The sequence below is a fragment of the Kitasatospora sp. CM 4170 genome, from assembly GCF_032110285.1.
GTDB classification, from domain to species: Bacteria; Actinomycetota; Actinomycetes; order Streptomycetales; family Streptomycetaceae; genus Kitasatospora; species Kitasatospora aburaviensis.
Genome location: NZ_CP134877.1, coordinates 6,858,357 through 6,916,027, shown reverse-complemented (window position 1 = coordinate 6,916,027; position 57,671 = coordinate 6,858,357). Strand labels below are relative to the sequence as shown.

The window sequence follows — 57,671 nt, the reverse complement described above, 5'->3', positions numbered from 1 at the left end:
GATGAACAGCAAGTTCGGGACGACCTCCGACCCGAAGACGCTCAACGGGAACGTCCAGCTCGGCACCCAGCTGCTGGACTGGCTGGTCGCCTACTACGGCGACTCCTCGTTCGGCGGCAAGTACGACCTCTCCCCCGACCCGGCCACCGGCAAGACGCCGCTGCTCGACCTCGTCATCTCCGCGTACAACGCGGGGGCGGGCAACGTGCACTACAACACCGTCACCGACCCGGCCACCGGCGCGACCACCGGCAGCCTGGTCATCCCCAACCCCGGCTACGTCGCCAACGTCAAGGCGCTGATGTCCAGCGCGCCCTGGACCAAGGCGGGCTGACCGGGAGCCCTGGACGCCCGGGACGGGAAGATGCCCCGGAGCGCAGAACGGGCGAGGGCCCGGTGGGAGCGGCGATCCGCATCCCACCGGGCCCTCGCCCGTGTCGCTCGGGCTTCGGTCAGCCGCGCGCGGCGGTGACGGCGGCGCCCAGCGCCTCCTTGATGCGCGGGCCCAGGCGGGCGAAGCCCAGCTCCTTCATCGCCGCACGGAGCAGCTCCTCGTCGCTGCGCTTCACGCCGTCGCCGTCCACCCACCGGACGACGGCGAGCAGTTCGTCGGCGGAGTAGGCGGTCACCGGACGGCCCGGAGTGAAGTCGGGCTTCTCCGGCCGACCGGCGGTCGCGGGCTCGACGACGGGCGCGGGCTCGACGGCGGGCACGGGTTCGACGGCGGTCGCGGGCTCGACGACGGGCGCGGGCTCCGGCTGGGGCTCGGGCGCGGCCTCGATGACGGTCTCGGCGACGGCCGCGGGCTCGGACTGGGGCTCGGGGGCGGCCTCGGGGGCGGCCTCGGTCTCGGGGGTGGTCTCCTCGGCGGTCGGCTCAACAGCCGTCACCTCGGGCTCGGCCTCGGCAGCCACCGGCTCGGCAGTCTCGACGGCGGGCGTGTCGACCTCGGTGGTCTCCTCGGCGACCGGCTCCACCTCGGCCTCGGTCTCCACGGCGGCGGTCGCGGTGGCCTCGGCCTCAGCGGCTGCCGCCTCGGGCTCGGCCTGCTCGGCCTGCTCGGCCTGCTCGGACTCCAGAACCGGCTCGACCTCGGGCTCGGCCACGGCCTCCGCGGTGGCTTCCTCGGCGACCGGCTCGACGGCCGCCACCTCGACCTCGGGCTCGGCGACCTCGACCACGGCCTCCGCCACGGTCTCGACCTCGGGCTGGGTCTCCTCGACCTCGGCGGCAACGACCTCGGGCTCGGCCGCCTCGACCACCTCGGCCGAGGCGACCTCGTCCGCAGCCTCCTCGACAACCGTCTCCTCGACCTCGTCGGCCTCCAGAGCCTCCGCGGCCTCCACGGCCGGGACGACCTCGGTCGTCTCCTCGACGACCTCGACCACGGCGGCCTCGGCCTCGGCCTCGGGCTGGACCTCGGCCTGGGCCTCGGGCTCGGGCTTCGCCGGGAGGATCGGGGTGACGTCGACCAGGTCGTCCGCCGCGGGGGACGGCGCCGGGAGCGTCACGACGAGGGGCTGAACCGCCACGGGCTCCTCGATGACGAGCTCGTCGGCCTCCAGCACCGGCTCCGCGTCCGCAGCGTCCGGCTCGACCGCGGCCTCGGCCACCACCTCGGGCTCGGCCGCCGCAACAACCTCCGGCTCCGGCTCGACGGCAACCGCCGCCTCCGCGACCTCCGCGGTGCCCGGCTCGGTCTCGACCTCCGCCTCCGCGTCCGTCTCCGCGTCGGTCTCCGGCTCCGGCTCGGCCTCGTCCCGGGTGCCGGCGAGACCGTCCCGCTGGCCGCCGGCCAGGGCCTGGCGGGCGGTGAAGGCGGCCTCGGCCGCGCGGCGGTCGGCGCGGGCCTCGGTGAGCTCGGCGAGCAGGTCGGCGAGGCCGGCCTCCTCCAGGGTGGCGCGCAGCGAGCGGATGGTGGGGAGGCGGTAGAGGGTGCCCTCGTCCGCCGCGAGCCGCTCGACCAGGTCGATCAGCTCGCCGAACGGCAGCCCGTCCAGATCGTGCGCGGGCAGCAGGCGGGCCAGCTCGCGCAGGCCGGTGCCGATCGCCTCGAAGGCGGTGGCGGTGCTCTCGACCAGCGCGCCGTCTGCGGGCGGGTTCGGCAGGGTGCCGGACGGGGCGAGGACGGCCCAGGCCCGGCGCTCGATCTCGGCGGAGCTGAAGGCCTCGTGCAGCTCCTCGGGGCGGACCTTGCGGCCGTCGAGGGCGAACGCCGCGGCCTGCTTGCGCAGCCCGCGGACCTTCAGGAACGACAGCTTGACGCCGCGCTCGCGCCGCCAGGCCCGATCGGCGGTGGCGGCGATGAGTGCGTCGAGGTCGGCGTCGTAGGCGGCGCCGACCAGCGTCGTGGAGGTCTTGTGGACGCGCTGGAGGAGCTCGACCAGCAGCGCCGCCTTGGCGACGGTGTCCGGTTCGTCCAGCTTCACGTCGGCGGCGAGGGCGGTGACGGCGTCCCAGGTCTGCTGGAGGTCGCGGCCGCGCAGCTCGGCGAGCACGGTGGAGGCGGCGCGGGCGTCCTCGGGGGTGGCGACCGTGTCGACGGCCGCGTACCAGGCGTGGCTCTCCGCGGTGAGGGTGAAGGCGCCGAGCTCGGCGTAGCGGCCGAGCTCGTCCCGGAGGTCGGGGTCCGTCGCAGCCGGCCGGGCCGTGGTCTGCTCCAGGTCGGTGGCGTCCGTGGTGTCGGCGGCGTCCGTGGCGGTCTCGGCGTCGGCGGCCTTGGCATCGGCGGCGTCGGACGCGTCGGCGTTGCGCGAGTGAAGCACTGTCATGTGAGGTCCGGTTCTGGGCGACTGCGGCGGGGGCTGGGCGACGGGGGACGGCCGACCGGGTGCGCGGGGCCCCGGCGGGAGGGGGCCGGGGGGCGCGCGATCGGCCTGCCGGTTGTGGAGGCCCAGAATACGGGTGCCCGTTCGAGCCTTGCACGCACCCACCGCCCGATGGACCGATGTGGCGTGCCACACCGCTCACCTGGGCGCTACTCGGGAGGACCGGACGGGTGATGCGGTCCGTGGCCCGACCGGCGGTGCTGCGCGGGGCCGGACGGGCGGTGCGGTCCCGGTGCGGACCGGCGGCCGCGACCGCCGCGGAGCCCGTCCACCGGAACCGTGCGGGTGCGCCGGCCGAGGGGTGGCCGGTAGCCGGATCGGGTGAGGGCGTCAAGGCTGACGGGGCCGAGGTACTCGTACAGCTCGGTCCGGTGCCACCACGCGCCGGTCTCCCGCAGTTCGCGCCAACCGGTGAACCGGTAGAGGTGGAGGGTCGCCCGGACGTGCGTGGGTGGGGCGTCTGGGAAGGGGTTGCTCCGCAGCAGCCGCAGGGTGTCCGGGTCGTTGACGAGCAGCCGGGCGACGAACGGCAGGAACCAGGGCCGGGCGTACGCGGGCGAGATCCCGGCGAACCACATCAGCCAGTCCAGCCGCAGGTGGTAGGGGGCGTACTGGCGCGGGAGCCGGCGCACGTCGCCGGGCTTGCCCTTGAAGCCGTACTCGCGCCAGACCGTGTGCCGGGTGACGGCGGGCTCGTCGGTCCCCTCCACGACGACCTCCTGGCGGATCCGGTTGATGCTGCCGAAGGCTCCGTAGGTGTTGACCAGGTGGAGGCGGTTGAAGGAACGGTTCATGACCTGGCCGCGGGAGAGCATGTTCCGCACCGGCCAGTAGCTGAGCACGGCGACGCCGGCGGTCAGCGCGATCACCAGGACCTCGAACCAGACCGGTGTGCCGCCGTAGGAGCGGGGATCGACCGGCAGGCCGAGCCGGGCGGGGTCGACGGCGGCGAGGGCCAGCGTGATGGTGAGCCAGTTGAGCCAGGCGAAGTTCCCGGAGGCGACCAGCCAGAGCTGGGTCACCACGATCACGCAGGCCGCGTACGTGGCGACCGGCTGCGGGAGGAGGAGGGCGACCGGGACCACGAGCTGGGTGACGTGGTTGGCGGCGGCCTCGACCCGGTGCAGCGGGGCGGGCAGGTGGTGGAAGAACCAGCTGAGCGGGCCGGGCATGGGCTGGGTCTCGTGGTGGTAGCGCAGGCAGGTCAGGTCGCGCCAGCAGCTGTCGCCGCGCAGCTTGATCAGGCCGGCGCCGAACTCGACCCGGAAGACCAGCCAGCGCATCAGCCAGAGCACCGCGACGGGCGGGGCGACGTCCTCGTTGCCGAGGAAGACGGCGAGGAAGCCCGCCTCCAGCAGCAGGGACTCCCAGCCGAAGGAGTACCAGGTCTGCCCGACGTTGACGATCGAGAGGTAGAGGACCCAGAGCACCGTCCACAGCAGCATGGCCGCCCAGAGCGGCACGGCGTCGCCGAGCCCGCCGACCAGCGCGGCGGAGACCGCGGCGCCGGTCAGGGCGACGGCGGCGAAGAAACGGTCGCTGTAGTGGAGGTGGAAGAGGCCGGGCGCTCGGCGGAACGGCACCCGGGCGGTGAAGCTGGGCACCGGGAGCATCCCCGAGGAGCCGATCAGGGCCCGGAACTGGGCGGCGGCGGCGAGGAAGCCGGTGAGGTAGAGGCCGGCGAGCAGCCGTTGCACGAGCAGTCGGCTGAGCCAGTACTCGGGGGCGGCGAACCAGTCCATGCGGCCCATGCCTACCACCGGCGGGGCGGCCGGGCGGCCGGGCCGGCTGCGCGGCGGTGGCGGTTCACCCGGGCGGCACCGTCACCGGAGAGCCTCGTGGCGGGGAGCCTCTCCTCGGGGGTGAGAGGCGCCCCGCCACGATGACGGTGCGACGTGCGGCGCGACGTGCGGTACGACGTTCAGTACGGCGTTCGGTACGGCGGTCGAGTGCGGTCGAAGGTGCGCTGGACGGTGCGGTCGACGGCCGGCTCAGGGCTCAGCCCGGCAGGAGCGGTCCGGTCTCCCCGCCACCGAGGCCCGGGCGTCCGACGGCGGTCCCGTTCTGCTGCAGCCGGTCGACCAGCAGGGCGGCGAGCGTGCCCAGCTCCTCCTCGGTGCGGGACTGCGCGGTGACGTCCATGCCGACGGTGACGACGCCGTGGACCTGCCCGGTCCGGGCGCTCCGGAGCGGGGTGCAGGTGAAGCTGAAGATCTGCTGGATCCGCTGGGCGTCCGGCCGGACCGACTGAATACGGACCTCGTTGAGGACGGTGGCCCGCCCCGTGTGGTACGCCTCGGCGACCGCCCGGTCCAGGCCGGCGGCACCGAGCTGCGGGTAGGCCATGCCGACCGATCCGTACACCGTCGGGGCGCCGAAGGTGTCGGCGTGCTGGGCGTTGGCGTAGCGGATCTCCTGGCCGGGGCCGTCGGTCAGCATGATCGGGAAGGGCGAGCCGTCGAAGGCCGCGAACATCTCCTGCTGCTGAGCGAGCAGGTTGTCGCGCAGCCGGATCTCGGAGAGCAGGGCCTCGGCGAGGTGCTGGATGTCGCGCAGCCGCTCGCGCCCCCACTGGCGGGGCTCGCGGTCGAGGACGCAGACGGTGCCGATGACGGTGTTGGTGTCGTCGACCAGCGGGGCCCCGAGGTAGGCGCGCACGCCCAGCTCGTCGACGACCGGGTTCCCGGCGAAGCGCGGGTAGGCCAGGATGTCGTCGAGGGCGAGCGGCGAGCGCTGCGCGACGACGTGCGGGCAGAAACCGTGGCTCAGCGGCATCTCCCGGGTCGGGAGGTCGAACGCGATGCCGCGGTCGGCCCAGGAGGCACCGATTTCGGCCGTGGTCTCGGCGGAGGTTGGCGGAATGTAGAGCCCCCGGAACATCTGCCGCTCGTCGTTGATGAAGTTGACCATCGCGATGGGGGCGCGGGTGATGCTGGCGGCGAGGTGAGCGAAGCGGTCGAAGGCCTCGTCCGCGGTCGGCTCGTTGAGACCGAGGCTGCGCAGCCTGCGGGTCCGCTCGGACTCGCCGCCGGCACCCGGGAACTGGCCTTGAGTGCTCATCACATCAGTCATGTCGCACATGTAATCAGACATCAGGCGCCAGCCGCGCTCCCGGCCCACCGCGGACAGCTTGCTGATGCTCAGCCAAAGCGGCACGTGAGCGGGGTGGGGCCGGGCGGCAAAAACGGGGGAAGATCGTTTCCCCTCCTGACGGCCGTTCAACCCACTTCGGCTACCGACCTATCCGGATCCGGCCAATCCAAGATCCACACTGGAGGCGCCCTGATTACCGGACAACAATGGCCCTGCCGAAAATACGGGCGGTTTCCCCCCCAAGGACTCGGCCCGGCTACTCCGCACGCACCGGCTGCACCCAGGGCAACCGGCCGCCATCCCAACTCCCCACCCTTGGGCGGCCGGCGCGGATCGGCGGCACGGATGGAGGCACGACAAACCGACGGACCCGAGAGGAACCAGCATGGCGATGGACTACTTCACCGACGAGCGACACGAGAGCCTCCGGGCGGAGGTACGTGAGTTCGCCGAGAAGGAGGTACGTCCGCAGGTGGCCAGAATGGAAGCCACTCGCGAGGTCGAGTTCGTGCTCTCCCGCGAGATCGCCCGCCGCGGCTGGATCGGCGCCACCATCCCGCGCAAGTTCGGGGGGATGGGTCTCGGCCACCTCGCCAAGACGGTCATCGTCGAGGAGCTGTCCCGGGTCAGCGGTGCGATGGGGGCCATGACGCAGGCCTCGCAGCTGGGCATCGCCAAGGTCATCCACTTCGGCTCGGACGCCCAGCGCCGGAAGTGGCTGCCCCGGTTCGCCTCCGGGGAGTCGCTGCCGACCATCGCCGTGACCGAGCCCGAGTCCGGCGGCCACGTCCTTGGCATGAGCGGCACCGCGCGCCGCGAGGGCGACGAGTACGTGCTCAACGGCCGCAAGTGGTTCGTTGGCAACTCGCACATCGCGGACGTGCACGGCGTGGTGTTCCGCACCGGCAAGGGCAGCAAGGGCCTGTCGGCGTTCCTGGTCGAGAGCGACCGGCCCGGCTTCCGCACCGGCGAGCTCGGCACCCAGAGCGGCCTGCACGGCTTCAGCTTCGGCGAGATCGTCTTCGAGGACTGCCGGATCCCGGTCACCAACCGGCTCGGCCGGGAGAGCCAGGGCCTGGACGTCGCCTACTCCTCGTCCACGCTCTACGGCCGGCTCAACCTGGCCGCCGTCGCGCTCGGCATCCACGTCGCGATCGTCGAGGACACCGTGCGCTTCGCCGAGGAGCGGATGCTCTACGGCAAGCCGCTCTCCCAGCTGCCCAACATCGCGCTCAAGCTGGGCGAGATGCAGTCCCGGCTGATGACCGCCAAGCTCGCCGCCTACCACGCCTCGCACCTGCTCGACCACGGCAAGGCCTGCGACGCGGAGCTGATGAACGCCAAGCTGATCAACACCGAGTACGCACTGGACTCCGCCCGCAACGCGATGGAGATCCACGCCGCCCGGGGCCTGCAGAGCGAGTTCCGGATCGAGCGCTACCTGCGGGACGCCACCCACATCTACCCGCCGGCCGGCACCTCGGACGTCCAGCGGCTGCGGCTGGGCCAGTTCGCGACCGGCGCCTACGGCAAGGAGTGGTCGGCGGAGCTCTCCGACCTGGCCAGTTGGGCCTGGACCGAGCTCGCCGAGCGCGAGGCCGCCGCGGAGGCGGCGGCCGTGGCGGCCCAGACCGGGGGTGCGTCGCTGCTGCACATGCCGCTGGCGGGCTGACCGGCGGATCCGCCCGAACGCCCGCCCGGCGGGCGGCGGGTGGCGGGTGGCGGGTGGACCGCCGGCCGTGCGGGCGTCGGGCGGACGGCGGTCGGCGGTCGGCGGTCGGCGGTCGGCGGTCGGCTCGATCGTGAACCGGCCATTCCAGTCGTGGGAATGACTGATGGTCCGTTCGATTCACCGGACGCCGAAGGGCGTCACCGTCCGGTCTCCGGACCGTTCACCGGGCAGCCCCTCGGCCCGACAAGTTTTGACCTGTTCCTGACGGCTTTCCGGGGGGCGCCCAGCGACCCCCGGAAAGCCGTCGTCGCGTCCATGACCCCGACCTGACCAGCGGTGATGCCTCGGCGAAGGCTGGAACAGGGGGCGGACACCGTGTCATCACCCGTTCACGTATCGTCAGTTGATGTTGCGACGGGGCCACCTCGGGCTGGTAGCGTGCCTGCAGTCGGCGGCCGTGTTGCACCGCCCGGACGGTGACACTGCGTCACTCCATCCGGCATTCCCTCCGGACATCGCCGGCCGTGAGCGTCCCGGTGCCCCGGCCGGGGAGCGCACCGGACCGCACTCGGGGGACCCGCCGTTCGGCCCAGCAACAAGGAATCAGATGCCAGGCATATCGGCCCCCCGGACGGGCCACCGCGCCGGCCGGTCCGGCTCCCTCCGCAGCTCCCTCCTCGGCCTCGTGCTGGTCCCCTGTCTGGGTCTCGCCGCCGCCTGGGGCTACGCCGCCTACCTGTTGCGCGACGCCGGACACCGCACCTCCCTGCTGACCGTCAGCGCGCTCGTCGTGATCGTCCTGCTCTGGAGCCTGATCCGCGGCATCGGGGTGGCCCGGGCCCTCTCCGCCCGGCTCGCGGGCCTGCGCGCCGACACCCTCACCCTCGCCCAGCACGAGATCCCCGACGTCGTCGGCCGGCTCCGGGCCGGCGAGTCCGTACCCCCGCCGCCCGCCTGGGCCCCCTCCCGGCGGGCCGCCGACGAGCTCCAGCAGACCGCCGACGGCCTGGCCGCCGTCCGGCAGGCCGCCCTCGCCGCCATCGTCCACCAGGCCCAGGGCCGCGAGGGAACGAAGAAGGTCTTCCTCAACATCGCCCGCCGCACCCAGATCCTGATCCACCGCCAGATCAGCATGCTGGACGCGCTGGAGCGCGAGCACGAGGAACCCGACCTGCTGCGCGAGCTGTTCGCCGTCGACCACCTGGCCACCCGGATGCGGCGCAACGCCGAGAACCTGGTCATCCTCGGCGGCGCGCTGCCCGCCCGGCGCTGGCGCAACGCCGTGCCCGTGGTCAACGTGCTGCGCAGCGCCGTCTCCGAGACCGAGAACTACTCCCGGGTGGTCGTCCAGGGCGTCCCGCGCACCTCGCTCAGCGGGCAGGCCGTCGCCGACGTGATCCACCTGATCGCCGAGCTTATCGAGAACGGCACCACCTTCTCCCCGCCCTACACCCAGGTGCAGGTCTCCGCCCAGGAAGTCCCCAAGGGCCTGGCCGTCGAGGTCGAGGACCGCGGCCTCGGCATGGGCGAGGAGGACTACGAACGCCTCAACGACTACCTGGCCAACCCGCCCGAGCTGGACGTCTCCGCACTCGGCGACGACCTGCGGCTCGGACTCTTCGTGGTGGCCCGGCTCGCCGCCCGGCACGACATCCAGGTCACGCTGCGCCCCTCGCCCTACGGCGGGACGCGGGCCGTGGTGCTGGTGCCGTCGGTGCTGCTGGAGCAGGCGCAGCCGGCCGCTTCGGTGCCCGGCCTGCCAGCCGGTGCCCGGGTCACCCGGACGCCGGTGCCGGAGCTCGGACAGCCCGCGGACGGCGGGCCGACCGACGGGACCGACGGTGGCGACGAGCTGTCGGGAGCCCTGGCCGGAGTGCTCGGCGGCCTGCTGGGCGGCGGCCCGACGGCGGCCGAGGGGCCGTTGGCCGGGAACGCGGACGGTGCCGGTGGTGGCACCGGTACCGGTGAGCAGCAGGACGGCGGCCTCACCGTCGGCGAACTGCTCGCCCAGTACGACCGGTACGGCGACGCCGGCGCGCGCGAGGCGGGCCCCCTCACCAACGGCGGCCTGCCGGTGGGCGCTTCGATCCCCGGCCTGCCCGGCGCCGTGGTCGTCCCCCGGCCGGCCATGCCTCGGCCGTACGACACCCCGCTGGGCGAGGCTCCGGCGGCCGGCGCCCCGGCTATCGGGACTCCTGCGGCCGGGACCCTTGCGGCCGGTGGCCCGGCCGGCTTGGCGGGTGGGCCTGCCGGCGCCCCGGGGTCCCCGAACGACGCGGACGCGCGGGCGGACGTCGGCGGCCCGGTCGGTACGGCCGCCGCGGGCGGTCCGGCGCAAGGCCGGACGCCGGCCGACGCCGCCGCGCCCACCCACGAGCGCGCCCAGGACGCCCCCCTGGAGCACGGCCCGGACGGCGAGCTGCGCACCCCGCGCGTCCTGCCGCAGCGGGTACGGAACGCCAGCCTGGCCGAGCAGTTGCGCGAGGCCAACGCGCCCGGCGGAATGCTTCCGCCGCCGGCCGGCTTCCCCGGCGCGACGGGCGGCGCGGGCGGCAACACCTTCGGCAGCGGCACGTTCGGTGGTGGCTCGTTCGGCGGCAGCACCTTCGGCGGCAGCGCGTTCGACGGCGGGACGATGGGCGGGACCGCCGCCGGCGGTGCGCCCGGCGCCGCTGCCGCCGGCACCGCCGACCCGGGCCCCATCGACGACCCCTCGCCGCAGCGCTCCCGCGCCACCATGGCCGCCATCCAGCGCGGCACCCGTACCGCCCGTGCGGCGGACCCCGACTCGGACGCCACGGCCGTTCCCCCGGCACCGGCCGCACCCTCCGCAGCTAAGGATCAGCAGTGATGACGCAGTACACCGACACCCAGCGCGACCTCAACTGGCTGCTCGACCAGCTGGTGGCGCGGGTCCCGGAGACCCGGCACGCCATCGTCCTCTCCGAGGACGGCCTGCTGGTCGGACTCTCCCAGGGCCTGGACCGCGCCGACGCCGAGCACCTCTCGGCCGTCGCCTCCGGCCTGCAGAGCCTCGCCCGCGGCGCCGGCCACCGCTTCAACGGCGGCCGGGTCCGGCAGACGGTGATCGAGATGGACCAGCTGTTCCTCTTCGTCACCACCGCCGGCCAGGGCGCCCGGCTGGCCGTGCTGACCAGTGAGCTCGTCGACGCCGGCCTGATGGCCTACGAGATCAACATGCTGGTCAAGCAGGTCGGCCAGTACCTCACCGCCGCGCCGCGCAGCGACGCCGGCCAGGTCGGCGTGGGCGGCGGTGCGTGACCGTCGACGCCGAGGAGGCCTGGTTCTTCGACAAGGACGCCGGCCATCTGGTCCGCCCCTACGCCATCACCAACGGGCGGACCGGCCCGGTCCGTGACGGCTTCGCGCTGATCACCCTGGTGGTCACCGCCGACCCCCGCACGGACACGTCGCGGATGTCGCCCGAGCCGGCCGCCATCATCGACCTGTGCCGCGAACGCCCGCTCGCCGTGGCCGAGATCGCAGCCGGCCTGGACCTGCCGGTGAGCGTCGTGAAGGTCCTGCTGGACGACCTGGCCGAGGCCCGGTTGATCCTCACCCGGGCTCCCGTGCAGCTCGCCGAGGCGCCGGACATCTCGCTGATCCAGGCCGTGATCGAGGGCGTCCGCCGGCTCTGACCGAAGGCCTCGGCCCCCTGCTCGCACCGCCACCTCCCGTTCCCCTCCAGGAGACCCGAATTGACGACCCAGAGCCTGGTGCCGGGCGCGGTCAAGATCCTCGTAGCCGGCGGCTTCGGCGTCGGCAAGACCACCATGGTCGGCTCGGTCAGCGAGATCGAACCCCTGCAGACCGAGGAGCGGATGACCCGCGCCAGCATCGGGGTCGACAGCCTTGAGGGCGTCCAGGAGAAGTCCACCACCACCGTCGCCATGGACTTCGGGCGGATCACCATCCACGACGAGCTGGTGCTCTACCTGTTCGGCACCCCGGGCCAGTTCCGGTTCTGGTTCATGTGGGACGACCTGGCGCTCGGCGCACTCGGGGCGATCGTGCTGGCCGACACCAGACGGCTGGAGTCCAGCTTCGCCGCCGTCGACTTCTTCGAGCAGCGCGGCATCCCCTTCGCGATCGGCGTCAACTGCTTCTACGGCCGCCGCGACTGCACCCCCGACGACGTCCGCCGCGCCCTCGACCTGGACCCGGGCGTCCCGGTCGTGCTCTGCGACGTCCGGGAACGCGCCTCCAGCAAGGAGCTGCTGCTCGCGCTGCTGGACCGCGTGCACCGCGACGCGCTCGCGGCGCGGCGTTAGGGCGGCGCGGCGTCAGGGCGTTGCACGGTTGCGGCGTCAGGGCGTTGCAGCGGTCCCGGAGCGGTGGCTCGGGGGAGGCCGTCCCGGGTAGCCGTTCCCGGGTCGGTCAGGTGGTGGCGGAGGCTGCCGGGGTGAGTTCCAACTCCTCCAGGGCGTGGACCAGCGGGGCCAGCTCCGGGGTCTCGGTGGCCTTGGCCAGCGTCGCCTCCAGCGCGGCGTCGTGCACCGGGCGGGCGGCCTGCAGCAGTTCACGACCCCGTGAGGTCAGCTCGGTGTAGATGCCGCGCCGGTCGTCCGCGCAGAGGTAGCGGCTGAGCAGGCCCCGGTCCTCCAGGCGGGTCACCAGCCGGGTGGTCGCACTGCTGCTCAGGGCCGCCGCGCGGGCCAGCTGCTGCATCCGCATGTGCCAGCCGTCCTGCCGGGAGAGCGCGTCCAGCACCGTGTACTCGACCACCGACAGCTGGTGCTCGGCCTGCAGCGCCCGCTCCAGTGCGGTGTCGATGAGACCGTGCAGCGCGGCGAGCGTGCGCCAGCCGCTCGCGCGGATCTCGGCGGCATCGTCGTGGATCCCCATGGCTCGCCCCTCTTCTTCCCCGGTCCCGTTCGGACCGCCGTCGGACCGGTCGCCGGACCGCCGTCCACCCCCGCCGACCGGTGCCCGGCGCCGACAGGGTGTCCGGCCCAGGTCAGCGGTATTACGACCGATCGAACGTCTCCCGTCCGCCCAGTATGCCATTCAGCGCGATTTACCTGTTTGTGCAAATACTTTCCCCTTCGGCCGGACCTCGTACGGCAGGGCGGGATCTGCCGCGGGGCCGCGGACGCGTCGGGGTCGGTCGTCGGCTCAGGGACCCGCTCAGGACCCGCTCAGGACCAGGTCTCCTCTCCCGCGGCCCAGGCGGCCGCGCAGAGTGCCGTGGCCAACTCCTCGCCGTAGCAGGCCGCCGCCAGCCACGCGGCGGTGAACGCCTCGTGGTCGTCCGCGACGACCCGGCCGAACACATCGCGCGGCTGGTCCGCCGCCGAGGCGCGCAGGGCGTCCAGCAGTACCGCCCCGGTGGCCAGGCCCGCCGACCTCAGCCGGGTCGCGTCGCCGTCCGCCGTCCCGGCGCCGAGCCCGAGGGCCTGCCGCCCGCCCGTCACCGCCTGCTCGACCCGGCGGGTGAGCAGGTGCACCGGGGCCTCGGGGGCCTCGGATGTGCCGGCTGTGCCGGGCAGATCGGGCGCGGCGGACGGCGTGAGGGCGTCGGCGCGCGGGGCGTCGGCGCGCAGGGCGTCGGCGCGCAGGGCGTCGGCGCGCAGGGCGGGCAGGACGAGGTCGGCGGTCTGCAGGCGTTCCAGGCCCAGGTTGACCCGACCCGACCGCGTGGCGGCCAGGGCCAGCGCCGGTTCGGCCGGTGTCGGTCCTGCCGGTGTCGGTTCGGTCGGCGTCGGTTCCGCCGACTGCACGTCGGACGGCGCCGGTTCGGCCGGGAGCGTCCCGATCGCGAGCAGGTGCAGCTCCGGCCGGGCTGCGCGCTCCAACCGGCCGATCACCCGCAACCGCAGCCCGGGCGCGGTGGCGAGCAGCGCCAGGTTGCCACGGAAGGCGAGCCCCGGGTGGTCGTGTGCCGCCCTGAGCGCGACGACCAGGCCGCCACCGCAGTCGGCGAGGAGCTGCGGCACACCGGCCGGCCCGTACGGTGCGGCACCGAGCAGCGTGACGTCCAGGAAGAGCAGGTCGCTCCCGGCCGGCCTGCTCTCGTACGGCACCGCCGTCGCCGACAGCGCACGCTCCACCTGGGCGGCGGGCGGCTCGGCCCAGAGTGCCGCGAGCGGCTCGGCCGTCCACGCCGCACCCGCCGCCCGGACCGCCCGCACCGAGGCACCGGCCCCGAGCCGCCCGTTGGCGGACCTGGTCGCTCCCTGGACGGCGAGCCCGGCACGGCTGAACTCGCCGTGGCCGAGCATGGCGTCACCGAGCCGGACCGCCCGGTTCGCGGCGCCGACGGCCTGGGGGGCCGCAGCCGTCGCGTCGGCATGCGGCATGACCTCCGCGACGGTGCTCAGCCGCCCACCGGCGTCCACCGCCCAGGTCAGCACGCCCGCGTGCGTGGCCGTCAGCACCGGTTCGGTGAAAAGCCCGTAGAGCCGCAGCCCGCCCGCCTCGTGGTAGGCCTGCCGGGCCGAACCGCGCAGCTCGGCGAGGCCGCCGGGCGGCAGTGCCGGCGAGGTCGCCGGCGACGTGGCCGGCGCCGTCGTCAGAACCGCGGTCAGAGCCGTCGTCAGGTCGAGCAGTTCACGCAGACCGGCGGCCAGGTCCGCCAGCCGGTGGTCCGGCTCGCCCGAGCGCGCTGCACGGACCCTGGTCACCACCGCCACCGCGGCAGCGGCCGGGCGGTGGAGCCCGGCGAGCCGCGCCCGGTGGGCCGCCCGCAGCAGCTCGGCCTGGAGGACGGCGCCCGTGCCGCCGACACCCGCCGCGAGCACTGCCGCGGCGGCGTGGTGCAGGTGGTGGACGGCGGCCCGCTCGGCCGGCGACGGCGGGTCGGCCGGCTCGCCGGTCGACGGAGCGGCCCGTCGCCGGGCCTGCACGGGCGCGGAGCCGGGGTCGCCGGCCACAGCGGCTTCCGCAGCGGCGGCGGGGTCGGCGGCGTCGGCGGCGGTGCTGTCGCCGTCCGCCGCGTCGGTTTCCGCGTCGGTGTCGATGTCCGCGTCGGCGTCGGCGTCGGCGTCGGTGAGGCGGCAGACCGTCACCGCGGCCGCCCGGTGGACACAGGCCGGTGCGAGCAGGCAGCCACAGCGGACACCGGCCGGATCCCCGACCACCCCGCCGGGCGCGTGCAGGAGGAGTTCGGTCTCCTCGTCCACCGCGATCCGCCAGTCGTCGCCGGTGCGCTCGACCGGGCGGTCGGCCAGCTTGGCCGCCGCACCGTCCAACCGCTTCTGCAGCCGGGCCGACAGCCCGGCCACCACCTCGGCGACCACCTCCGGCCGGACCGCCGGCCACTGCGTCGTCGATGCCGTCATCGGACCTTCTCCCCCACCCAGCGGGCCAGTTCGAGCGGACTGAGCGCCGCCACGGGCATTCCGGCCGCGACCAGTTGGCCCGCGACCGCCTTGGAGTACCGCGCCTTCCCGGTGTCGTCCAGCGCGGCGCAGCCGAGCAGGTGGCACCCGGAGTCGACCAGCGCCCTGGTCTGCGCGAGCAGCCCGCCCACCGGGCCGCCCTCCTCGAAGTCGCTGATCACCGCGACCAGCGTCCGCGAGGGCACCGTCACCAGCTCCCGCGCGTACTTCAGCCCGGTCGCGATGCTGGTGCCGCCGCCGATCTGCACCTCCAGGAGCAGGCTCAGCGGATCCCGCACCCGTTCGGTCAGATCGACGATCTCGGTCGAGAAGGCGACGAAGTGCGTGCTCAGTGACGGCACCCCGGCCAGGATCGAGGCGGTCAGCGCCGCCCAGACGGTGGACGCCTCCATCGACCCCGAGACGTCCACGACCAGGATCAGCCGCCAGTCCGCGGCCTTGCGGGCCCTGGTCCGGAACACCGGCCGCTCGGGGACGATCAGCGTGCCCCGCTCCCCCTCGGGCCCCGGCGGGGCCGGGCGGGCGGTGGCGAGGTTGGCCCGGATCGTCCGGTCCAGGTCCAGCCCGCCGCCGGGCCGGCGACTCGGGCGCGGCACGCTGATGCCGGTCAGGGCCGGGCGCAGCCTGGTCGCCAACTCCCGGGTCAGCTCGTCCACCAGCCGCCGCACCAGCGGGCGCAGCGCGGCGATCCGCGCCTCGGGCAGGCCGCCGGCGTACTCCAGCACGGTCCGCAGCAGGTCGACGGACGGCCGCACGGTGTCCGGGTCGACGGCGTCCAGCGCGTCGGTGCGGCCGTGTGCCACGGCTGCGGCCAGTACCTCCTCGCGGATGCCGGGGCCGAACAGCGCGACCAGTTCCTCCGACCATTCGCGCACCCCCGGGTAGGGCGCCTCGCGCCCGCCCCGGTGGCCGCCGGCGCCGCCGCGCCCGTCCAGGCCGGGGCCCGAGCCCTCGCCGTGGCCGGTCCCGTAGAGCTCGTCGAGCGCGGTGGCCAGCCGGGCCGACCGCCCGCCCAGGCCGCCGCTGCCCGGTCGGCCGAGCAACAGGCGCCACCGCTCGGCGGGGGTGAGGGCCGGTGCCGTGGCGACGGCCGGACCGGGGGCCCCGGTCGCGGCCCCGGTCGGCGGGGTCGCACCGGCGGAGGTGGGTCCGGCGGAGGTGGAGCCGGCGGCGGGGGGCGTGTCCGTGCCGCCGGGCGCCGCGGGCGCCGGCGTCGGCGCGGACCGGCCGGCCTCCGGCCGGGTGACCGCCGTCGGAAGCAGACCGCGCCGGCCCAGTGCGGCACGGGCGTCGAGATCGGCACGGGCCCAACGGGCGAGCAGCGCGGGTGCGACGGTGTCCGGCAGGGCCTGCACCCGGGTGCCGAGACGCTCCTCCACCAGTGTCAGCAGTCGGTCGCGGGCAGCGGGGCTGAGAGTGTCGAAGCCGCCGCGCAGTGCGGGCAGCCGGTCGAGGAACGCCGTGTCGGAGAGTGCCGTCACTCGTTCCAGGACGGGTTCCAGAACCTCTGGTGCCGTGGCGAAGAGCCCTTCGGCCGCCGTGAGCATCCCGACCAGCGAGCGTGCGAGGGCGTGCCGGGCCGCGGGGTCGGTGGCCCCGTCGACCCAGGAGGCGGCGCGGCCGCCGAACGCCGAGGCGCTGTCCTGCCCGAGCAGCACCCGCACCGAGCCCGCCGCTCCCCGCACCAACGGGCTTCCGGTGTTGGCGAGTTCGGCGAGCACATGGCCGAGTCGCAGCCCGCCCGAGCGATCGGCGCGCCGGGCCAGCTCCAGCAGGGCCCGCGCGTCGGCGGGATCGTCCGAACCGCCCATGCCGTCGAGCTGCCGCACCGCGGCGACGGTCAGCAGCTCGGCCGCCGCCGCCGGCGCTGCGGCGCGAGCGGTGGCCTCCGGAGCCGCCGCGGCGCGGTCTCCCGGGGCGGCGGCGAGGGCGGCTGTGGGCGCGGTCCCGGCCTCGTCGTGGACCGGTCGATCGGCCGACGGGAGGCCGTCGGCCACCGGCAGGCCGGGGACGTGGCCGGCCGTGAGGCGGTCCAGGAGGGCGAGGCCGTCGAGGAGTTCGGGCAGCGTGCCGCTCTCCGGGAGGACGGCGGTGAGCTGGGCGAGGCGGACGTCGGCGAGAGCGGGCAGACCGCAGGCCGCGGCGTCCGCGAGGCCCCGCAGGACGTCGCGCCCGGTCGGGCCGTCGGCCTGCTGCTCGCGGCGCAGCCGTTCCCGCAGGGCGCCCTCGGCCGCCTGGGCGGGGGTGACACCGCGGGTGGCCGCGACCGTCAGCATGGCCGCGGTGGCCGGCGTCCACTGCACCTGCCAGCGGGTGCCGATGGTCTCGACGCCGCCCGCACCGGTGCCGGCGACCGGTTCGCCGTAGGGGACGCCGCAGGCGGTGAGGCGGTGGAGGAGCAGCTCGCGGCGGCGGTCGAGGGGTGAGCGCAGCGGGTCGAGCCGGAGGTCGCGCGGGGCGGACCCGGCGGCGTCGGCGGGCCCGGGCAGGCCGAGTTCGGCGAGCAGGGCCTCGACGGCGGGGGCCAGCCCGCTGCGGGGCGCCGCGGGGGCGGCCCGACCGGTGCGGGTGCCGACCAGGACGCGTTCGAGGGCGCGGGCGACCGCCCGGCCCCGGCCCAGTGGCTCGCCCTGGGCCAGCACGGTCTGCACGGCCTCGACGAGTTCGCCCCGGCCGGGGGCGGCGAGCCCGCGCAGCCGGGCGAGGTCGCCGGCGAGGCGGACGATCTCCCGGGCGTCGGCCGGGCCGGCGGGGTGCTCCTGGGTGCGCAGGGCCTCGCAGATCCGCACCGCGGTGCGGACGAGCGCCTCGGCGAGCCGTTCCCGGTCCCCGCCGGCTTCGAGGACGGTGTGCTGCCATTCCGGGTCCCGGATGCCGGCCGGGTAGCCGGAGCGGGCGTCCAACAGCGGGTAGGTGTACGGGATCAGGGAGAGGACGTGGCCGGCCGCCTGCGGCTCCCCCGCCGAGGAGTCGGCCGGCCCCGCCGCGGCCCGCGGGACCTCCACGGCCTCGGCAGCGTCGGCGGCGGCCGGATCGGCCGGTTCCGACGGCTGTGGTCCGTCCGGCTGCGCGGCGCCGTCGAGCAGCGCGGGCGCGTGGAACGCCCCGACGACGGCGGCGACGCGCCGACCGCCGGAAGCGGCGGCCGCGATCCGCGACCGCATCCAGGCCTCGCGCCGCAGGTCGTACGGGTCGACGCCGGGGCCTTCCTCGGCGTCGCGGCGCATGGCCCAGCCGACCAGCAGCGCGGCGCGCCGCACAGCCTCCGGGGTCGAGCCGGGAGCGGCGGTCTCCACCAGGCGGTCCCAGAGGTCCTCGTCGCCGTCCCGCCCGGTGAGCCGGCGGCGCAGCGCGTCGGTGACGCCCGGGCCGCGCCCGGCCACGGGAGCACCGTCCGCCCGGTCGGCGTCGGAACGGTCGGTACGGCTCCGGTCGGTGTCGGTGTCGCTGCCTCCGCTGCCGGTCCGGTCGGTGTCCGGGCGTCCGGCGTCGGCCCGGTGGGGCTCGGCGCGGTGGGGCTCGGCGCGGTGGGGCTCGGCGCGGTGGGGCTCGGCGCGGTGGGCGAGCGGAAGATCGCAGGCCACCGCCTCCACGCCGTTGCGCCGGGCCCACCGCAGGGCCGCCAGCTCCGGGGAGAAGTCGGCGAACGGGTAGAAGGCGAGCCCGGACGCCCCCGTGCCGCCCCCGGAGCCACCGTCCTCGGACCCGCCGGGGGCGGCGGCGAGGGCGACCGGCGCCTGGGTGGAGTCGTCCGCCAGCCAGCCGAGCCAGGGCTGGAACTCGGCGGGCAGCTCCACCAGCACCACCTCGGGCCGGACCGCGTCGAGCAGCGCGGGCACCACCGCGCTGAGCGACGGCGCGTGGTGCCGGACCCCGATCAGGTACGGCCCGGGCACGCCGTCGCCCGAGGCGGCCAGGCGCGCCGTCCCGGCCTCCACCGCCGCACGCGGGTCGCCGGCGCCGGCGGACCGGCCGGGGCGGCCGGTCCCAAGGCCGGTCCCAAGGCCGGCCTCGGCGGGGGCCGCTTCGCGGCCGGGAGGTGCCGCGCTGCTCGTCGTCGTCATCGCGTCACGCCTCCAGGGCCGGGCGGAGGTCCCACAGGGTGCGCCAGGTGGCGGCACCCTGCTCGGCGCGGCGACGGACCGGGCCGTCCCAGTAACCGAGCAGGCGGGCGGCGTCCGCCGGGTCGTCCTTGCGGACGACGCCGATCAGCTGACCGGGCAGCCGGCCGAGCACGTCACCGCCGTCGGGCAGGTAGGCGGCGGAGACACCGAGGGCGGTGGCCACCGAGACCGCCTCGGCGGTGCTCATCACGGTTGACGGACGCTCGACGTCCCAGCCCTCGGTGGAGCGGCCGGTGCGCAGGTCCCGGAAGGCCGTGACCAGGGCCTCCAGCACTGCGTCGTCCACCGCGAACGGGGCCCCGGCCCGGGCGACGGCGGCGGTGGACTGGCGGCGGACCAGCTCGACCTCGGCCGCGAGGCTGCCGATCGGGCCGACCGTCTCGAAGTTGAACCGGCGCTTGAGGGCCGCGGACATCTCGCTGACGCCCTTGTCCCGCAGGTTGGCCGTGGCGATCAGGGTGAAGCCGGCCGCGGCGTGCAGCTGGCCGTCCGGGGTGCCGGCCAGCTCCGGGACGGCGATGCGCCGTTCGGAGAGCAGCGAGACCAGGGCGTCCTGCACCTCGGGCAGGCACCGGGTGACCTCCTCGACCCGGGCGACCGCCCCGGTGGTCATCGCGGTGAGCACCGGGGAGGGCACCAGGGCCTCCCGGCTCGGGCCCTTGGCCAGCAGCAGGGCGTAGTTCCACCCGTACTTGAGCTGGTCCTCGGTGGTCCCGGCGGTGCCCTGGACGGTGAGCGCGCTGGTGCCGCAGACCGCGGCGGCCAGCAGTTCGGAGAGCATCGACTTGGCGGTGCCGGGTTCGCCGACGAGCAGCAGACCGCGCTCCCCGGCGAGGGTGACCACGCAGCGCTCCACGAGCGCCCGCTCGCCGACGAACTTCTGCTCGACGACCAGGCTCTTCCGCCCCGCCTTGAGCTTCTCGCCCCCGCTGCCCATGACGAAGGTGACCACGGCGCGCGGGGTGAGCCGCCAGCCCGGCGGGCGGGGGCCGGAGTCGTGCGCGGCGAGGAACTCCAGCTCGGCGGCGTACTTCTCCTCCGGCGGGACGATCTGACGGGTCGCCGCCCCGCCCGGGGTGGCGGCCGCGTTTCCGGCGGACGCCGTGCCGGCCGACGTGGTGCCGGCGGACGCGGTCGCGCTCTCGGTGGTGCTCATCGGCGGGCCTTCCTGCGCTTGCTGGTCTGGAGCTCTTCGTATCCGGGGGTGTCGCCGTCGCCGATCCGCCGCCACGCCCGCGCGAACAGCTCGGGGACCGGCAGGTGCGGCAGGGCGACGCGGTGGGTGGGCAGCTCGTACAGCCCGGCCTTCCAGGTCTCGGCGGGCAGGGCGGGCGCCTTGGCCTCCTGCCAGCCGCCGGGCAGGAAGAGGCTGCGGCCGGCCCGGGCCCGCTTGGCCTCCAGCACCAGGCTCCCGGCGGCGGCGAGTTCGGCCCGGGCCTTCTTCAGCCGGGCGGGCTTCCAGCCCGTCCAGCGGGCGACGTTGCGGTCGGTCGGGTCGGGCAGCGCGAGCAGCTGGAGGTAGAGCACGGCCGCGTCCTCGCCGAGGGCGTGCGCCCCGGCCACCTCGGCGACCAGCCCGGGGACGCTGAACAGCGGGTTCTGCAGCCAGCTGTCCGGCGCGACGGCCTCCGGTGGTCCCGCGGCGGGCGGCACGTCCGGCAGCGCGACCAGGCGCTCCGGCTCGCCGTCGAGCACGGCCCGCAGGGCGGGGAGCTGGCTGTCGAACCAGTAGCTCTGGGCGAGTCCGGCGAGCAGTTCCAGCAGCGGGTCGTCGCCCCCGGTGAGCCCGGCCGGGCGCAGCCAGGCGTACTCGACGCCGCCGTGGCCGGGGGCGAGGACCAGTGCCTCGCCGCAGCGGACCAGGCCGTCGGCGTCGGCGCCGCCCTCCTCCGGCAGCCCGAAGTGGCTGCGCAGGACGGGCGCCAGCTTCCCGTCCTTGACGGTGCTGTAGAGGCCGTAGTCCAGCAGCAGACCGGGGTCGGCGAGGCGGGCCCGCATCGCGGCGGCGGCCTGCGGCAGCACCGGGCGCAGCGGGCTGTCGGCGGGCAGGTGGTAGGCGAGCCAGCGGAGGGCGTCGACGGAGCCGCGCAGCGTGTTGTTGCCGGGCAGGGCGGCCGGGTCGTCGGCGACCAGGCTGACCTGGCCGCCGTCCTCGCCGGCGCGCAGCCGGTAGCCGGTGGTGCGGGTGAGCCAGGTGTCCCGGACGGGGTTGAGCACGGCCTCGATGTGGCCGATGTCGGCGCCGCTCACGGCGGCCTGGGACTCCTCGGGCAGGGTGACGAGCCGTCCGAACCGCTCCGTCCACCAGGCGGCGCCGGCGGCCGTGTCGGGGCCCTCGGTCCACAGGGCCTCCGGGTCGGCGGGCAGCAGGGCCGTCCAGACTCCGGTGAGGCCGGCCCGGTCCCGGTCGCGCAGCCAGTCGCGGGCGGCCTTGGCCTCCCCGGCCTTGAGGCCGTACTCCTTGAGCCGGTCGGCGGGAAGCACGCTGCCGTACCAGGAGAAGAGGGTGTCGGGCGGGCTGAGCAGCAGGCCGGCGCGGGCGGTACCGATGCCGGTGCGCTCGGCGAAGTCGGCGGCGTGGGCGTGGTCCCGGGTGGTGGCGCCGTGCAGGGCGAGCGCCTGGCGGAACCCGGCCACCCAGGAGGCGTCGATCTGCTCCTCGGTGGTGCGCTCCTCGGCGGTGGTGAAGTGCGCGACCGGGCCGAACACGCCGCTCGGGTCGTGGTCGACGGCGAGCCAGTGCACCTGGTCGTCCTGGTGGTGGCGGCAGCCGAGGATCACGACGGTGCGGTCCCCGTGGCGCAGCACCTGGCCGGCCCGCTTCTCGTGCTGGTGGTAGCCGGTCGAGCCGGCGAGCGGCTCGGCGAGGCTGAGCTCGCGCAGGGTGGCGCCGCGGTCGGCGAGCACTCCCGTGGTCAGCTCGTCGAGCAGCAGGTCGAGGGAGGCCCGCTGGGCGCCGTCGGTGAGCGGGGCGGCGGCCGCGTAGGCCACGGTGCCGAGCCGGCCGAGCAGGTGGAGCCAGCCGTGGTGGTCCTCGTCGCCCTGCAGGTCGATCCGGAGCGGTACGGCCCAGCCGTCGGCGCCCTCGGGCACCGCGGGGGGCTCGGCGAGGACGGCGGTGACGGTGCGCAGGTTGTTGACGACCTGCCACGGGTCGGACGTGCCCCAGGAGCGGCCGAAGCCGCCGAGGCCGGGGAGCAGGATCCCGACCGCCTCGCGCAGCTCTTGGTCGCGGCCGTGCTCGGGCCGGTACTCGGCCGCGCCGGCGGTGCCGGGCTTGGCACGGCGCTCCGCCTCGGGCTGCGGGGCGAACCGGGCGGCGCGGTCCAGCAGGTCGGCGGCGGCCCGGGCGAAGCCGGCCACGCCGGCGCGCAGCAGCGGGTGCCCGACGGCGGGGAGCAGTGCGCCGACCGCCTCGACGGGCAGCTTCGCGCGGCTGTCCTTGCCGTCGGCGAGCAGGCGGCGCACGCCCTGGACGGTGAGCCAGCGCTGCTCGCCCGCGGGCACGGGCTCGGTGTCGACGGGCCAGGCGGCGTCGATCAGGCGGGCGGCGTCCTCGGCGGTGACGGCGCGCAGGGCGTGCGAGCCGTGCTCGTCGCGCGGCCGCAGGGCGTGCCAGTGGGCCGCCGGCGGGACCAGCGCGGTGCCGGCCGCATCGAGGCCGCCGGGGCGGCAGGCGCGCAGGTCGGCGATGGTGTCGGCGGGCCGGGCCCCGTCGGGAACGGCCCAGGTGGTCGCGGCGTCGGAGCGGCCGCTGTCGGAGCTGACGGCGTCCGGGGTCAGGACGAGGGCGAGGCCGCTGCCCTGCTCGACGACCAGCGGGTGGGCGCCGCCGGGCAGCCCGAGCCGGCCGACCGGGTAGCGCCGGGCGTGCGCGCCGGTGCCCGCCAGGACGAGGGTGGTCCCGTCGGCGGTCCCGGTGGTGACCCGGGCCCCGTCGACCCGGACCCAGCTGCCGAGGACGGTGCCGTCGGTGCCGAGCGGCGTGGCCTCCAGACCGGGCTGCATCGGGAGCAGCCGGGTGCGGTGCACGTCGAGCGGGCCGGCGACGGCGCCGGCGGCGATCCGGGGCGGCTCGGAGGCGCGGCCGAGGGTGCCGGTGGCCGGGTCCAGCTCGACGAGGTGGCCGCCGTTCCGGTCGTAGCGGACCGTCCAGTGGCCCGTGCCGTCGCCGATCACCGGGTGCTCGGCGGGCGCCCGGGTGTCGCCGGCGTGCAGCGGGCGCTCGCCGGTGGACCGTCCGCCGCCGGGCAGCGCGAGGGACGGGGCGCCGGGCTCGTCGCGCCCGCCGTAGTAGCTGACGATGGTCTCGCCGCCGAGGTCGAAGACCTCGGCCGGGCGGCCGGACCAGTAGGCGCGCTGCTTGCCCTCCAGGTACCAGGCGACCAGCAGTTCGCCGTCCACGTAGCGGATCCGGGGCCGCTGCCAGCGCTCCAGCTTGTCCGGGATGCGCAGGGTGTGCTCCAGCACGATGCCCTCCGGACCGACCACGAGGACCTCGCCCTTGCGGGCCACGATCAGGTACGGCCACGCCTCTTCGAGGAGGACGTCCTCGGGGAGGGTGTTCCCGGCCGGGCGGCCGGGGGCGTCCTTGGGCTCGGCACCGAACCGGTCGAGCGCCTCCTCCAGGGCGGGCCAGCCGAGTTCGTCGAAGATGCCGGCGTTCAGGGTGCGGGCGAGCAGCCCGGCCACGTCGATGCCGGCGATCCGCTCGGCGGCGGCCGGGTTCTCGGCGCAGATGGCGACCCGACTCGTCCGCAGCTCGCGGAGCAGGTCGGTGGCGCTCGTCAGGCCGCGGGCGGCGAGGAGTTCGTCGGCGCGCGCGTCGGACCACTCGACGAACAGCTCGCGCAGCACCGGCAGGGCGGGCAGCCCCTTCTGCACCGCGGCGTCCCAGACGCCCGGGACGGCGGCGCGCAGCGCGGGGCGGAACCGGGGGTCGGCGGCGATCGCGGCCAGGGTACGGCCGTCGGGCCGGGCCTCGCCGACCCAGTCGCGCAGGTCCAGCGCGAGGTCGGGGCCCGGGTCGGCGACCGGGACGCCCTCGGCGAGCAGCAGGTCGAGCAGCTCGATCCGCGTGGTGCCGGCCCGGCGGCCCTGGAAGAGGTCGACCGGGACGCCGTCGGCGCGCAGTCGTGCGGCCATCCGGCCGGCCAGGGCGACGGTCTCGCCACTGAAGCCGCTGGTGCGCCAGCCCCGGCCGATGTGGGCCGTCCAGCGCTGCAGCCAGCCGGCCGGCGACGTGCCGTCCGCGGTGCCGTCGGCCGGGGCACCGTCGGCCGAAGCGTCGGCGGCCGGGGCACCGGCGTCGGCGGCACCGGCGGCCGACGGCCCGGTGAGCAGCTGCTCGGCCCCGGACTCGGCGAGGACGGACAGCCAGGAGGCGTCCTGGGCCGTCCGGTCGGTGGCGCCGGCCGGGTCGGGCATGATCTCCAGCAGCCGGACGCGGACCGCCGCGTCGCTGCGGCCCAGCTCCACGACGGCGCCGTGCCAGGACTTCCAGAACGCGCCGGGCGCCCGGTCGACGGCGGGTGAGGCGAGCAGTTCGGCGAGCAGGGCCCGCTCGTGCTCGGAGCGGTCCAGCCCGGCCGCCCTGATCAGGGCGCGCGCGTCCTCGGCGACCCCGGCGTAGGGGGCCATGCCGGCCGCCGAGCGTTCGGTGCAGAGCTGGCGGAAGCGCTGCCAGGCCGTCAGCGGGTCGAGTCGGCCGCTCAGCTCCTTGACGTACTGGCGCAGGGCCTTGACGGTGAGGGCGCCGGCCAGCGCGAACTCCAGGAAGACGGCGCGCAGCCGCTCCTCGTCCACCGTCAGGCCGTGGGCGCGCTCGGCCTCGCGGGCCTTGCCGAAGAACGTCCCGGCGTAGGTCTGGTTGCCCTGTTCGAGGAAGATCCGGCCGACCTCCTCGCAGTAGGTGGGCAGGAAGTGCGGCACGGCGCGGCCGAGGCGCACGGCGAGCGCCTCGAAGCCGTCCTTGGCGTGCCCGGGCTTGGACTTCGCCTGCCGGGCGAGCCGCTCCATCTCCTTGACCAGGGCGAGCGCGTGGTGCCCGTTGGCCGGGTCGTGGACCAGCGCCCAGGCGGGGAAGCCGAGCGCCTCCTGCCGCACCTGGCCGACCTCGGCCGGCTCCCCGGCGGGCTGCAGGCCGAGGAAGTCGACGGCGAGGTCCTCGGCGGGGCCGAGCGCACCGGGGACCAGCCGCACCACGCGGCGCTCGCCGAGCACCGGGTGGGCGTACGTCCGGGCGGTGAGCACGTCGGCGGGGCTGTCGGGCCTCCCGGCGCCGGGCAGGGTGCCGGCCGGGAGCACCGCTCCGGCGTCCAGCAGGCGCTCGTGCGCGCGCCGCGCCCGCTCGGCCGTCGGCTCGGCGGCCGGGCGCCCGGCCCGGGACTCCTTCACTTCGGTGGTGCTCATGCGGCTTCCTCCCCTTCGACGGTGCGGCCGGCGTACAGCGCGGCGGCCATCCGCATCCCCTCGGACCAGGCGACCGGCCCGACCTGGGCCGGCGGCAGGACCTTCCCGTCCGGGCCGGTCCAGCTGAGTGCCCCGGTCTCGCACTCGTCGTACTCGTAGTAGTCGCCGACCCAGACCCGGGCCTCCAGCGGGACGCCGCCCTCGACGACCGGCAGGACGGCGTGGCCGCCGCGCACCCGGTAACCGAGCCGGGCGCACCGGCCGAGCAGGTCGCGCAGCGCGTTGTAGCGGCCGCCGGCGTAGGTGGTGACCTGGGTGCCGGTCGGTGCGTCGGCACCGCCCGGGCGGTGCCAGACCTCCCGGTACAGCTGCTGGACCTGCTGGGTGACGCCCAGCTCGACGGCGAACTCGCGCAGCTCGTCGAGGTCGCCCAGGAGGACGGGGTGGGGTATCCGGATCTCGCCGTCGGTGAGGCGCACGGTGTCCCCGTCGAGGTCTACCAGGCCGAGCCCGCGCTCGGCATCGGCGCCGCGCAGGAACCCGGTGACCGTGCCGTCGGCCCCGGTGACCACGAGGTCGCGCAGGACCTCCTGCCAGGCCTCGTCGGCCCAGACGGCGGTGATCACGGCGGCCGGGACCGGCAGCGAGCGGACCATCCACCGCTCGGCGTCCTCCAGGCAGCGCCGCCGGTGCGCGGCCAGCCATTCGGTGAGCTGCCTCAGCCCGGTGACCACCGGATCGTCGTTCAGCTTCGACGGGAGCGACTTCAACCGGCGGCCGGCCGCGTTGCGGCACACCACCCTGCCCTCCTCGTCGAGCGCGACTTGATAGCCGCCCGCTCCCGCTTCCACCCACGCCACGGCCGCTCTCCTCCCAGCTGGTCTGCGATGGGAGGAACGTAACGGGACACACTGACAACGCGGACGCCGGGGTTCGCCCCCGGTGGGCGACGGAATTCAAACCCGTCGAACGAGTGAACGACCGCGGTGGGATCCACTCGCCCGCACCCACGGTGCCGGGCGCTCCGGGCGGCGGCAGGCGCCCAGGACGGCGGCCGGCGCACCGGAAGGGCGGCCGGCGCCCCCGGACGACGGTCGGCGCTACCCGACCGTGAGGCGGAGGATGCGGTCGTCGCCGGGGCGCGGGTCGCCGCGGCCGTCGGTGTTGTTGGTCATCAGCAGCAGCGTGCCGTCCGGGTCGGCGACGACGGTGCGCAGGCGGCCGTAGGCGCCGTCGAAGAACTCCTGCGGCGCGGCGGCGAGGTGGTCGCCGTCGAGCGGCACGCGCCACACACTGGTACCGCGCAGCCCGGCGACCCAGACGGCGCCGTCGGCGTACGCGATGCCGCTCGGGGACGACTCGGAGGTGCGCCACCGCACCACCGGGTCGATGAACTCCGGGCGGTCCCCGATCCCCTCGACCTCCGGCCACCCGTAGTTGCCGCCGGCCCGGACGAGGTTCAGCTCGTCCCAGTTGTCCTCGCCGAACTCCGAGGCCCAGACCCTGCCCTGGGGGTCGAAGGCGATCCCCTCGACGTTGCGGTGACCGTAGGAGTAGACGGGCGATCCGGGGAACGGGTTGCCCGGGGCGGGGGCGCCGTCGGGGGTGACCCGGAGGATCTTGCCGCCGAGCGAGCTCAGGTCCTGCGCGAGGGCGCGGTTGCTGCTGTCGCCGGTGGTCGCGTAGAGCATGCCGTCCGGGCCGAAGGCGATCCGGCCGCCGTTGTGCCGGGGACCGTGCGGAATGCCAGTCAGGACGACGGTGGGGTCGCCGAGTTGCTGCCCGGCGGGCCGCGACGGGTCGTAGGGGAAGCGGACGATGCGGTTGTCGTTCGCGGTGCTGAAGTAGGCATAGACCAGGTGGTCGGTCGCGTAGCCGGGCGACAGCGCCAGGCCCAGCAGCCCGCCCTCCCCGCCGGGGACCACGCCGGGAACGGTGCCGACCTCGGTCTTGGCACCGCCCTCGGCCGCGACCCGGAGGATCCGCCCGTCGTCCCGCTCGGAGACCAGCAGGTCCCCCCCGGGCAGCACCGCCAGGCCCCACGGCGACCGGAGACCGTCGGTGACGGTGCCCTGGACGGCGACCGACGGCGTCGCGCCGGGCGAGGCGGGGACGGGGGCGGAGGCCGGTGGCGACGCCGGGGTGGGGAGCGGGGAGGAGGCGAAGGTCCCGACCGTCGAGGGCGTCCCGGGTGCGGGCTCGGCGGAGGAGCAGCCCGCGGCCGCGGCCGGCCCGAGCACGAGGGTGAGCAGCACGACGGCGGTTCGGCGGAGCACCGGTGGGCCTCCCGGAGCGGAACGAGCGGGACGGGTTCGGATGCGGCGCCACCCAGGACACCACATCCGCCCGCAACCGGGCGGGCAACCCGCCGCCGGGCCCGCGAAGGGCCGTCCGGCCACCCTCGGTCCCCGCCCTCCGGACGCCTCAGCCCGCGGCCACCCGGGCGCCCGCCCTCGGCACGATCACCGGCGCGCCGTCGCCGGGGGCGGCCAGCACGTCGCTGTCGATGTCGTAGAGGGCCCGGACCAGCGGCGCGTCCACCACCTCGCGCGGCGCGCCGCACGCGACGACCTCGCCGTCCCGCATCGCGACCACCAGGTCCGCGTACCGGGCGGCGGCCGCGAGGTCGTGCAGCACCATGACGACGGTGCGCCCGCCCGCCGCGACCTCGCGCACCAGCTCCAGCACCTCGACCGCGTGGCCGAGGTCGAGCGCGCTGGTGGGCTCGTCGAGCAGGACCACCGGCGCGTCCTGCGCCAGCACCATGGCCAGCCAGCAGCGCTGCCGCTGGCCGCCCGAGAGCCGGTCCAGGCGGCGGTCGGCGAAGGCGTCGACGCCGGTGGCGCGCAGCGCCTCGGCGGTCAGCCGCTCGTCCTCCGCCGACCACTGGCGGAACAGGCCCTGGTGCGGGTGGCGGCCGTAGCGGACCAGCCCGGCCACGGTGACCGCCTCGGGCGCCTGCGGGCTCTGCGGGAGCAGCGCGACCCGGTGCGCGGCGTGGCGCGGACGCAGCCGCCAGATGTCCTCGCCGCCGACCAGCACCCGCCCGGCGTCGGGCCGGTGGAGCCGGGCGATCGAGCGCAGCAGGGTGGACTTGCCGCAGCCGTTCGGGCCGACGATCGCCACCACCCGCCCGGCGGGCAGGACGAGGTCGACCGCGTTCAGCACCGGGCGCCCCGGACCGTAGCCGGCCGTGAGCCCTTCGACCGTCAACTCCATGGCGTCCTCCTTCGGTTGGCGCGGGTGCCGGGGGCCGTGGGTCAGGACTTGGCGCCGAGCGCCTTGCCGATGTCCCCGATGACCACGTCCGCGGCGAGCGGGCCGCCGCGGGTGGACCAGACCGAGCCGTCCACGGTGACGGTGTGGTTGTTCTTCACCGCGCCCAGCTCCTGGTAGGCGGGCTTGGACTGGACGTCCTTCAGCGCGGCCTTGCCGTCGTCGGTGAGGGTGGAGAGGAACAGCCAGTCGCCGTCGATCTCGTTGATCTTCTCCAGGCTGAGCGCCGGGGTGTGCGCGTTGCCGTCCTTGTCCTGCGCCTTCGGGCGGGTCAGGCCCATGTCCAGGGCGACGCCGCCGGCGAACTGCTTCTTCTCCATCCAGCTCGGCCCGGTCGGGTTCCAGCGGACGATGGAGACCGCGGCGCCCTTGTTGGCGCCGAGCTCGCCGCCGGCCTTGGCCGCCTTGGCGTCGTAGTCGGCGATGACCTTGTTCGCCTGCTCCAGCTTGTTGACGGCGTTTCCGATGCCGCGGAAGGAGAGCTTCCAGTCGTCGGTCGGCGCCATCGTGACCAGCGTGGCCGGGGTGATCTCGCGCAGCTGCTTGAGCACCTGCTCGTCCTGCATGTCGCCGGCCAGGATCAGGTCCGGCTTGGCGGCGATCACCTTGTCCATCACGGGCTGCAGCAGGTTGCCGACCACCGGGACGCCCTGCACCTTGTCCTTCAGGTAGGCGGGCGGCTCGGCCAGGCCCTGGCCGTTGGTGATGCCGACCGGCTTGAGCCCGAGGGCGAGCACCGCGTCCAGGTCCTCCTGGGTGAGGGTGACGATGCGCTTGGGCTCGGCGGGGATCTCGACGGCCTTGCCGGTGGCGTCCTTGACGGTCCGCTTGCCGCCGGCGGCCGCGTCGGCGGCCGGGCCGCCGGACGTGGACGCCTTGTCGGCGGAGCCCTTCCCGGAGGAGCCGGAGGAGCCGCAGCCGGTCAGCAGGAGGGCTGCCGCCCCGGTGGCGGCCAGCGCCTGGACCGCCCGGCGGCGGACGAGGTGGAGCGGGCTCTGGGCGGTCGACATGGGTGCCTCCGGGCAGGGGTGTTGCAGGGGAGTCGGGCCGGTCCGCGGCAATCGGTGCAGCACCGGGCGGCCATCGGAACGCAATGACCATTAGGTTAGCCTTACCTTATGACAATGTCGCAAGTGGGTGCCGCCGAACCGCCCCGCACCGGCCCGGACACCGTCCCCGGCCCCGCCTCCGACGCACCGAACTCCGCCCCTGCCCCGCGGGGTTCCTCACCCGCAGGGCCGGACCCCGATCCGTCCGGGTCGCCGGACGCGCCACGGACCGGCTCCCGCACCGCCTGGCTCACCGTCGGCGGCGTCCTCGCCGCCCTGCTCGCGCTCGCCGCGCTCTCGCTCTGCGTCGGCGCCGGCGAGGTCGGCCCCGCCCGCGTGCTCGACTACCTGCTCGACCGCGGCGGCGCCCGCGCCGACAGCCGGCTCGCCCTGGTCGTGGGCGACCTGCGCCTGCCGCGCACCCTCACCGCCCTGCTGGTCGGCGGCGCGCTCGGGGTCGCCGGTGCCCAACTCCAGTCCGTCACCCGCAATCCGCTCGCCGAGACCGGCCTGCTCGGCGTCAACGCGGGCGCCTCGCTCGGCGTCGTCCTCGGCATCGCCGTCCTCGGCGTGCAGAGCAGCTTCGGCTACCTCGCCTTCGCCTTCGGCGGGGCCGTGCTCGCCAGCGGGATCGTGCTGGCCTTCTCCGGCGGCCGGGCCGGCGGCTCGCCGATGCGCCTGGTGCTCGGCGGCTCCGCCGTCGGCGCGACCTTCGGCGGCCTGACCGGGGTACTGATCGTCAACTCCCCCGAGGCGTACGACCGGTACCGGGTCTGGGTGCTCGGCTCGCTGGCCGGCGTGGAGGGCTGGACGACACTGCGCCAGCTCGCCCCGGTGCTCGGCGCCGGCTTCCTGGTGGCCGCGGCGACCACCCGCCCGCTCGCCGCACTCGCCCTCGGCGACGACCTCGCCCGGGGCCTCGGCCACCGCCCCGGCGCCACCCGGGCGGCGGTCGCCACCGCCGCCACCCTGCTCACCGCGTCGGCGGTCGCCCTGGCCGGCCCGATCTCCTTCCTCGGCCTGCTGGCCGGCTTCCTGGCCCGCGCCGCCGCCGGCCCGCGGGTCGGGCGGCTCACCCTGCTCGCCGGCCTGGTCGGCGCCGCCGTCCTGACCGGGGCCGACGTGCTCGCTCGGGTGGTGGCCCGCCCGTTCGAGGCGCCGGTCTCCGTGATCGTCGCGCTGATCGGCGCGCCCACCCTGATCGCCATCGTCCGCTCCCGGCGGATGGCCGCGCTCGGGATGACCGACACCGCGCCGACCGAGTCCTCGCCCGGGCGACGGGAGGAGACCGCCGGGACGCCCCGGCCGGACGTGGTGCTGCGGCGCGGCGCGCTCTCCGTGCTACTCCCCCGCCGCTCCGCGCTGGCCGCGCTGGGCCTGGCGGGCGTGCTGCTCGCCGCCGTGGTGGTCTCCGCGCACGCCGGCCAGAGCGACCTCGACCTCGGCCGCACCTTCCGGGCGGTCTTCGGCTACGGCGACCGTCTCGACGTCCTGCTGGTGCAGAAGTTCCGGCTCGGCCGGATCGTCGCGGGCATCGCCGCCGGCGCCGCGCTCGGCCTGGCCGGCTGCCTCACCCAGACGCTCGCCCGCAACCGGCTCGCCACCCCCGAACTGCTCGGCGTCAACGACGGCGCGACCGCCGCCGTGCTGATCTCGGTCACCGCCTCGGGCGCGTTCGGCGCCTGGTGGGCCGGACCGCTCGGCGCGCTCGCCGCCGTCGCCGTGGTCACCGTGGTCTCCGGCGGCCTCGGCGCGCGCGGCTACCGGGTCCTGGTCGTCGGCCTCGCGATGTCGGCCCTCGCCTCGGCGGTCATCCAGGTGGCGATGGCCCGCCGCTCGCTCAACTCGGCCGGATCGCTGTACGTCTGGACCTCCGGCAGCCTCAACGGCCGCGACTACGAGGTGGCCACGCCGGTCCTGGTCGGGCTGGCCGTCCTCGTCCCGCTCGCGCTGGTCGCCGCCCGCCGCCTCGCGGTGCTGCGCTTCGACGACAACGTGGCGTCCTCGCTCGGCGTCGACCCGGGCCGGGTGCGGCTTGCCTGCCTGCTGCTGGCCGTCGCCCTGGCGGGCCTCGCGGTCGGCGTCTGCGGCCCGGTCGGCTTCGTGGCACTGGCCGCCCCGGTGATCGCCGGCCGGCTCGCCGGGCCCGCCCGCGTCCCGGTGCTCGGCTCCGCGCTGGTCGGCGCGGTGCTGATCGTGCTCGCCGACACCCTCGGCAGGGTGCTGATCGACGGCGTCGAGATCCCGGTCGGCATCGTCACCACCGTGCTCGGCGGCCCCTTCCTGCTCTGGGTGCTGCTCGGCCGCAGGAGCAACCCCGCCTGATCCCCGAGGAGTCACCGCCATGCAGAACCACTTCCCGCCCTCCGACGAGGAGTTCTGGGCCCGCGTCGCCGCCGAGGGCGCGCCGCTGGTCGATCCGGACCCGGACGACCCGGCCTACCGGCTGGTCACCTTCGTCCACCGCGACGGGCCCGCCGACGATCCCTCCGACGCCGTGCTCGCCCTCGTCCACACCGTCACCGACAAGGACCGGCACGCCGGCGACCTCGCCCCGCACCTGATGCGGCGCCGGTCCGGCGGCTGGTCCCACACCTACCGGCTGCGCGCCGACCACCGGGCGTCCTACCAGCTGTACCCGGTGCGGGGTGCCGTGCCGGGCACGGCGCGCGCCGACTGGCTCCGCGTCCTGGACGGCGCCCGCCCCGACCCGCTCGCCCGCGGAGCGCGGCTGCCCGCCCGCGACGGCCGCCGGCCGTCCTCGGTGTTCAGCCTGCCCGACGCCCCCGCCCAGCCGTACGCGCAGCGGCGCGCGGACGTGCCGCGCGGGCGGACGGTGACGGCCGAGGTGGCGGGGCGCCGGGTGGACGTCCACCTCCCCGCCGGGACGGGTGCCGGGACCGGGGCGGACGCCGCGCCACTGCCCGTCCTGGTACTGCTGGACGGCGAGATGTGGGGCGAGGTGCTGGCCGTCGGCGACACCCTCGACAACCTCGCCGCGGACGGCGTGATCCCGCCGACCGCCGCGCTGCTCGTCCACACCATGGGGCCGGGCCGCCCGGAGGACCTGAGCTGCAACCCCGACTTCGTCGACCTCCTCGCCGACCGGCTGCTGCCGTGGGCCGCCGCCGAGCACGGCACGGCGCTCGCGCCGGACCGCACGGTGGTCGCCGGCCAGAGCGCCGGCGGCCTGACCGCCGCGTTCGCCGCCTTCCGCCGGCCCGACCGGTTCGGCAACGCGCTCTGCCAGTCCGGATCGTTCTGGTGGCCGGACGGGACGGAGTTCGACGCCGGCAGCGAGTGGCTGACCAGGCAGTTCGCGGCGGAGCAGCGCCGGGCGGCCCGGTTCTGGGTCGAGGTCGGCCTGCAGGAGTGGATGCTGCTGACGCAGAACCGCCACCTGCGGGACGTCCTGGTGGCCCGCGGCTACGACGTCGCGTACCACGAGTTCAACGGCGGCCACGACTACGCCTGTTGGCGCGGCGGACTGGCCGACGGCCTGATCCACCTGCTGGGCTCGCCCGCGCGGGAGGTCCGGCCCCCCGGCGCCTGACGCGGCGAAGGGCGGGGGCCGGCCGCCGCGTCGCCGGGTGGGCCGGCACCCGTCGCGCGGGCGTGTTGACCCATGGTTCGTAGGCGATCGTCAACTAGTCTGCGTCGACGAGGTGACAGGTGACGTCACACCGACGAAAGGCTGATCATGGTCGAGAACTACACGGATCTGCCGGCGCCCGAGTCCGTGCGCATCATCGACTTCGACGAGGCGCAGGTCGTCCCGGGGATCGTGCCGGCCACGTTCATCCTCATCGTGAACGGGGTCATGCCCTACCAGAACATGACGGTCCGCCTGTCGCCGCGGGTCTACATCGAGCGGCCGGTCTACTGGGGCATCGAGGTCGTCGGCTCGCTGCCCGGCATCGGGATCCCCGCCACCGCCCCGTACACCGTGTCCCTGCCGCTGGACGGCGTCCTCGGGACCAGGGGGATCGAGGTGATCGGAGCGAACCGGACCCAGCAGATCGCCGTGCCGTAACGCCACACCCGGCCGCACCCGGCCGCAGCCCCGGGATCCGCGAACCGGTCGAACCGTCCGGCTCCGCGGACCCCGGGAGGGCCGGGCATCCGGGACGGCCGGGACGGCAATTCTCGTGCGGGCCACCCGGCCCACTCTATACAATGTCACATTGTGACTCACCGTCCGTTCCAGCCCTCCGTCGACTACCCACCGCTGGCCAGGCTGCTCTCCGCCGCCGGGCCGAAGGCCGTCACGCCCGCGGAGTTGCGCGCCCAGGATGCTCAACTGCCGCCCACCGGCAGCCTCTTCGCCGGCCCCGACGGACTGCTCACCGGCTTCGGCCGGATCCGCCTCGTGGAACCCGGCCCGGACGGCGAGCTCGCCGCCTTCGCCACCGCCTGGCGGGCGCCGTGGACCCCGCCCGGCGACATCGCCTCGCTCGTCGTCGGCACGAAGGACCTGGCACCGGATCGCCTGCTCCCCCTGATGGACGCCCTGGAACGCTGGGCCCGCGGCGCGGGCGCCCGCCGCCTCCTCGGCGAACTGGCCCAGGGCCACGCCGAACTGCTCCGCCTCGCGATCGCCCGCGGCCACCGGATCGACGCACACATCCGAACGGCCACGGCCCGGCTGGACACCCTCCCGCCGGCCGTGCCCCCGCCCGGTATCCGGCTGGGCACGCTCGCGACCACCTCCGCCCCGCAGCCGGCCCTCCAGCTCTACCGGCTCTACCGCGAGACCCTGCGCGACAACCCCGGTTTCGTCGACGCGCTGCCCGACTTCGACCACTGGTACGCGGAGGCGGTGGCCGGCGAGGGGTGCCGCCCGGACTGGATGTTCACCGCCGAGTGCGCGGGCCGGATCGTCGGCGTCAGCACCGCCCGCGCCACCCGCGACCCGCGCACCTGCCACATCGACTACACCGGCGTGCTGCGTCCCTGGCGGGGCCGCGGCCTCGCCCGGAGCCTCAAGCTGCACGCGGCCCGCCGCCTCGCCGGCCACGGCGTGCGGACCGTGCACACCGAGGTCGAGGCCGGCAACGCGCCGATGGTCGCGGTCAATTCGGCCCTCGGCTACCGGTGGGGGCCGGGACACCACCGGCTGGTGAAGCAGCTCTGACCCCGCACCGGCCGGCCCCGGAGGCGGCCCCGGCCCCGGACCCGCGCGCCCGTCACCGGCCTCCCCGCGCTACCGGCCGCCCAGCAGTGACGGTCCGGCCTGGCTGGCCACCAGTTCCCGGTACGGGAGGCAGCGCGTCAGCAGGGTCGGGTGGTCGGCGGCGTCGACGACGGTGCCGCGGTTCATCATGATCACGTGGTCGGCCCGCTGGACCGTGGAGAGCCGGTGGGCGACCACGACCACCGCCCGGCGGCGGGCCAGGCGCTCCACGATCTCGCGGAACCGCAGTTCGTTGAGGCCGTCCAGCTGACTGGTGGGCTCGTCCAGCAGGACGATGTCGGTGTCGGCGAGCAGCGCCCGGGCCAGCGCCATCCGCTGGCGCTGGCCGCCGGAGAGGTCCGACTCCCGGCCCAGCACGGTGTCCAGGCCCTGCGGGAGGCGGGCGACGTCCTCGGCCAGACCGACGGCGGCCAACGCCTCGGCCAGCTCGCCGTCGGCGGCCGGGCCGACCCGGCCGAGCTGCAGGTTCTCCCGGGCGGTGGCCTCCAGCAGGGTGAACGCCTGGTCCACGTAGGCCATCCGGGCGCGCAGCGCGCCCAGCGGCCAGCTCCCGGCGTCGTGGCCGAGGACGCTGATCGCGCCGGCGGAGGGGCGGACGAACCGGCCGACGAGCGAGAGCGCGGTGGTCTTCCCGGCACCGGAGGGCCCGACCACCGCGGTCAGCCCGGTGCGCGGGACGCTGAAGGAGACGGCGCGGAGGGCGGCCTCCCCGGACCCGGCGTGGGTGTAGGAGACGGAGCGGAAGACCACGGCCGGGGCGTCCGGCTCGGGGGCGGGGGCGGTCCGGTCGGCGTCGTCCGGGTCAGCCTCCAGCGGCAGGGCCAGCAGTTCGTTGCAGCGGTCCCGGGCCGCCAGCCCGGCCTGGAGCCGTCCGAAGCCGGTGGCCAGCGTGTTCACCGACGGGACGGTCTGGAGCAGGTAGAGCAGGAACGCGGCGAAGGCGGCGACCTCCAGGTCGCCCGCCGCCAGCCGGGCACCGCCGGTGAGGATCACCGCGATCATCGCGAACTGGTTGCCGAGCGTCAGCACCGCGGGCACCAGCGCGCCGAGGCGGGCCCCCGTCAGGGAGACCGCCCGCAGCTCCTCGGCGTCCCCGGCCAGGGCCCGGTCGGCCACCGGTTCGGCCCGGTACGCCTTGATCGTGGTGAGCGCTTCGAGGTTGGCCGTGAAGCGCTGGGCGATCCGCCCGACCGCGTCCTGCTGCCCGCTCACGTTGGACCGCATCCGGCGCATGATCACCAGAACCAGCACGGTCAGCACGGCGAGCGCGGCCACGGTGACGGCGGTGAGCACCCAGTCGATCCACACCATCACGCCGAGGGTCGCGAGGACGCTGAGCGCGGCGAGCGGCAGCTGGGTCGCCACCTCGACCACCTGCCGGAGCAGTTGCGCGTCGGAGGTGACCCGAGCGGCGAGGTCGCCGGTGCCGCGGGCCCGCACCACGGGCAGCGGCAGCCGCAGCGCGTGCGCCATGATGCCGACCCGCAGGCGGTAGGTCATCCGCTCGCCGATCCGGGCGAGCTGGAAGCCCGAGAGGGCCTGGGCCAGTGCGCCGCCGACGGCGGCACCGGCCATCATCAGCAGACCGGGAGCGAGCGAGCGGTGGGCGGAGAAGTCGCCGACGATTTTCTGCACCAGCAGCGGGAGCGCGAGTCCGGCGGCGGTGGCCGCCACGGCGAGCAGCAGGGCGACGACGAGCCGGACGGGCTGGGCGGCGAGTTCACGGCGCAGCCGGAACGGCGGCACGAGGGTCTCGGCGGTGGGGGGCTGGTCGGCCACGGGTTGCCTCTCTGCTGGGGGCCGGTGTTCCGCCGCGGCCGGCCTGGCCGGCCGGACCTGCCGATCGGAGCGGACGGAACCGACCGATCGGAGCGGACGGACCGGCGAGGACGGACACGGGCTCGGGCGGACGGCACGGCGGCGGACTCGCGGGCCCCGGAGCGCCCCGCCCCGGAACCCCGCCGCCCATGGACCGGGCCGCAGCGGAGACCGCTGCGGCCCGGTGACCGGCCAGGTGCCCGGAGATCACCGGGCCGGCCTCGCCGTACTACCCCGCCCTACGGGCGGTGGCGGTACGGCTCAGAGGCAGATGAGCGTGCTGACCGTGCTGGTGCCGCAGTTGAGCACGCTCAGCGAGCTGGTGCTCGCGAGGGTGTCGTCGATCGGGGCCGCCTCGGTCTCGGGCAGCTCCATGGTCTGGAGGTCGAGGATCGCCATGACGTTCTCCTTCACTGTGCGGTGAATCACCCGGCCGGGCGGCCGGGAGCCAAGGGGGGCGCGGCAGTCGCGCCCGGGGCGGACGGGCCGGACGGCCCGTCAGCGGGAGGTGGGGCGCGAGCGCGGCGGTGCGGTGCCGGGCGCCCCGGTGAACGGGAGGAAGGGGGTGCCCGCCAGGGCCGTGCCCAGCGCCAGCAGCACTCCGGCCGAGCCGGTGGCGAGGTCGGTCGAGAGCCGCAGCAGCTGGTCGCCGGGGAAGGCGAGCCACCCCCGGTAGGGGATCTGGTGCAGGGCCAGCAGGGCGCGCTGCCGGTCCAGCAGCGTCGCGCCGCCCGCCTCGCCCGCGCCGTCGCCGTCCGTCGTACCGCCGGCACCGTCCGCCGTACCGCCGGCGCCGAGCGGGGCGACGCCCGCGGCCCGCCGCTGGGTGAGGGCGAGGTAGCCGAGCAGTCCGGCCCGCCCGTTGAACAGGCCGGGCTGGATGACGAACTCGGGCTCGCCGGCGCGCCGGATCGGCGCCTCCCGGTCCGCCAGGGCGGAGTCCGGCCGGTGGGCGAGCAGTGCGTCCAGCGCCAGCCCGATGCCCGCGCTGCCGGTCTCGACGTAGGGCAGGACGCGGCGGCCGTCGACCACCTGGAGCGTCCCGTCGCCGACCCTGACGCACCGTTCGAGGTCCAGCTCCAGCAGGGTCTCGGCCTGGTCCAGCAGCGCGTGGTCGCCGGTGTGCTCGTGCAGCCGGACCAGGGCGAGCGCGGCACCCGAGGCGCCGGCCAGCAGTCCGGCGCGGCGCCGGGGGTCGCTGTTCCCCGCCTTCTCCCATGCCCCGGCGGCCGACCTGGCCTGGGTGAGCGCCTCCTCCAGCAGCCGGTCGTCCTGTGCGGCGAGGGCGAAGTGGAGCAGCGTGAGGGCGATGCCGGGACCGCCGGCGGCCAGCCCCGGCCCCGGTTCGGCCCCCGCGGACGTCGCCGTGGTGAGCCGGTGCAGGAGCTCCACCGCCTGCTCGCGCTCGCCCAGCAGGTCCAGGACGTAGGCCACGCCGTGACCGCCGTGGTAGAGGCCGGCCGGGAGGGTGCGGCCGCGGGCGGCGGCGGCCAGCCAGCGGACGTGGCCGGGGTCGACGGCGGCGCCGGTGGCGTGCAGGGCGTAGAGCACGCCGGCCGCGCCGTGGGCCAGGCCGAGCCCGCCCTGGGTGAACTGGGCGACGTCGCCCGGGAAGAGCCGGTCGGTGCGGTCGGGGGTGGCCGCCGCGGCGATGCCGGCGGCGAGCGAGTCCCGGATCGCCGGCCAGTCCGCGACCGGTGCCTCCAGCAGCGCCCTGGTCTCGGCGCGGCCCAGGTCGAGTTCGGGGCGGGGCGTCCGGCCGTCGGAGGGTGCGGAGCCGAGGTAGCGGCGGATGTCGTCGGCGTAGCCGGCCGGCACCGGGAAGCGGCGTTCGACGGCGTCCGCGAGCTGCCCGGCCTTGCCCGGGTCGAGGGCGGTCAGCTGGGCCAGCGGGAAGAAGAGCCAGAGGCGGATCGCCGCCAGCCCGTACCGGTCGATGTCCGTCCCGGTGTAGCCGAGCGGTGCGGTGAAGCCCGCGGCGCCCAGTGCGGGCCGGAGGAAGTCGTCGAGGGTGCTGGCGAGTTCGAAGTCGATGAAGCTGAGCTCGCCGTCCGGCCGGATGATCAGATTGCGCGGGTGGAGGTCGCCGAAGACCACGCCGCGGGCGTGGATCCCGGCCAGGGCCCGCTCCACCTGCTCGACGATCGCGAGGGCGTCGCGGGTGTACTCCGCGACGGCGTCCTCGTCGGCGCCGGGGTGGATCAACGGGTAGCGGGCCGTCAGCCACTCGCTGAGGGACCGGCCCTCGACGTACTCCTGGACCAGGAACTCGTGCTCCCAGGCGGTCAGCAGTCCGTGCTCGGCGGGCACGCCGGGTGCGCCGGCGAGGCGGGCGAGGATGCCGTGCTCGTTGCGCAGCCGGGTCACCGCGTCGACGCCGCGCTGGTCGAGTCCGGCGAACGGCCGGGCCTCCTTCAGCACCACGGGCGGCCGGTCCGCACCGTCGCGGGCCAGGTAGACGCCGCCGGCGTTGGAGAAGTGCAGGACGCGCTCCACCGTGTACGGCAGCCCGGTGTCCTGCTGCGCCGCGCGCTCGGCCACGGCCGGGGCGATGCAGTCCGGGACGGGCGCCCAGGGCGGGACGGCGAAGCCGGCACCCCGGACGTCCGGGACGAGCCGTCCGTCGGGCCCGGTGAGGGCGAGCACCCGCTCCCCCTGCTCGTTGCGGCAGTAGCGCTCGGCGAAGCCGCCGTACCGGAGGTAGAGCGGCCCGTCGGCCCAGCGCAGGTCGCTGAGGATGTAGGGGCCCTTGCGGCCGGCCAGCAGTCGGCCGAGGCCGTGGAGACATCGCTCCAGTTCCGCGTCGTCCACCGGGTAGAGCGTGCAGAACTTCCCGCTGGAGCCACGCGGCGCGTACTTGGAGTTCTGCACCTGGAGGATCGGCAGTCCGCGCAGGAACTTGAAGGTGATGCGTTCGCGCAGGCAGTAGGCGTGGACGGTCTCCAGCACCTCCTCCGCGGTCTCGATGCACGAGGAGACGTGGATCTTCCAGCCCTGGTCGGGGATCCGGACGCCGGTGGGACGCACGACGGACCACATCTCCAGCTCGCCGCGCTCCCAGCCGTCGGGCAGCGGCCGGGTGACGGCGGCGAACTCCTCGTGCGCTCCCCAGCGCCGGGGCGAGTCGTAGAAGAGCGGGTCGGCGTAGGCGTAGGCCTCGTACCGGTTGTCCAACGGAACCCTCCTCGGTGCAGGGACCTGCGCAGGCGGGACGGCGGGAGAAAAGCTGGTGATGGTGGGGAGCCGGGGTCTGTCGCGCCCGGCGTCGCGGAAGTGCCGGCCGGAAGCCACGGTGTGGAAGTGCCGTATGGCGATGCGACCATCAGAATAGTGGAGCCACAGAGGATCCCTCTGCAACGGCGCACTTCCCATACGACGGAACGATTCTGCGCACCGGATCGCGCACCCGGCCGGCCCGTGAGCCGGGCGTAGGACGGTGCGCCACCGCATGGCGCGGACGGGCCGCGACAGCGTGCGCGCGCCACCCGGGGCGATCACCCCGGCGCGGCCGGTCGGCCGGGGTACGACCCATCTCACCTGCGATGACGCCGCCGCCACGGCCCGCCGCGAGCGACGGCGGCCGGGCCGACGCCGCCGTGGCGGGCTCCGGCGCACGCCCGGCGGAGGGCGGGATTCCGCCTCTCGGCATTCACCTGCCCGGACACCGGGAATCCACTGGAAATGGCGAACGTAATATCATCTGCCGCATCTCTGTTCTATTACGGAATTATTCCCGGGGAGCGGATTATTCGTTTCTGCTCGGCTCCCCACGGCCCCGGGAACACTCGTGGCACCGGGAAATCACAACTGTCCCGGGAACGCCCGGCCGGAAACCGCCGCGAGCCCGCCCCGGAAGGTCCGGGGGCGGGCTCGCACGGGTCCTCCGACGCCCTAGTCCAGCGGCGGCGGGCCCGGGGCGTCGTGGGGGAGGCGGGCCGCGACCAGCGTGCCGGCGGCGACCAGCGCCGCCGTCAGGAGCAGCGCCGCCCGGTAGGGGCCGGGCTCGGCCGCGTGGGTACCGTCCTCCGCGAGCACGCCGACGAGGGCGGCCGCGGCGGCGATGCCGACGGCCCCGCCCAGGGTGCGGACGATGGTGAAGAGGCCCATCGCCCGGCCCATCGCGGGCGGCGGCACGTCGGCGAAGCCGGCGATCTGCAGGGTGAGCACCGCGGTGCCGAGGATCAGCCCGATGCCGAACATCAGCGCCCGGACCGCCCAGGCGTTCTCACCGACGCCGGGGGCGGCGAGCGCGGCCAGCACGAGGGCGGCGAGGAGCAGCGCCGGCACGGCGAGCCGGCGCGGTCCGATCCGGGGCAGCAGGCGGTCCACCACCTGGGAGGCGGCCATCAGGCCGATCGCCTCCGGGAAGACGCTCAGCCCGGCGTCCAGGGCGGAGCCGCCGAGGGCCGCCTGGTGGAGCAGCGGGAAGACGAACAGCGCGCCCATCAGTCCGGCGGAGGTCAGCAGGGCGAGCCAGGTGGCCGCGCCGAAGACGCGGTCGGCGAGCAGCCCGAGGTCCACCAGCGGCTCGTCGGTGCGTAGCTGGTGCCGGACGGCGGCGCCGAGCAGCAGGAGGCCGAGCACCCCGGCGGTCGCGACGCCCGGGGAGGACCAGCCGTGCGCCGGGCCGAAGCCGAGCGCGTAGGTGAGCAGGGCGAGGCCCGGGGCGGCGAGCAGGAAGCCGGCGGTGTCGAAGCGGCCGGTCTGCTCCTCCTCCCCCGCTGGCAGGCCGAGCAGACCGGTGAGGACGGCGGCCGCGCCGATCGGCACGTTCACCAGGAAGAGCCAGTGCCAGGAGAGGTGTTCGGTGAGGAAGCCGCCGAGCGGCGGCCCGAGGGCGGGCATCAGCGCGGTCGGCACGATCAGCACCTTGCCCAGCCCGGCGCGCTCGTGCGGTGCGAAGGCGCGGAAGAGCAGCGTCATCCCGACCGGGGTGAGCAGCCCGCCGGCGACGCCCTGGACGGCCCGGGCGGCGGAGAGCGCTCCGAGGCCGGGCGCGGCGGCGCACAGTGCGGAGGCGAGCGTGAAGCCGGCCAGCGCGGCGAGGAAGACCCGCTTGACGCCGTACCGGTCGCCGAGCCAACCGGCCGCCGGCAGCCCGAGGGCGAGGCCGACCAGGAAGGCGGTCTCCACCGCGTTGGCGGCGGAGACCGGTCGGCCGAAGTCCTCGGCGATGGTGAACAGCGCGGGGTTGACGATCGTCGAATCCAGGCCGTTCATGCACATCGCGGCCGTGTAGACGACGACCACCGCGACGCGCCCGGCGAACCGGGGGCGCGCCGCGGGGGCCGGGGCTGCGGCGCCGGTCACCGTACCGGGCACAGGTCGGTCCAGTGGGCGGTGATCCAGTCCAGCGCCTCGGTGCGCGGGCAGGGCCCGTGGGCGGCGTTCCAGCCGGCCGGGACCGCGGCGAAGGCCGGCCAGAGCGAGTGCTGGCCCTGGTCGTTCACGAGGGCGAGGAAGTCGCCGTCGCCGTCGAAGGGGTTGGCGGGGGCGTCACTCATGGGTGGCGTTCTCCAGGGTTGCGAGGTGTTCGGCGACCACGCGCGCGATGTGCGCGATCGGCTCGGGCAGGGTCATGTCCTTGTGCGAGCAGGCGACGTCGGTGTTGCGGATCCGGCCGGCCGTGTAGGGGGCCCAGAGTTCGGGCACCAGGGTCTCGTCGATGGTGTCGACGGTGGCGCGGAAGAACAGCACGTCGCCCTCGAAGCGGCGGTGGTCGTAGCCGCGGACGAGGTGGTTGGTGTTGAGGTAGATCCGGTTGAGCGCCTCGACCGTGGCGTCGTCCAGGCCGGCCAGCGGGCTGCCCTCGCGGCGCAGCAGCTCGGTGACGTGGGCGAGTTCGAGCGGGCGGCCGTCGAGGTCCGCCGGCCCGTAACCGCCCATGGTGAGCAGCGCCTCCAGGGCCTCGGCCTGGTCGGGCACCGGCAGCTCCCGGAAGCCCTCGGCGGGGTAGGCGTCGAGGACGGCCAGCAGCTCGACGGCGCAGCCGAGTTCCTGCAGCCGGACGGCCATGGCGTGGGCGATGATGCCGCCGGTGGACCAGCCGAGCAGCCGGTAGGGGCCCACCGGCTGGACCTCGCGGAGCCGGTCGACGTAGTGCGCGGCCAGCTCCTCCAGGGTGCGCGGCAGCGGCCGGCCCGCGGTGGCGGCGCCGACCCCCTGGGCCTGGAGGCCGTAGATCGGCACGTCGGCTGGCAGGTGGCGGATCAGGCCGGTGTAGCACCAGCTCAGGCCGCCGGCCGGGTGGACGGCGAACAGCGGGGCCCGCTTGCCGGGGGCGGCGGGCCGCAGCGGGAGCAGGACGTCCAGTGCGTCGGCGCCGCGGACGTCCGCGGCGAGGGCGGTGTCCAGGGCGGCCGGCGTCGGGGCCTGGAAGAGGGTGCCGATGCCGACCTCCAGGCCGAGGACCGTGCGGATCCGGCCGGCCAGGCGGACGACCAGCAGGGAGTGGCCGCCGAGGGCGAAGAAGTCGTCCTCGGGGCCGACCGCCGGCCGGCCCAGCACCTCGGCGAAGAGCTCGCAGAGCTGCTGTTCGCGCGGGTTGCGCGGGGGTCGTCCGCCGCCGCCCGCGGGGGCGTCGGGGGCGGGCAGGGCCCGGCGGTCGAGCTTGCCGTTGGCGGTCAGCGGCAGCTGCTCCAGCAGTACGACCGCGGAGGGGACCATGTGGACCGGCAGGTCCGCGGCGGTGTGGGCGCGCAGCTCCTCGGCGGTGGGCTGCGCGCCGCCGCCCGGCGCCGGCACCGCGTAGCCGACCAGGCGCTTGTCGCCGGGCACGTCCTCCCGGACGATCACGGCGGCGTCGGCGACGCCCGGGTGGGCCGCCAGCACGGCCTCGATCTCGCCGAGTTCGATCCGGAAGCCGCGGATCTTGACCTGCTGGTCGGCGCGGCCGAAGTACTCCAGGACGCCGTCGGCGCGGCGGCGGGCGAGGTCGCCGGAGCGGTACATCCGGGTGCCGCGCTCGCCGAACAGCTCGGCGTGCGGGTCGGCGACGAAGCGTTCGGCGCTGAGCGCGGGGCGGCCGAGGTAGCCGCGGGCCAGGCCGGCGCCGGCCACGTACATCTCGCCGGTGACGCCGGGCGGGACGGGCTGCAGGTGCTGGTCGAGCACGTAGACGCGCAGGTCGGGGATGTTGACGCCGATGGTGCTGCTGGTACCGGCGGCGGCGCTCGCCCGGTCGAGGGCGACGTGGGAGACGTGCACGGTGGTCTCGGTGATGCCGTACATGTTGACCAGCACGGGCGCGTCGTCGGCGTGCCGCTCGTACCAGTCGTCCAGGCGGCCGAGTTCGAGCGCCTCGCCGCCGAACACCACGTAGCGCAGGGCGAGTTCGCGGCCGGGGTGCTCCCGGTCGGCGGCGCTGAGCTGGTAGAAGGCGGACGGGGTCTGGTTGAGCACGGTGACCCGTTCGCGGGCGAGCAGGTCGAGGAAGGCCGCCGGGTCCCGACTGACCAGGTGCGGGACGACGACCAGGCGGCCGCCGTGCAGCAGGGCTCCCCAGAGCTCCCAGACCGAGAAGTCGAAGGCGTAGGAGTGGAAGAGCGTCCAGACGTCCCCCGCGCCGAAGCCGAACCAGTGGTCGGTGGCGGTGAACAGCCGGACCACGTTGTGGTGGGTGACCGGGACGCCCTTGGGCCGGCCGGTGGAGCCCGAGGTGTAGATGACGTAGGCGACGTCGTCGGCGGTGAGCGGCCGGGTGCGCTCGTGCTGGGCCAGCGGGGTGGCCGGGTGGGCGTCCGGCTCGCCGCCGTCGACCAGGATCCGCGGCACCCCGTGGGCGGGGAGGCGTTCGGCGGTGGCGGTGTCGGTGAGCAGCGCGGCCGGCGCGGCGTCGGCCAGCATGTAGGCGAGCCGGTCGGCCGGGTAGTCCGGGTCGAGCGGCAGGTAGGCCGCGCCGGACTTGGCCACGGCGAGCAGGGCGGTGACGAGTTCGAGCGAGCGCGGCAGGGCGAGCGCGACGATGGTGCCGGGGCCGATCCCGCGGGCGGCCAGCAGGCGGGCCAACCGGTCGGCACGGGCGGAGAGTTCGGCGTAGTCGAGGCTGTCGCCCAGGTGACTGACGGCGGTCGCCCCGGGGTTGGCGCGGGCGGCGGCCTCGAACAGCTCGGGGAGGGTGGCGCCGGGGGCGGTGGCGACCGGGGTGCCGTTCCACTCGACCAGGGCCCGGTGCCGCTCCTCCTCGCTGATCAGCGGGAGCAGGCCGATCGCGGTGTCGGGCGCGGTGGCGGCGGCGGTGAGCAGCCGGGCGAGCCGGCCGGCCAGCGCCTGCGCGGTGGCCCGGTCGAAGAGGTCGGTGCGGTACTCCAGGAAGCCGGCGATGCCGCCGCCGGGCCGCTCGCCGGCGTTGAGGGTGAGGTCGAACTTGGCGGTGCCGGAGGGCACGGCGGCGACCCGCGCGGTGAGGCCGCCGCCCATGGCGAACTCCGCGTCCGGGACGCTCTGCCAGGCCAGCATGACCTGGAACAGCGGGTGCCGGGCCAGTGAGCGGGGCGGGTTGAGCTCCTCGACCAGCCGGTCGAACGGCAGGTCGGCGTGGTCGTGGGCGGCCAGCACGGTGGCCCGGACCCGGTCCAGCAGGGTGCGGAAGGTCGGGTCGCCCGAGGTGTCGGTGCGCAGCACCACGGAGTTGACGAAGTAGCCCACCAGGGCGGCGGTCTCGTCGCTGTCGCGGCCGGCGACGGGCGTGCCGACCGGGATGTCGGTGCCGCAGCCGTGCCGGGTGAGCAGCGCGGCGAGGCCGGCCTGGACGGCCATGAAGACGGTGGTGCCGGTGGTGCGGGCGAGCGCCGCCAGGGCGGCGTGGGCGGCCGGCTCCAGAGTGAACGGCACGGTGGCGCCGCGGTGTCCGGCGACGGCCGGGCGCGGCCGGTCGGTGGGCAGGTCGAGCTGGTCGGGCAGGCCGGCGAGGGTCTTGCGCCAGTGGTCGAGTTGCCGGACGGCGAGCGGGCTGGGCGCGTCGGCGGTGCCGAGCAGCTGCCGCTGCCAGACCACGTGGTCGGCGAACCGGACGGTGAAGTCCGGCAGTTCGGGCGCACGGCCGGCGCACCGGGCGGCGTGGGCGGCGGCCAGGTCGCGGGCCAGCGGGGTGGTGGAGGCGCCGTCGCCGGCGATGTGGTGGAGCAGCAGGAGCAGGGTGTGGCCGCCGTCCGGTTCGGCGAACAGCGTGGCCCGCAGCGGCGGTTCGGCGGCGAGGTCGAAGGCGTACCGGACGGCCTCGGCGAGCGAGTCGCCGTCGTGCAGCGGGACGTCGGCGGGCGGCAGGACGCGCTGGTACGGCTCGCCGTCGGCGGGCTCGACGCAGACGGTGCGCAGGGTCTCGTGCCGGGCGGCGAGGTCGGTGACGGCGAGCGCGAGGGCTTCGCGGTCGAGCGGGCCGGTGAGCGTGAGGACCAGCGGGATGTTGTAGGTGGGGCTGGGGCCTTCGAGCCGGTGCAGGAACCAGAGGCCGCGCTGGGCCGGCGAGAGCGGGAGCCGCTCGGGGCGCGGCGCCGGCACCAGGGCCGGGCGGGGTTCGGGCGCCGAGCGCTCGCGCAGCAGGGCGGCGAGGGCGGCCGGGGTGGGGTGGCGGAACACGTCGGCGAAGCCGACGGCCGCACCGAGGGTCTCGCGCAGTCGGGCGGCCAGGCGGCCGGCCAGCAGCGAGTGGCCGCCGAGCTCGAAGAAGGAGGCGGACCGGGCAGGGGCCTCGGGCAGGCCGAGGACGGCGGCGAACAGAGCGCAGACCACCTCCTCCTGCGGGGTGGCCGGCGCGTCGCCGCCCGCCGGCGCCTCGGCGGCCGGCTCGGGCAGGGCGCGCTGGTCGAGCTTGTCGTTGCCGGTGCGCGGCAGCTCGTCCAGGACGAGCACCGCGGCGGGCACCATGTGCTCGGGCAGCCGCTCGGCGAGGGCGGCGTGCAGGGCGTCCGGGTCGGGCGCGGTACCCGGCGCGGGGACGGCGTAGCCGAGCAGCCGCCTGCCCTGCGGGCCGGGCCGGGCGATCACCGCGGCCTGCGCCACGTCCGGGAGCCCGCCGAGGACGGCGGCGATCTCGCCGGGCTCGATCCGGAAGCCGCGGATCTTCACCTGGTCGTCGGCGCGGCCGAGGAACTCCAGGGTGCCGTCGGCGCGGCGGCGGGCGAGGTCGCCGGTGCGGTACATCCGGCCGCCGGGCGGCCCGAACGGGTCGGCGAGGAAGCGCTCGGCGGTGAGGTCGGGGCGGCCCAGGTAGCCGCGGGCCAGGCAGGCGCCGGCCACGTACAGCTCGCCCGGGACGCCGTCGGGGGCGGGGCGCAACGAGGCGTCGAGGATGTAGGCGCGGGAGCCGCGGACCACCCGGCCGACGGGGGTGCCGTCCGGTCCGGGGGTCCAGGAGTAGGCGTCGACGGTGGTCTCGGTGGGCCCGTAGAGGTTGAGCGGGGTGAGCCCGTCGACGGCGGTCAGCCGTCGCCAGAGGGCGTCGGGGGTGGCCTCGCCGCCGACCACGAGCACCGCCGGGCGGTGCCGCCCCTCGTCCAGCAGGCCTTCGGCGAGGAGGACCTCGAGGTAGGAGGGGGTGACGTCGAGGTAGTCGATCCGCTCCCGGTCGACGTAGCCGGCCAGGGCGGCCGGGTCGCGGTAGGTGGCGTCGTCCAGCAGGTGCAGTTCGTGGCCGTGGACCATCCAGAGCACCGGGTCCCAGGAGGCGTCGAAGGCGAACGAGGCGCTGTGGGCGACGCGCAGCCGGGTGCGGCCGGTGCGGGCGAGGGCGGGGGCGATGTGGTCCTCGCCGTGGCCGGCGTGCAGGTTGGCGAGCGAGGCGTGGGTGACCACGACGCCCTTGGGGCGGCCGGTGGAGCCGGAGGTGTGCAGCAGGTAGGCGGTCTGCTCGGGGGCCGGTCCGGGGAGCGGCTGCGCGCTGCTCGGCGAGGGGGCGGGAAGCGACGTGCCGGGCAGCAGGCCGAGTTCGGCCCGGACGGCCGGGTCGTCGAGGACCACGGCGGGCCGGCCGGGGCCGGTGAGGCCGGCAGGGCCGGCAGGGCCGGCGGGGCCACCAAGGCCGACGGGGCCACCAGGGCCGGCGGGGTCGTCCGCACCGGCCGGGAGTGCCGCGAGGGCGGCGGCGGTGCCGACGGCGCAGACCGGGCGGGCGTCGGCCAGGATGTCCGCGATCCGCCGGCGCGGGTGGGCGAGGTCGAGCGAGAGGCAGGCGCCGCCGGCCTTGAGCACCGCGAGCATCGCGACGAGGGTGTCGGCGCTGCGCGGCAGGGCGAGGGCGACGGGTGTCCCCGCGCGCACCCCGAGGTCGGCCAGGCGGTGCGCGAGGCGGTCGGCGGCGGCGTCCAACTCGGCGAAGGTGAGCGCGGATTCGCCGCACCGCAGGGCGACGGCGTCCGGGGTGCGGGCGGCCTGTTCGGCGAAGAGCGCCGGCACGGTGCGGGTGGCGGCGGGCTCGGCGCGGCCGGCCGTGGCACGGCCCAGCGCGTCGGCGTCCAGCAGGTCGATGCGGGCGATCGGCGTCTGCGGGTCGGTCAGCAGCAGCTCCGCGAGCCCGTCGAGGTAGCGGAGCAGGCCGTCCCGGTGGGCGGCGAGCGCGTCGGCGGCGTAACGCGCCGGGTCGGCCTCCAGGAGGAGGCGCAGGGCGCCGTCGGGCCCGGGCGACACGGCCAGGGCCAGGTCGTCGACCGGGCCCGCGGCGAGGTTGCGGACGGTGCCCGGCAGCCCGGCCAGGTCGAGGTCGCGCTCGAACGCCTTGATGTTGACCATCGGGCCGAACAGGGCGCGCCGCTCGCCGGTGAGGGCGAGGTCGCGGCGCAGGTCCTCCAGCGGGTAGCGCTGGTGGCGGCGGACCGCGCGGAGCTCCAGGACGACGCGGCGCAGCAGGTCGGCGGCGGTGTCCCGGGGGCGGACCGCGAGGCGCAGCGGCAGCACGTTGGCGGTGGCGATCGGGGTGCGCAGGGCCGCCGGGCCGCGGCGGTTGGCCAGCGGCAGGCCGAGCACGACGTCCTCCGTACCGGCCAGGCGGTGCAGGTAGCCGGCGGTGGCGGCGATGACCAGTTCGGCCCAGGTGGCGCGGACGGCGCCGGCCGCGCGCTCCAGACGGGTGAGCGTCCCGGCGGGCAACTCGGCGGCCAGGCGCGGGAGTCGGCCGACGGCGGGGGCCCCGGGGGCGGGGACGCCGGGGGCGGGGGCTCCGCCGGCGGCGGAGGGCAGCGCGGGGAGGGTGGCCGGGGCCTCGGCGCCCGCGAGGCGGTCGCACCAGAACGCCCGGTCCGCGGCATGGTCGGCGCTGTCGCGGTAGGCGGCCTCCTCGGCGGCGACCTCCGCGGGGGTGGCGAACGCGCGCCCGCCGGGCTGCTCCCCGGTGGCGTACGCGGTGTACAGCTCGGCGACCCGGTCGCCGATCAGGGTGAGCGCGTAGGCGTCGACGGCGAGGTGGTGGACGCGCCGGTACCACCAGTGGCGGTCCTCGCCGAGCCGGATCAGGGCGTGGGTGAACAGCGGGCCCTCGGCGAGGTCGACGGGCCGGGCCAGGTCGGCCCGCATCCAGGCCTCGGCCTCGGCGTCCGGGGCGACGGCTGCGCGCAGGTCGAGCCGGTGCAGCGGCCAGGGGTGGCCGGGCTGCAGCCGCTGGCGCGGGGCGCCGTCCTCGGCGGCGACGACCACCGCGCCGAGCGCGTCCGCCTCGCCGACGGCCTGCCGGAGGGCGCCCTCGAAGAGGTCGGCGTCGAGCGGGCCGGCGATCTCGACGGCGTCGCCGGTGTTGTAGACCGGGCTGCCGGGGTCGAGCGCCTGGGCGTACCAGATCGCCGCCTGGGTGGCGAGCAGCGGTACGTCGGCGGCGGGATCGGCGACGGGGTCGGACGCGGCCTGGTGGGGACGCATGGTTCTGAGAGCTCCTCGGGTCCGGCGAACGGAACGCCTACTTAGGTTAGCCTAAGCTATCTACATATTGTCTGGTCAATCGCCCGTCATCGCACGGGCCCTGACGCCTCCGGAGGCGCCGATGTCCCCCCTGAACGCGAACCCGCCCGGCCCCGGGACCGCCCCCGAGACCGCAGCGGAGGCGCGCGGGGACACGACCGCGGGCGGGCGGGGTGCAGCCGGCACGGGTACCACCCGCCCCGGCGCCGCCGCCGCGGGTGCCGCCCCCGCAGGTGCAGCCGCGGCGGGCGTGGCCGCGCTCGAACGGGCCGGCCTCAAGGCCGCCGTGCGCGAGCGCGTCCACGCGCACCGCGCCGAACTGCTCGCGCTCAGCCGCCGCCTCCACGCCCACCCCGAGACCGCGTTCGAGGAGCACCGCGCCGCCGCCTGGTGCGCCGAGCTGCTGCGCGACCACGGCTACGCGGTCACCGCGCCCGCGCACGGCCTGGCGACCGCCTTCACCGCCACGATCGGCTCCGGGCCGGTCACCGTCGCCCTGGTCTGCGAGTACGACGCGCTGCCCGGGCTCGGCCACGCCTGCGGCCACAACCTGATCGCCGCCGCCGGCCTGGGCGCCGCGCTCGGCCTCGCACCCCACGCGGACCGGCTCGGGCTCACCGTCCGGGTGATCGGCGCCCCGGCCGAGGAGCGCGGCGCCGGGAAGGCGCTGCTGCTGGACGCCGGGGCCTTCACCGGCGTGGACGCCGCGATGATGGTCCACCCCTGCCCCGTCGAGGTCGCCGACTTCCGCTCCTTCGCACTCGGCACCCTCGCCGTCCGCTACACCGGACGCGCGGCCCACCCCAGCCTCAACCCGCACGAGGGCCGCAACGCCGCCGACGCGCTCACCGTCGCCCAGGTCGCGCTCGGCCTGCTGCGCCAGCAGCTGCCGCCGCACTGGCGGGTGCACGGCATCACCACCGCGGCCGGGACCGCCCCCAACCTGATCCCGGACACCGCCACCGCGGAGTACGAGATCCGCGCCTCGGCCGCCGAGGACCTGGCGGAGCTGCGCACCCGGGTGGAGGACTGCTTCCGCGCCGGCGCCCTGGCCACCGGCTGCGAGGTCGAGCTGACCCGGCCGGAACCGGACTACCTGGACTTCCGCAGCGACGCCGGCCTGCTCGCGCTCTGGCGTGCCAACGCCCGCGCACTGGGCCGGCCGGAGCCGGTCGAGCGCGGACCGTTCGCCTGCACCGACATGGGCAACGTCTCGCACCTGCTCCCCGCGATCCACCCGGTGCTGGACATCACCGGCGGCGCCTGCGCCCCGCACGAACCGGCCTTCGCCGAGGCGGCCGTCTCCCCCGAGGCCGATCGCGCCGTGCTGGACGGCGCGATCGGGATGGCCTGGACGGCGGCCGACTTCGCGGCCGGCCACCGGACCGCGGACGGCGGCTGACGGGCCGGCCCCGGCGACGGCCCGGTCCGGACCGGGCAGCACCTGCACCGGCGCCGGGTCAGTCGCGTCCGAGCAGGACGTGCACCGGAGCCGGGCCGGGCTCCGGGAGCAGGCCGCCGAGGACCGCCGGGGCCGCCCGCAGCGCGGTGACGCCCAGCTCCCGGACCAGCTCGCCCACGTCGGCGGGCCGGTCCGGACCGGCCAGCACCAGCGCCGCACCGGTCCGCAGTGGCCAGAAGAACTCCCAGAGCGGCAGCCCGAGTTGCAGCACCCGGTCACCCGGGCCGAGCCGGTAGGCGGCCTGCAGCTCGCGCACCCGCCGGTCCGCCTCGCCGTGCGTCAGTGCGACGCCCGCCGGCCGCCCGCCGGGGCCGTAGCCCAGGCAGAGCGGGTGCTGCGGGGTCAGCGCGCGCGGCGGGTCGGTGGCCAACTCGGCCGCCAGCTCGGCCGGTCCGGGCCGGACCGCGCCGGGCACGCCCTCCCCCAGGACGGCGACCGGCTCGGCGTCGGAGCGCAACCAGGCGAGCCGGCCGGGGGCGTCACCCGGGTCCAGCGGCAGGTATGCCGCACCGGACTTGGCGATCGCCAGCAGCGCCGGCACCACGTCGGCCGGGCGGGCGAGCGCCAGGCCGACGACCGTGCCGGGGCGGGCGCCGAGGCCCGCCAGGTGTCGCGCCAACCGGTTGGCTCCCGCGTTCAGTTCGCCGTACGACACCTGCGCGCCGTCCGCGAACACCAGCGCGGGCGCCCCGGGCGTCCGGGCGGCCTGCGCCTCGACCGGGCCGACCACGGTGGTCGGCGGCCGCTTCGCCGGCGCGGTGCCCGGGGTCAGCACGTCGGCCGGGTCCATCAGGACGCGCCCAGCAGCTCGGCCCAGGCCTCCACGGCCGGCCGCTCGGCCAGCTGCGGAAAGGACACCTCGGCGCCGTCCGCCCGCCACCGCTCGGCCAGGGCCATCAGCCGGACCGAGTCCAGGCCCCAGTCGACCAGGTTCTCGTCCAGCGGGATGTCCGCCGGGTCCTCGCCCAGCAGGTCGGCCACCTCGGCCCGGATGCGCTCCACGGTGAAGGCCATGCCCGTCACTTCCCCACTTCCTCTCGAATACGTCGGGTTCGGCGTCGTCGCCGGATCAGGCGGCACCGAAGACGGCGTCCGCGGTGGTGACCACGCCGCAGCGCCCGGCCACCCAGGCGAGCGCGGCGCGGTGCTCGTCCGCGCCGAAGTCGGCGACCGCGTCGGCCACCACGAAGGCCTCGATGTCGCGCATCCAGGCGTCGCAGGCGGTGGCCTGCACCCCGATGTGGGCGTACACACCGGTGATCACCAGCTGGTCGCGGCCCTGCGCGCGCAGCAGCTCGGCCAGCTCGGTGCGGACGAAGGCGCTGTACTTCCACTTGGTCAGCAGGACGTCCCGCTCGCCCGGGGCGACGGCGTCGGCGACGGCCGCCGCGCGCGGGTCGTCCGGGATGCCGGGGCCCCAGAAGTCCTGCTGGAGGCCGCGCTGTTCCGGGCTCTGGCCACCGGGCTGCGCCGAGTACAGGACCGGGACGCCGAGGCGCCCGGCCTCCTCGCGCAGCCGGTTGACGTTGGCGAACAGCTCGGTGACCGGCGCCGCGCCGGTGTCGAAGGCGTCCAGGAAGTGGTTCTGCAGGTCGTGCACCAGCAGCACGGCGCGCGACGGGTCGACCGTCCAGGCGACCCGGTTGGCGGGCAGCTCGCCGGCGGCGGGCATGGGGTAGGAGGGGATGCGGGGCAGGCCCACGGCGGTGCTTCCTTCGGTCTCAGGGGGTGGTGAGGGTGGCCGCGACGGCGGCCCGGAGGTCCTTCTTGCTGACCTTGCCGATTCCGGTGGCGGGGAACGCGTCGACGAACTCCACCCGGTCCGGGACCTTGTAGTCGGCGAGTCCGCGCTGCCGCACGAACCGCTTCAACTCGACCGGCTTCGGCGGCCGTTCGCGGTGGCTCCGGTGCAGCACCACGTAGGCGCAGGTGCGCTCGCCGAGGTAGGGGTCGGGCATCGAGACGACGGCCGCGTCGTGCACGGCCGGGTGGGCCAGCAGGTGGTTCTCGATCTCCTCCGCGGCGACCTTCTCGCCGCCGCGGTTGATCTGGTCCTTCGCCCGCCCCTCGACCACCAGGTGGCCGGTGGCGGTGCGCCGGACGAGGTCGCCGGTGCGGTAGAAGCCGTCCGCGGTGAAGGAGCCGCGGTTGTGCTCGGGCGCGTTCCAGTAGCCGCGGATGGTGTACGGGCCGCGGGTGAGCAGGTGGCCGGTGGTGCCGTCGGGCAGGTCGCGGTCCTCGTCGTCGACCACCCGGACCTCGTCGTCGGGGGAGATCGGCCGCCCCTGGGTGGTGACGATCACCTCCTCCGGGTCGTCCAGCCGGGTGTAGTTGACGAGGCCCTCGGCCATGCCGAACACCTGCTGGAGCGTGCAGCCCAGCACCGGGCGGACCCGGCGGGCCGCCTCCTCGCTGAACTTGGCACCGCCGACCAGCAGCACCTCCAGGCTGGCCAGCCCGGTGGGCTCGCCCGCCTTGGCCCGCCGCTCGGCGGCGTCCAGCCAGAGCAGCGCCAGTGGCGGCACGAGGCCGGTGATGGTCACCCCCTCGCGCTCGATCAGCGGGAACGCCGCCTCCGGGGCGGGCTGCGGGCAGAGCACCACCCGGCCGCCCGCGTACAGCGTGCCGAGCGAACCCGGCGAGCTGAGCGGGAAGTTGTGTGCGGCCGGCAGCGCACAGAGGTAGACGCTCCGCTCGTCCTGGCCGCAGATCTCGACCGAGCCGCGCAGCGAGTGGATGTAGTCGTCGTGGGTGCGCGGGATCAGCTTGGGCACGCCGGTGCTGCCACCGGACAGCTGCAGGAAGGCGACGTCCTCCGGCTGCGGTTCGGTGGTCGGGCCCGGGCCGTCGAGCGGCACGTCGGCCAGCCGGACGTGCTCCCCCGGGTCCTCGCCGGCCACCAGCACCAGCCGCAGCGAGGCGGTCTCCGCCTTCACCCGGCCGGCCAGTTCGCGGTAGTCGAAGCCGCCCTGGACGGCCGGGACCACGTAGCCCGCCGCGCCGGTGAAGGAGCAGAAGTAGGAGATCTCGGTGTAGCGGTGGGCGGGCAGCGCGAAGACCGGCAGGGCGCCGATCCGGAAGAGGGCGAACACCACCTCGAAGAACTCGGCCACGTTGGGGAGCTGGACCACCACCCGGTCGCCGCGGCCGATGCCGCGGGCGAGCAGGCCGGCGGCCATCCGGTCGGCCCGGCGGTCGAGTTCGGCGTAGCTCCAGTGGCGCGGGCCGCCGGCCCCGTCGGGGCTGCCCGGCCCGACGGGGTCGACGGGGTCCGTGATCGCGATGCGCTCGCCGTGGGCGGCGGCGCGCTCGCGCAGCATCCGGCCGAAGGTCTCGCCGCGCCAGTGGCCGGCGGCCCGGTAGCGCTCGGCGAACTCCGCCGGGTAGGGGGTGAAGCCGGCCAGCACCTCGGCCATCGGGTCGGCGGCCGGTCCGGCGGTGCCGCCGTCGGGCGCCGTACCGAACGCACCCCCGGAGACCGCGCCGAACGCCCCGGCGCCCGTCACGCCCATGCTCCCGGCACTCATCGCGGCACCCCCGGCGCCCGTCACGTCCTTGCTCCCGGCACTCATCGCGGCACCCCCGCGGCGTCCAGGAAGGTCCGGAACTTGGCGCTGGTCTCGGCGAGTTCGGCCTCGGGCCGGGACTCGGCGACGACACCCGCGCCCGCGTAGACCCGCAGGGTCCGCTCGTCCGCCTCGGCGCAGCGCAGGGTGACCACCCACTCGCCGTCGCCGTCCGCGTCGCCCCAGCCGACCATGCCGGCGTACAGGCCGCGGTCGAAGGGCTCGATCTCGCCGATCGCGCGGCGCGCCAGCGGCGTCGGCGTGCCGCAGACGGCCGGGGTCGGGTGCAGCGCGGCTGCCAGCTCCAGCGCGGAGACGGCCGGGTCGGCCAGCTCGGCGGTGATGGTGGTGGCGAGGTGCCACATGGCGGCGGTGCGGACCAGCGTCGGCCGCTCCGGCACGTCCAGCGTCCGGCAGTACGGGGCCAGCGCGGCGCGGATCGCGTCGACCACGACGGCGTGCTCGTGCAGGTCCTTGGGCGACTCCAGCAGCGCGGCGGCGCGGCGCACGTCCTCGCCGAGGTCGGCGCTGCGCGGCACCGACCCGGCCAGCGGGTTGGCCAGGACGGCCGTGCCGCGGCGGGAGAGCAGCAGCTCGGGGCTGGCACCGATCAGCGTCCGGCCGGCGCCGGCCGGGACGGCGAAGCTGTAGCCGCCCGGGTCGCGGCGGGCCAGTCTCTGGAGGATCGCGGGCAGGTCGAGCGGACGGCCGGCGGTCAGCTCCAGCGTGCGGGCGAGCACCACCTTGCCCAGCTCGCCGGCCCGCAGGCGCCGGACGGCCTCCGCGACGCCGGCGCCGTAGGCCTCCGGGGCGGGGACGGGGCGGACCTGCCACTCGACCCGGTCGGCGGCCGGGGCGGGCAGCGCGATCAGCGGGTCGTCGCGCAGCGCACCGCAGCGGCGGACCCGCGCGGGCACGACCAGTTCAGCGCGGCTGTCGTGGTCGAACGCCACCGCGCCCACCACCAGCGGGTGTTCGACGCCGTCCCGGCGGGCGCGGGCGAGCGTGTCGGCGACCCGGACGGGCAGCGGGCGCCCGTCCTGCGGCACCCGGACGTGCACGCCGTCGGTGAGCAGCGTGCGGGTCGGGGAGGCGAAGAACGCCTCGTCGGGCGCGGCCCGGTACTGGCCCAGCAGCCCGCTGGCCGCGCCGATGACGGTGGGGTCCGTCCCGGCGGGGGCGTGGTGCACCGTGGTCACCTGGATTCTCCAGTCTGCGAATGGCCGCCGGACGCTGCTCGTGGCGCCGACCGGCGGGTGGTGGGGTGGGGGGACCGGCTCGAAGCCCGGGCCCGGGGTGCGGCCCCGGGCCCGGGTGCGGCCCCGGGCGGGCGGGGTTGGACCGAGCGGGGTTGGACCGGACCGAGCGGGCCGGGCGGGCCTGCGGGAGGGCGCTTCCGGGCGGTGGCGCCGCGGCGTGGTGCGGCCGCGGACCGGGGCGCCGTGCGGCTCAGGCCCGGAGGGTGGCACCGCCGTCCACGTACAGGTCGTGCATGGTGATGTGCCGCGCCCGGTCGGAGACCAGGAAGGCCACCGCCTCGGCGATGTCGGTGGGTTGGGCGATCCGGCCGAGCGGGATGCCCACCCGCCAGCCGGCCGGATCGCCGTCGACGACCCGCCGTTCGGCGGCCTCGGCGTCGTCGCCCCAGAGCGCGCGCTGCATCTCGGTGTCGGTGGAACCGGGCGAGACGATGTTGCAGCGCACTCCGGAGCGGGCCAGCTCCAGGCCCAGACAGCGGGTGAACATGGTGGCCGCAGCCTTGGAGGCCGCGTAGGCGGCCATGCCGGCGCGCGGCACCCCGGCGGCGTTGGACCCGACGGTGACGATCGCCCCCGAGCCGCGCTCCGCCATCCGGCCGCCGACCGCCCGGCAGGTGTGGAACACGCCGGTGCTGTTGACGGCGAAGGTGTCCGCCCAGTCCTGGTCGGAGAGTTCGACGGCGGGCGAGGTCCGCAGGATCCCGGCGACGTTCACCAGGACCCCGACGGGTCCGAGTTGACGTTCGACCAGCTCCACGGTGGCCTCGACCGCCGCCGCGTCGGTGACGTCCAGGACGTAGGGGCGGACGGAACCGCCGAGCTCCTCCGCCAGCGCGGCGAGCGGGCCGGGGTTCCGGTCGACCGCCGCGACGGCGGCCCCCGCGGCGGAGAGCGCCCGCACCACGGCGGCGCCGATGCCCTGCCCGGCGCCCGTCACCACGGCAGTGGTGCCGACCAATTCCGACTGCAGCACAGGAAATCCCCTCCGACCAGCAACGTTAGGCAAGCCTAACCTAACACAATTGTTCGGATGCGCCGAGAGGCCGCGCAGTTCCTGCGGGGTCGTCAACTGGCGCAAGGGTGGCCGGTCCCGGTCCGGCGGGGCGAGCATCCACGAGGGTGGACGCAACGTTGCGTCCAGTGCTAGCGTCCCGATCGAGAGAAGGAGACGCAACGTTGCGTCCACTTTCACCGCCCCACTCCCGAGGAGCCCCGTGACCACCACCCCACCGCCCCGCACCGGCCCGGCACCCGAGGCCGCCAGGCCGACGCCGGCCGGGTCGCCCGCCCCCTCCGGCGCATCCGACCCGGCCGCCCCGTCACCCCGCACCGACCCGCTGGCCCGGGCCGCCATCGCCCTCGCCTTCTGGGTGACCATGGCCGGCACCACCGTCCCGACCCCGCTCTACCCGCTCTACCAACACACCTTCGGCTTCTCGCCGTTCACCGTCACGGTGATCTTCGCCGTGTACGCCCTCGGCGTCGTCGCCGGCCTGCTCACCCTCGGCCGCCTCTCCGACGAGATCGGCCGCCGCCCCGTCCTGGCCGGCGCCCTGCTGCTCGCCGCTGGCGCCGCCGGACTCTTCGAGGCCGCCGACTCGCTGCCCTGGCTGCTCGCCGCCCGCGTGCTCTCCGGCCTCGCCGCCGCCCTGGTGACCGGCGCCGCGACCGCCGCA

Annotated in this window: 36 protein-coding genes (2 of these 36 cut by a window edge); 12 read left to right on the top strand and 24 right to left on the bottom strand. The window is 76.0% G+C overall.

What is annotated here, in order from left to right; all coding sequences use genetic code 11:
* Positions 1 to 334 carry the final stretch of a transglycosylase SLT domain-containing protein gene (locus RMN57_RS29175; protein ID WP_313766261.1) on the top strand. Its footprint begins 737 nt before the window's first position, so the window shows 334 of its 1,071 coding nt (coding positions 738-1,071); its start codon lies off the left edge, out of view; it ends in the stop codon at positions 332 to 334.
* A 118-nt stretch (positions 335 to 452) separates the two neighbouring features.
* On the opposite strand, the gene RMN57_RS29170 is transcribed toward RMN57_RS29175, so the two are convergent.
* The 3 genes from RMN57_RS29170 to RMN57_RS29160 form a co-directional block, all read right to left on the bottom strand.
* Positions 453 to 2,771 carry a hypothetical protein gene (locus RMN57_RS29170; RefSeq protein ID WP_313766260.1) on the bottom strand — a complete coding sequence of 773 codons (2,319 nt, stop codon included), beginning with the start codon at positions 2,769 to 2,771 and terminating at the stop codon, positions 453 to 455.
* A gap of 206 nt (positions 2,772 to 2,977) precedes the next feature.
* Positions 2,978 to 4,570: a lipase maturation factor family protein gene (locus RMN57_RS29165; RefSeq protein WP_313766259.1), complete on the bottom strand. Its 1,593-nt coding sequence runs from the start codon at positions 4,568 to 4,570 to the stop codon at positions 2,978 to 2,980.
* 256 nt (positions 4,571 to 4,826) lie between these two features.
* A complete protein-coding gene (locus tag RMN57_RS29160; protein WP_313766258.1) occupies positions 4,827 to 5,888 on the bottom strand; it encodes a GAF domain-containing protein in 1,062 nt (353 codons plus the stop codon).
* A gap of 424 nt (positions 5,889 to 6,312) precedes the next feature.
* Here RMN57_RS29160 and RMN57_RS29155 point away from each other — a divergent pair, with 424 nt between their 5' ends.
* The 5 genes from RMN57_RS29155 to RMN57_RS29135 all read left to right on the top strand — a co-directional run bounded on the left by RMN57_RS29155 (position 6,313) and on the right by RMN57_RS29135 (position 11,885).
* Positions 6,313 to 7,593 carry an acyl-CoA dehydrogenase family protein gene (locus RMN57_RS29155; RefSeq protein ID WP_313768008.1) on the top strand — a complete coding sequence of 427 codons (1,281 nt, stop codon included), beginning with the start codon at positions 6,313 to 6,315 and terminating at the stop codon, positions 7,591 to 7,593.
* Positions 7,594 to 8,200: 607 nt separating this feature from the next.
* Entirely contained in the window at positions 8,201 to 10,444 is a 2,244-nt protein-coding gene (locus RMN57_RS29150) for an ATP-binding protein (RefSeq protein ID WP_313766257.1), read from the top strand.
* Positions 10,444 to 10,875, top strand: a complete 432-nt coding sequence (locus RMN57_RS29145) for a roadblock/LC7 domain-containing protein (RefSeq protein WP_313766256.1) — start codon at positions 10,444 to 10,446, stop codon at positions 10,873 to 10,875. The genes RMN57_RS29150 and RMN57_RS29145 overlap by 1 nt, the downstream gene beginning before the upstream one ends.
* The gene (locus tag RMN57_RS29140) at positions 10,872 to 11,252 is read left to right on the top strand and encodes a DUF742 domain-containing protein (protein ID WP_313766255.1); all 381 of its coding nucleotides are present in this window, start codon (positions 10,872 to 10,874) and stop codon (positions 11,250 to 11,252) included. The genes RMN57_RS29145 and RMN57_RS29140 overlap by 4 nt, the downstream gene beginning before the upstream one ends.
* Before the next feature lie 60 nt (positions 11,253 to 11,312).
* The gene (locus tag RMN57_RS29135; protein WP_313766254.1) at positions 11,313 to 11,885 is read left to right on the top strand and encodes an ATP/GTP-binding protein; all 573 of its coding nucleotides are present in this window, start codon (positions 11,313 to 11,315) and stop codon (positions 11,883 to 11,885) included.
* 106 nt (positions 11,886 to 11,991) lie between these two features.
* Here RMN57_RS29135 and RMN57_RS29130 read toward each other — a convergent pair whose 3' ends face one another.
* The 9 genes from RMN57_RS29130 to RMN57_RS29090 form a co-directional block, all read right to left on the bottom strand.
* Complete coding sequence (locus tag RMN57_RS29130) at positions 11,992 to 12,459, bottom strand: MarR family transcriptional regulator (RefSeq protein WP_313766253.1); 468 nt, start codon at positions 12,457 to 12,459, stop codon at positions 11,992 to 11,994.
* Positions 12,460 to 12,752: 293 nt separating this feature from the next.
* A complete protein-coding gene (locus RMN57_RS29125) occupies positions 12,753 to 14,894 on the bottom strand; it encodes a hypothetical protein (RefSeq protein ID WP_313766252.1) in 2,142 nt (713 codons plus the stop codon).
* On the bottom strand, positions 14,891 to 19,018 hold the full coding sequence (locus RMN57_RS29120; protein WP_313766251.1) for a DUF5682 family protein: 4,128 nt from the start codon (positions 19,016 to 19,018) through the stop codon (positions 14,891 to 14,893). The genes RMN57_RS29125 and RMN57_RS29120 overlap by 4 nt, the downstream gene beginning before the upstream one ends.
* Before the next feature lie 4 nt (positions 19,019 to 19,022).
* Positions 19,023 to 20,234 (bottom strand): AAA family ATPase, encoded by a 1,212-nt coding sequence (locus RMN57_RS29115; RefSeq protein WP_313766250.1) that lies wholly within the window; start codon positions 20,232 to 20,234, stop codon positions 19,023 to 19,025.
* Complete coding sequence (locus tag RMN57_RS29110) at positions 20,231 to 25,489, bottom strand: hypothetical protein (protein ID WP_313766249.1); 5,259 nt, start codon at positions 25,487 to 25,489, stop codon at positions 20,231 to 20,233. The genes RMN57_RS29115 and RMN57_RS29110 overlap by 4 nt, the downstream gene beginning before the upstream one ends.
* The gene (locus RMN57_RS29105; RefSeq protein ID WP_313766248.1) at positions 25,486 to 26,349 is read right to left on the bottom strand and encodes a DUF4132 domain-containing protein; all 864 of its coding nucleotides are present in this window, start codon (positions 26,347 to 26,349) and stop codon (positions 25,486 to 25,488) included. The genes RMN57_RS29110 and RMN57_RS29105 overlap by 4 nt, the downstream gene beginning before the upstream one ends.
* A 240-nt stretch (positions 26,350 to 26,589) precedes the next feature.
* The gene (locus RMN57_RS29100; RefSeq protein WP_313766247.1) at positions 26,590 to 27,765 is read right to left on the bottom strand and encodes a PQQ-dependent sugar dehydrogenase; all 1,176 of its coding nucleotides are present in this window, start codon (positions 27,763 to 27,765) and stop codon (positions 26,590 to 26,592) included.
* A gap of 148 nt (positions 27,766 to 27,913) precedes the next feature.
* Positions 27,914 to 28,708: an ABC transporter ATP-binding protein gene (locus RMN57_RS29095; protein WP_313766246.1), complete on the bottom strand. Its 795-nt coding sequence runs from the start codon at positions 28,706 to 28,708 to the stop codon at positions 27,914 to 27,916.
* A 41-nt stretch (positions 28,709 to 28,749) separates the two neighbouring features.
* Positions 28,750 to 29,775 (bottom strand): ABC transporter substrate-binding protein, encoded by a 1,026-nt coding sequence (locus RMN57_RS29090; protein ID WP_313766245.1) that lies wholly within the window; start codon positions 29,773 to 29,775, stop codon positions 28,750 to 28,752.
* Positions 29,776 to 29,889: 114 nt separating this feature from the next.
* Between RMN57_RS29090 and fhuB the strand changes: the two genes are divergently transcribed.
* From fhuB to RMN57_RS29070, 4 genes are all read left to right on the top strand, one after another.
* Positions 29,890 to 32,139 carry a Fe(3+)-hydroxamate ABC transporter permease FhuB gene (gene fhuB / locus RMN57_RS29085; RefSeq protein ID WP_313766244.1) on the top strand — a complete coding sequence of 750 codons (2,250 nt, stop codon included), beginning with the start codon at positions 29,890 to 29,892 and terminating at the stop codon, positions 32,137 to 32,139.
* A gap of 19 nt (positions 32,140 to 32,158) precedes the next feature.
* Positions 32,159 to 33,367 (top strand): enterochelin esterase, encoded by a 1,209-nt coding sequence (gene fes / locus RMN57_RS29080; protein WP_313766243.1) that lies wholly within the window; start codon positions 32,159 to 32,161, stop codon positions 33,365 to 33,367.
* 147 nt (positions 33,368 to 33,514) lie between these two features.
* The gene (locus RMN57_RS29075; protein ID WP_313766242.1) at positions 33,515 to 33,847 is read left to right on the top strand and encodes a hypothetical protein; all 333 of its coding nucleotides are present in this window, start codon (positions 33,515 to 33,517) and stop codon (positions 33,845 to 33,847) included.
* Positions 33,848 to 34,000: 153 nt separating this feature from the next.
* The gene (locus RMN57_RS29070) at positions 34,001 to 34,948 is read left to right on the top strand and encodes a GNAT family N-acetyltransferase (protein WP_313766241.1); all 948 of its coding nucleotides are present in this window, start codon (positions 34,001 to 34,003) and stop codon (positions 34,946 to 34,948) included.
* Between the two features lie 69 nt (positions 34,949 to 35,017).
* On the opposite strand, the gene RMN57_RS29065 is transcribed toward RMN57_RS29070, so the two are convergent.
* The 6 genes from RMN57_RS29065 to RMN57_RS29040 form a co-directional block, all read right to left on the bottom strand.
* A complete protein-coding gene (locus RMN57_RS29065) occupies positions 35,018 to 36,787 on the bottom strand; it encodes an ABC transporter ATP-binding protein (protein ID WP_313766240.1) in 1,770 nt (589 codons plus the stop codon).
* A gap of 300 nt (positions 36,788 to 37,087) precedes the next feature.
* The gene (locus tag RMN57_RS29060) at positions 37,088 to 37,225 is read right to left on the bottom strand and encodes a SapB/AmfS family lanthipeptide (RefSeq protein ID WP_107452462.1); all 138 of its coding nucleotides are present in this window, start codon (positions 37,223 to 37,225) and stop codon (positions 37,088 to 37,090) included.
* Between the two features lie 99 nt (positions 37,226 to 37,324).
* Positions 37,325 to 40,000, bottom strand: coding sequence for a class III lanthionine synthetase LanKC (gene lanKC / locus RMN57_RS29055; protein ID WP_313766239.1), 2,676 nt, complete (start codon positions 39,998 to 40,000; stop codon positions 37,325 to 37,327).
* Between the two features lie 717 nt (positions 40,001 to 40,717).
* Positions 40,718 to 42,148 carry a DHA2 family efflux MFS transporter permease subunit gene (locus RMN57_RS29050; RefSeq protein ID WP_396327964.1) on the bottom strand — a complete coding sequence of 477 codons (1,431 nt, stop codon included), beginning with the start codon at positions 42,146 to 42,148 and terminating at the stop codon, positions 40,718 to 40,720.
* Positions 42,133 to 42,330 (bottom strand): MbtH family protein, encoded by a 198-nt coding sequence (locus RMN57_RS29045; RefSeq protein WP_313766238.1) that lies wholly within the window; start codon positions 42,328 to 42,330, stop codon positions 42,133 to 42,135. Before RMN57_RS29045 ends, RMN57_RS29050 begins: the two co-directional genes overlap by 16 nt.
* Positions 42,323 to 49,669, bottom strand: a complete 7,347-nt coding sequence (locus RMN57_RS29040; RefSeq protein WP_313766237.1) for a non-ribosomal peptide synthetase — start codon at positions 49,667 to 49,669, stop codon at positions 42,323 to 42,325. Before RMN57_RS29040 ends, RMN57_RS29045 begins: the two co-directional genes overlap by 8 nt.
* A gap of 121 nt (positions 49,670 to 49,790) precedes the next feature.
* Here RMN57_RS29040 and RMN57_RS29035 point away from each other — a divergent pair, with 121 nt between their 5' ends.
* Complete coding sequence (locus RMN57_RS29035; RefSeq protein ID WP_313766236.1) at positions 49,791 to 51,110, top strand: M20 family metallopeptidase; 1,320 nt, start codon at positions 49,791 to 49,793, stop codon at positions 51,108 to 51,110.
* Between the two features lie 58 nt (positions 51,111 to 51,168).
* On the opposite strand, the gene RMN57_RS29030 is transcribed toward RMN57_RS29035, so the two are convergent.
* From RMN57_RS29030 to RMN57_RS29005, 6 genes are all read right to left on the bottom strand, one after another.
* Positions 51,169 to 51,960 carry an AMP-binding protein gene (locus tag RMN57_RS29030; protein ID WP_313766235.1) on the bottom strand — a complete coding sequence of 264 codons (792 nt, stop codon included), beginning with the start codon at positions 51,958 to 51,960 and terminating at the stop codon, positions 51,169 to 51,171.
* The gene (locus RMN57_RS29025; protein WP_238862325.1) at positions 51,960 to 52,184 is read right to left on the bottom strand and encodes a phosphopantetheine-binding protein; all 225 of its coding nucleotides are present in this window, start codon (positions 52,182 to 52,184) and stop codon (positions 51,960 to 51,962) included. Before RMN57_RS29025 ends, RMN57_RS29030 begins: the two co-directional genes overlap by 1 nt.
* 55 nt (positions 52,185 to 52,239) lie before the next feature.
* Positions 52,240 to 52,872 (bottom strand): isochorismatase family protein, encoded by a 633-nt coding sequence (locus tag RMN57_RS29020; RefSeq protein WP_313766234.1) that lies wholly within the window; start codon positions 52,870 to 52,872, stop codon positions 52,240 to 52,242.
* Between the two features lie 19 nt (positions 52,873 to 52,891).
* Positions 52,892 to 54,586, bottom strand: a complete 1,695-nt coding sequence (locus RMN57_RS29015; RefSeq protein ID WP_313768006.1) for a (2,3-dihydroxybenzoyl)adenylate synthase — start codon at positions 54,584 to 54,586, stop codon at positions 52,892 to 52,894.
* Positions 54,587 to 54,738: 152 nt separating this feature from the next.
* Complete coding sequence (dhbC, locus tag RMN57_RS29010) at positions 54,739 to 55,941, bottom strand: isochorismate synthase DhbC (RefSeq protein WP_380233528.1); 1,203 nt, start codon at positions 55,939 to 55,941, stop codon at positions 54,739 to 54,741.
* Positions 55,942 to 56,185: 244 nt separating this feature from the next.
* Complete coding sequence (locus tag RMN57_RS29005) at positions 56,186 to 56,968, bottom strand: 2,3-dihydro-2,3-dihydroxybenzoate dehydrogenase (protein WP_313766232.1); 783 nt, start codon at positions 56,966 to 56,968, stop codon at positions 56,186 to 56,188.
* Between the two features lie 241 nt (positions 56,969 to 57,209).
* On the opposite strand from RMN57_RS29005, the gene RMN57_RS29000 reads away from it, so the two are divergent.
* Positions 57,210 to 57,671, top strand: the 5' portion of a protein-coding gene (locus tag RMN57_RS29000) for an MFS transporter (protein ID WP_313766231.1). It continues 849 nt past the right edge of the window; the window shows 462 of its 1,311 coding nt (coding positions 1-462); its start codon is at positions 57,210 to 57,212; its stop codon lies beyond the right edge, outside the window.

Bases quoted from the DNA above. Each gene is read 5' to 3' on its own strand.
- RMN57_RS29170 (WP_313766260.1), bottom strand. From the start codon at position 2,771: ATGACAGTGCTTCACTCGCGCAACGCCGACGCGTCCGACGCCGCCGAT.
- RMN57_RS29060 (WP_107452462.1), bottom strand. From the start codon at position 37,225: ATGGCGATCCTCGACCTCCAGACCATGGAGCTGCCCGAGACCGAGGCG.
- RMN57_RS29090 (WP_313766245.1), bottom strand. From the start codon at position 29,775: ATGTCGACCGCCCAGAGCCCGCTCCACCTCGTCCGCCGCCGGGCGGTC.
- RMN57_RS29115 (WP_313766250.1), bottom strand. From the start codon at position 20,234: ATGAGCACCACCGAGAGCGCGACCGCGTCCGCCGGCACCACGTCGGCC.
- RMN57_RS29015 (WP_313768006.1), bottom strand. From the start codon at position 54,586: ATGGCCGAGGTGCTGGCCGGCTTCACCCCCTACCCGGCGGAGTTCGCC.
- RMN57_RS29075 (WP_313766242.1), top strand. From the start codon at position 33,515: ATGGTCGAGAACTACACGGATCTGCCGGCGCCCGAGTCCGTGCGCATC.
- RMN57_RS29095 (WP_313766246.1), bottom strand. From the start codon at position 28,708: ATGGAGTTGACGGTCGAAGGGCTCACGGCCGGCTACGGTCCGGGGCGC.
- RMN57_RS29045 (WP_313766238.1), bottom strand. From the start codon at position 42,330: ATGAGTGACGCCCCCGCCAACCCCTTCGACGGCGACGGCGACTTCCTC.
- fes (WP_313766243.1), top strand. From the start codon at position 32,159: ATGCAGAACCACTTCCCGCCCTCCGACGAGGAGTTCTGGGCCCGCGTC.
- RMN57_RS29035 (WP_313766236.1), top strand. From the start codon at position 49,791: ATGTCCCCCCTGAACGCGAACCCGCCCGGCCCCGGGACCGCCCCCGAG.
- RMN57_RS29030 (WP_313766235.1), bottom strand. From the start codon at position 51,960: ATGGACCCGGCCGACGTGCTGACCCCGGGCACCGCGCCGGCGAAGCGG.
- RMN57_RS29025 (WP_238862325.1), bottom strand. From the start codon at position 52,184: ATGGCCTTCACCGTGGAGCGCATCCGGGCCGAGGTGGCCGACCTGCTG.
- RMN57_RS29165 (WP_313766259.1), bottom strand. From the start codon at position 4,570: ATGGACTGGTTCGCCGCCCCCGAGTACTGGCTCAGCCGACTGCTCGTG.
- RMN57_RS29040 (WP_313766237.1), bottom strand. From the start codon at position 49,669: ATGCGTCCCCACCAGGCCGCGTCCGACCCCGTCGCCGATCCCGCCGCC.
- RMN57_RS29150 (WP_313766257.1), top strand. From the start codon at position 8,201: ATGCCAGGCATATCGGCCCCCCGGACGGGCCACCGCGCCGGCCGGTCC.
- RMN57_RS29130 (WP_313766253.1), bottom strand. From the start codon at position 12,459: ATGGGGATCCACGACGATGCCGCCGAGATCCGCGCGAGCGGCTGGCGC.
- RMN57_RS29120 (WP_313766251.1), bottom strand. From the start codon at position 19,018: ATGACGACGACGAGCAGCGCGGCACCTCCCGGCCGCGAAGCGGCCCCC.
- RMN57_RS29145 (WP_313766256.1), top strand. From the start codon at position 10,444: ATGACGCAGTACACCGACACCCAGCGCGACCTCAACTGGCTGCTCGAC.
- RMN57_RS29160 (WP_313766258.1), bottom strand. From the start codon at position 5,888: ATGAGCACTCAAGGCCAGTTCCCGGGTGCCGGCGGCGAGTCCGAGCGG.
- fhuB (WP_313766244.1), top strand. From the start codon at position 29,890: ATGTCGCAAGTGGGTGCCGCCGAACCGCCCCGCACCGGCCCGGACACC.
- RMN57_RS29125 (WP_313766252.1), bottom strand. From the start codon at position 14,894: ATGACGGCATCGACGACGCAGTGGCCGGCGGTCCGGCCGGAGGTGGTC.
- RMN57_RS29110 (WP_313766249.1), bottom strand. From the start codon at position 25,489: ATGAGCACCACCGAAGTGAAGGAGTCCCGGGCCGGGCGCCCGGCCGCC.
- RMN57_RS29155 (WP_313768008.1), top strand. From the start codon at position 6,313: ATGGACTACTTCACCGACGAGCGACACGAGAGCCTCCGGGCGGAGGTA.